Annotated in this window: 28 protein-coding genes and 2 pseudogenes (1 of these 30 running past the window's edge); 10 read left to right on the top strand and 20 right to left on the bottom strand. The window is 31.3% G+C overall.

Going from position 1 to position 45,193, the window contains the following annotated elements; translation table 11 throughout:
• From GQS57_RS07340 to GQS57_RS07330, 3 genes and pseudogenes are all read right to left on the bottom strand, one after another.
• Positions 1-185: pseudogene (locus tag GQS57_RS07340) on the bottom strand (hypothetical protein); the annotation flags it as partial.
• Between the two features lie 102 nt (positions 186-287).
• Positions 288-617, bottom strand: coding sequence for a hypothetical protein (locus tag GQS57_RS07335; RefSeq protein ID WP_165731912.1), 330 nt, complete (start codon positions 615-617; stop codon positions 288-290).
• 94 nt (positions 618-711) lie between these two features.
• Positions 712-1,047 carry a hypothetical protein gene (locus tag GQS57_RS07330; RefSeq protein WP_165731911.1) on the bottom strand — a complete coding sequence of 112 codons (336 nt, stop codon included), beginning with the start codon at positions 1,045-1,047 and terminating at the stop codon, positions 712-714.
• Positions 1,048-1,448: 401 nt separating this feature from the next.
• On the opposite strand from GQS57_RS07330, the gene apaG reads away from it, so the two are divergent.
• The 3 genes from apaG (at position 1,449) to GQS57_RS07315 (ending at position 5,763) form a co-directional block, all read left to right on the top strand.
• Complete coding sequence (gene apaG / locus GQS57_RS07325) at positions 1,449-1,835, top strand: Co2+/Mg2+ efflux protein ApaG (RefSeq protein ID WP_165731910.1); 387 nt, start codon at positions 1,449-1,451, stop codon at positions 1,833-1,835.
• Positions 1,836-1,993: 158 nt separating this feature from the next.
• Complete coding sequence (locus GQS57_RS07320; RefSeq protein WP_165731909.1) at positions 1,994-2,899, top strand: DUF3667 domain-containing protein; 906 nt, start codon at positions 1,994-1,996, stop codon at positions 2,897-2,899.
• Between the two features lie 203 nt (positions 2,900-3,102).
• Positions 3,103-5,763 (top strand): chondroitinase-B domain-containing protein, encoded by a 2,661-nt coding sequence (locus tag GQS57_RS07315; RefSeq protein ID WP_165731908.1) that lies wholly within the window; start codon positions 3,103-3,105, stop codon positions 5,761-5,763.
• 59 nt (positions 5,764-5,822) lie between these two features.
• Here GQS57_RS07315 and GQS57_RS07310 read toward each other — a convergent pair whose 3' ends face one another.
• Positions 5,823-6,524, bottom strand: coding sequence for an NRDE family protein (locus GQS57_RS07310; protein WP_165731907.1), 702 nt, complete (start codon positions 6,522-6,524; stop codon positions 5,823-5,825).
• Between the two features lie 153 nt (positions 6,525-6,677).
• On the opposite strand from GQS57_RS07310, the gene pruA reads away from it, so the two are divergent.
• Entirely contained in the window at positions 6,678-8,303 is a 1,626-nt protein-coding gene (gene pruA / locus GQS57_RS07305) for an L-glutamate gamma-semialdehyde dehydrogenase (RefSeq protein WP_165731906.1), read from the top strand.
• A 73-nt stretch (positions 8,304-8,376) separates the two neighbouring features.
• Here the strand turns inward: pruA and GQS57_RS07300 are convergent, their stop codons facing one another.
• Together GQS57_RS07300 and GQS57_RS07295 are read right to left on the bottom strand one after the other, a co-directional pair.
• On the bottom strand, positions 8,377-9,057 hold the full coding sequence (locus GQS57_RS07300; protein ID WP_165731905.1) for a hypothetical protein: 681 nt from the start codon (positions 9,055-9,057) through the stop codon (positions 8,377-8,379).
• The gene (locus GQS57_RS07295) at positions 9,054-12,773 is read right to left on the bottom strand and encodes a zinc-dependent metalloprotease family protein (RefSeq protein ID WP_165731904.1); all 3,720 of its coding nucleotides are present in this window, start codon (positions 12,771-12,773) and stop codon (positions 9,054-9,056) included. Before GQS57_RS07295 ends, GQS57_RS07300 begins: the two co-directional genes overlap by 4 nt.
• Positions 12,774-12,836: 63 nt before the next feature.
• On the opposite strand from GQS57_RS07295, the gene lipB reads away from it, so the two are divergent.
• The gene (gene lipB, locus GQS57_RS07290) at positions 12,837-13,541 is read left to right on the top strand and encodes a lipoyl(octanoyl) transferase LipB (protein ID WP_165732039.1); all 705 of its coding nucleotides are present in this window, start codon (positions 12,837-12,839) and stop codon (positions 13,539-13,541) included.
• Positions 13,542-13,612: 71 nt separating this feature from the next.
• On the opposite strand, the gene GQS57_RS07285 is transcribed toward lipB, so the two are convergent.
• Both GQS57_RS07285 and GQS57_RS07280 read right to left on the bottom strand, forming a co-directional pair.
• The gene (locus GQS57_RS07285) at positions 13,613-14,665 is read right to left on the bottom strand and encodes a nucleoid-associated protein (protein WP_165731903.1); all 1,053 of its coding nucleotides are present in this window, start codon (positions 14,663-14,665) and stop codon (positions 13,613-13,615) included.
• A 209-nt stretch (positions 14,666-14,874) separates the two neighbouring features.
• The gene (locus GQS57_RS07280; protein WP_165731902.1) at positions 14,875-15,474 is read right to left on the bottom strand and encodes a ribonuclease HII; all 600 of its coding nucleotides are present in this window, start codon (positions 15,472-15,474) and stop codon (positions 14,875-14,877) included.
• Positions 15,475-15,649: 175 nt separating this feature from the next.
• Between GQS57_RS07280 and GQS57_RS07275 the strand changes: the two genes are divergently transcribed.
• Entirely contained in the window at positions 15,650-17,620 is a 1,971-nt protein-coding gene (locus GQS57_RS07275) for a putative porin (protein ID WP_165731901.1), read from the top strand.
• 48 nt (positions 17,621-17,668) lie between these two features.
• Complete coding sequence (locus tag GQS57_RS07270) at positions 17,669-17,923, top strand: hypothetical protein (protein ID WP_165731900.1); 255 nt, start codon at positions 17,669-17,671, stop codon at positions 17,921-17,923.
• On the opposite strand, the gene GQS57_RS07265 is transcribed toward GQS57_RS07270, so the two are convergent.
• Together GQS57_RS07265 and nhaC are read right to left on the bottom strand one after the other, a co-directional pair.
• The gene (locus GQS57_RS07265; RefSeq protein WP_205860228.1) at positions 17,874-18,341 is read right to left on the bottom strand and encodes a GNAT family N-acetyltransferase; all 468 of its coding nucleotides are present in this window, start codon (positions 18,339-18,341) and stop codon (positions 17,874-17,876) included. The genes GQS57_RS07270 and GQS57_RS07265 overlap by 50 nt on opposite strands.
• Positions 18,328-19,815, bottom strand: a complete 1,488-nt coding sequence (gene nhaC, locus GQS57_RS07260) for a Na+/H+ antiporter NhaC (RefSeq protein WP_165731899.1) — start codon at positions 19,813-19,815, stop codon at positions 18,328-18,330. The genes GQS57_RS07265 and nhaC overlap by 14 nt, the downstream gene beginning before the upstream one ends.
• A 238-nt stretch (positions 19,816-20,053) precedes the next feature.
• Between nhaC and GQS57_RS07255 the strand changes: the two are divergent.
• A pseudogene (locus GQS57_RS07255) lies at positions 20,054-20,203 on the top strand (Lrp/AsnC ligand binding domain-containing protein); the annotation flags it as partial.
• 77 nt (positions 20,204-20,280) lie between these two features.
• Here the strand turns inward: GQS57_RS07255 and GQS57_RS07250 are convergent.
• From GQS57_RS07250 to GQS57_RS07210, 9 genes are all read right to left on the bottom strand, one after another.
• Positions 20,281-22,239, bottom strand: a complete 1,959-nt coding sequence (locus GQS57_RS07250) for a DUF3857 and transglutaminase domain-containing protein (RefSeq protein WP_165731898.1) — start codon at positions 22,237-22,239, stop codon at positions 20,281-20,283.
• Positions 22,240-22,244: 5 nt separating this feature from the next.
• A complete protein-coding gene (locus tag GQS57_RS07245; protein ID WP_165731897.1) occupies positions 22,245-24,158 on the bottom strand; it encodes a DUF3857 domain-containing protein in 1,914 nt (637 codons plus the stop codon).
• 101 nt (positions 24,159-24,259) lie between these two features.
• Positions 24,260-24,901 (bottom strand): YceI family protein, encoded by a 642-nt coding sequence (locus GQS57_RS07240; RefSeq protein WP_165731896.1) that lies wholly within the window; start codon positions 24,899-24,901, stop codon positions 24,260-24,262.
• A 122-nt stretch (positions 24,902-25,023) separates the two neighbouring features.
• Complete coding sequence (gene dtd, locus GQS57_RS07235) at positions 25,024-25,476, bottom strand: D-aminoacyl-tRNA deacylase (RefSeq protein ID WP_165731895.1); 453 nt, start codon at positions 25,474-25,476, stop codon at positions 25,024-25,026.
• 6 nt (positions 25,477-25,482) lie between these two features.
• The gene (rsgA, locus tag GQS57_RS07230; protein WP_165731894.1) at positions 25,483-26,451 is read right to left on the bottom strand and encodes a ribosome small subunit-dependent GTPase A; all 969 of its coding nucleotides are present in this window, start codon (positions 26,449-26,451) and stop codon (positions 25,483-25,485) included.
• A 1,211-nt stretch (positions 26,452-27,662) separates the two neighbouring features.
• Positions 27,663-28,745 carry a bifunctional 3-deoxy-7-phosphoheptulonate synthase/chorismate mutase type II gene (locus GQS57_RS07225; RefSeq protein ID WP_165731893.1) on the bottom strand — a complete coding sequence of 361 codons (1,083 nt, stop codon included), beginning with the start codon at positions 28,743-28,745 and terminating at the stop codon, positions 27,663-27,665.
• A gap of 21 nt (positions 28,746-28,766) precedes the next feature.
• The gene (locus GQS57_RS07220) at positions 28,767-29,618 is read right to left on the bottom strand and encodes a prephenate dehydrogenase (protein ID WP_165731892.1); all 852 of its coding nucleotides are present in this window, start codon (positions 29,616-29,618) and stop codon (positions 28,767-28,769) included.
• Between the two features lie 114 nt (positions 29,619-29,732).
• Positions 29,733-30,875, bottom strand: coding sequence for a pyridoxal phosphate-dependent aminotransferase (locus tag GQS57_RS07215; RefSeq protein WP_165731891.1), 1,143 nt, complete (start codon positions 30,873-30,875; stop codon positions 29,733-29,735).
• Positions 30,876-30,885: 10 nt separating this feature from the next.
• The gene (locus tag GQS57_RS07210) at positions 30,886-31,710 is read right to left on the bottom strand and encodes a prephenate dehydratase (RefSeq protein ID WP_165731890.1); all 825 of its coding nucleotides are present in this window, start codon (positions 31,708-31,710) and stop codon (positions 30,886-30,888) included.
• Positions 31,711-32,518: 808 nt separating this feature from the next.
• Between GQS57_RS07210 and GQS57_RS07205 the strand changes: the two genes are divergently transcribed.
• Positions 32,519-41,023 carry a T9SS type A sorting domain-containing protein gene (locus tag GQS57_RS07205; RefSeq protein WP_165731889.1) on the top strand — a complete coding sequence of 2,835 codons (8,505 nt, stop codon included), beginning with the start codon at positions 32,519-32,521 and terminating at the stop codon, positions 41,021-41,023.
• Between the two features lie 223 nt (positions 41,024-41,246).
• Here GQS57_RS07205 and GQS57_RS07200 read toward each other — a convergent pair whose 3' ends face one another.
• A complete protein-coding gene (locus tag GQS57_RS07200) occupies positions 41,247-42,839 on the bottom strand; it encodes a hypothetical protein (protein WP_165731888.1) in 1,593 nt (530 codons plus the stop codon).
• A gap of 815 nt (positions 42,840-43,654) precedes the next feature.
• Between GQS57_RS07200 and GQS57_RS07195 the strand changes: the two genes are divergently transcribed.
• Positions 43,655-45,193, top strand: the 5' end (the start) of a protein-coding gene (locus GQS57_RS07195) for a T9SS type A sorting domain-containing protein (RefSeq protein WP_165731887.1). The gene runs 2,451 nt beyond the window's last position; 1,539 of the gene's 3,990 nt are visible here — the first part of the coding sequence; it begins with the start codon at positions 43,655-43,657; the stop codon falls past the right edge of the window.

Genomic DNA, 45,193 nt, shown 5'->3' with positions numbered 1-45,193 from the left:
AAATCTTTTACAATTGCGCTAGAAACCGCTGCTGGTAATTCTTTTACGCTAATTTCTTTAAAATCGTCATTGGTTACTACAACTACAATTTCATCTACATTGTTTGTATTGATATTGTTCGCTGCAAATACTGATACTCCACTTGTTAAAAGTGCTACGGTTACTGTTAAAACTAATTTTCTCATGGTTATATGTTTTTTAAATTATTAATTACTTTAAGATTTACTATTTATAAACTAAAGATCCTAAGACCTACAACTACTTTACTTTTATAGACTATTATAACTTTACTCCTTTACTACAACATCACCTTCTTCTATCCAATTTCCATCTTTGTCTGCATAAACTACAGCGTCAGTTTCATCAATAGTAAGATCAATTTTATATTGCTCGCTACCATTTACATATAGTTTGTTAACTGTAGCTGATGGAAAGTTTTTCATAATTGCATTAGAAACTGCTTCTGGTAATTCCTTTGCTGAAATTTCTTTAAAATCATCATTGGTTACTACAACAACAATTTCATCTGCATTGTTAATATTGATATTGTTTGCTGCAAATACTGATACTCCACTTGTTAAAAGTGCTACGGTTACTGTTAAAATTAATTTTCTCATGATTGTATGTTTTTAATTATTTATAATTTGATATTTTAAAATTTGTAATTAAAGATCCTTATACCTGTAACTACTTTGTAACAATATTGTAATCTTATTCAGTTACTACAACATCACCCTCTTTTAACCAATTACCTTCTTTGTCTGCATAAACTACACTTTCAGTTTCATCAATAGTAAGTTCAATTTTATATTGCTCACTTTCGTTTACATATGCTTTACCAACAACAGCCGTTGCATAATCTTTTAAAATTGCATTACTTACTGCTTCTGGCAAATCCTCTAAAGCAACTTCTTTAAAGTCTTCATTAATTGTCATTACAATTACTTCATCAGAATGATTACTATTGTTAATGTTTGCTGCTGAGATTGAAACTCCACTTGATAAAATTGCTACTGCTACTGCTACTGTAAAAATTAATTTTTTCATGATATAAGTTTTTAAGGTTGTTATTATTTCTGATTAGTATATAGAAATAAATATGCCATGTAGAATCACCTCGCAATAACTACTAGTAAAACACTGAAAAACAACTACTTAATATTAACACACTTTTATACCACTTTAATTAATCCGTGTAAAACATGTGTAATTAATAGTGTAAATGAGTAAACTTTACACAATTTGAGATAGAAGAACATCCATAATAAGAAAATGTATTACGCAAAAAACTAAAAAGAATAACAGAGTAGCTCCTATCTAGAAATATTTAGATTTTATAAAAGTTGTTTATGAGAAAACCAACCATATATGTACTATAATTAAAAAAAACATAAATCAGATTAAAAATCATTTGTAATTTAAAATCAAAAAAACTACATTTACTATCAATGATAAACCAAATTACAAAAGGCATAAAAATTTCTGTTGATACTAAATACAAAGGCACAAATTATAGAAACAACAGACTGCACCACATTTTTGGGTATATAATTACTATTGAAAATAAATCTACCGAAACTGTAAAACTAACAGATCGATTTTGGACAATTTTTGATACACTTAATAACACAGAAATTGTAAGTGGAGAAGGTGTTGTAGGACAAACACCAACTTTAAAACCAAACGACATATATAAGTATGGTTCTGGTTGTTTCTTAGAATCCAACATTGGGGCTATGAAAGGGTTTTATACCATGATAAACCTAGAAACTTTTGAACAATTTAAAGTAATTATACCAACCTTTCAACTCACCACCCAATCAACATTAAACTAACCAAATCTAAAAAGAAAACAATTATTATAAAAGACCCTGCATGTTTAAATTGTGGGCATCCTTTTAGTGGACATGAAAAATTTTGTCCAGATTGTGGCCAGGAGAATAAAGGAAATAGAATTACTTTTTACAGCTTTATTCATCATTTATTTAATGGCTTGTTTAATTTTGATGCTAAATTTTGGAAAACATTAATCCCACTTTTAATAAGACCTGGAGAAGTTTCTAAAAATTACATTGCAGGGAAAAGACAACGCTATTCTAACCCTTTTAAATTCTACTTAACTGTTTCTGTTATCTTCTTTTTAATTATAGGTATTACAGATAGCTATAACGATTTTAATAATTTTAGAAATGGAAAAAACCCGAACAATACGGATATTTTTAATGCTATAAACCTCAATTTAAAAGAAGATCAAAAAAAGGATTCTATCTTAAATTTAAAAGAAACAGATTCCACATTAACCGCTATTAAAGATACTATTTCTAAAATGCCATTCCTTAAAGTTGGTGGCAAAGAAATAAAAATAGTTAAAATGCTGAAGTTTCAAAAACAGCACCCTAACCTGTATGTAGATGACGCTTTAGATAGTTTAAAAATACATAAAAGTTTTTCTAATAAATTTTGGTATTCTAGGTCTCAGTTAATCAATACTTTTTTTACAGATAGTACAGTTTCCAAAAAGTTAAAAAAGCAATTTCTTTCTTATTCTTCAATTGCGTTATTTATACTATTACCCTTATTTACACTCTTTTTAAAATTTATTTACATCCGAAGTAAGTTTACCTATGTAGAACATTTAATATTTGTTTTCCACACGCAAACCCTCTTTTTCTTGCTACTTTCAATTTTTTATATTCTAAACATCTTTATAGAAACAGACAGTTATGCAGGTTTATTTTTATTGCTTTTTTTATTATATTTATTTCTAGCAATGAAAAAATTCTACGAACAAAGCTTTATTAAAACATTATTTAAATACGTGTTTGCAAATGTTTTATTTATGATTTTTACTTCACTAGGCGTTATTTTTATTTCCTTTATTGCTTTTGCATTGTTTTAGATCTAAATGTTACACTTTCTATAAAAATCCTTTAAGCTTTATACTTTTGTATAAAGTATCTTCAGCAAATTCCTTTTCTTCTTAACAATTAATCATTAATACCTTTACACAAAACAAACGTCTTGTTTTCAGATATTTAATTCCCTATATTTGGTTTACCAAACTGGTTTACCAAATATTATTAATATTAAACAGCAATTAACATGAACAAAAAGTATTTTTTAGCAGCACTACTTTTATTAATCACACAAATTTCTACCTCCCAGACGACGTATAACATTGACGATCCGGAAGACGTAAGAAATGTACTCTACGAACCCGGAGATGTCATTATTTTAAAAAATGGAACTTATGATACAGACGAAAGAATAAGGTTTCTGGGATCTGGTACTGTAGAAAACCCTGTTACTTTAAGAGCAGAAACTCCTGGTGGTGTAATTTTTACCGGAGGACCTAGATTAACTATCGGCGGTGAAACAGAGGACGGTGTAAAAGTTGCTACTGGTGAATATCTAGTAGTAGATGGTTTTCATTGGAAAGGAGGTTATGGAGCTAGTAACTTTATAGAATTTAGAAATGGTTACGACCTTGCGCATCATAGTACAATTCAGAACTGTGTAATTGATGGTTTACAGATAGAACCAGATGATCTTGCTGGTGATATAGAAGATGGATCGATTACAAAACATAGATGGATCGTTTTATTCGGAACTTATAATACTGTAATTAATTGTTCTTTTTTAAATAAATCTAGTGCAGGTGCAATTGTATTGGCAGAGTACGCCTATAATGCTTGGGCTCCCCCTTATGATGAACCAGAAGACGGTGAACCAGATAATGGATTTGAAACCGTAAATACTCGTTGTGATTTAGTAGGACATAAAATTATGAATAACTATTTCTATAATTTTGAAAAAATGGATGCTAGTAAAAGTAATGCTGGAGATAGTGAAACGATTCGTATTGGTACCAGTGAATATCAAAATATAAATAGTGGCGCTATTGTTAGTAATAACTATTTTGTACAAGCCGATGGTGAAAATGAAATTATTACAAATAAAAGTAAAAACAATACGTACACAAACAACACCTTTAGAAGATCTAGAGGCTCGTTAGTACTTAGACATGGTTCTAATGCCACTGTAGATGGCAATTACTTTTTAGGAGAAGGAGTTGATGGTACTGGTGGAATTAGAATTACAGATAGCGACCATACAATTACCAATAATTATATTCAAGATTGTGTTACCGTTGTAGACCAAGCAAAATGGAATAATGGTATCACATTTATAGGAGGATCTGATAATAACTCTGTTGATTGTACTTCTACAAGTGTATCCAATGGATATCAAAAAACTGAAAATATTATTGTTTCTAATAATTCAATTGTAAACACAAATGCGCCTTTATTTTATAACACAGATAAAGGATCAACAGACCCTACAGGAACAGTTTCAAATAATTTAATTTATTTTACTGATAACAATTCAAATATTACAGATATTATTTCTGGTGATACTGAAACTTCTTACGCAAATTTAGGTACAGAACTAAACTATATAGGAAATGTTTATACAGGTACAAGTTTAGGCGAAACCAATGAAGGTTTTTTTGAAGAATCAGGAATTACAGCTACAAAAGATGGCGAGATTTTTACATTTTCAGGAACTGGTGCTGATGGTAAAGGAGCTGATATGGGAGCTTATAAACCAGCAACAGATGATATGGTTGGACATGGAATTGGGGCTTGTTTTGCTGATAATTTAGGAAATAATATTCTTGATGGTGATTGTACAATTGAGGTAATTGAATCTTTAACAGTAAGTAGCATGCCTTCATTTACTGCAGCCGCAGGAAGCAATGATGTTTCTGTAAATGCAAATGTTAGCTGGACAGCAGTATCCAATAATGATTGGATTTCTATTGATATGATTTCTGGAACTGGTAATGCAACTATCTCTGTTACCGTAACAAAAAACACAGAAACTACAAACAGAACTGGTACGGTAACTTTTACACAAGATGCTGGAGGAGATAATATTATAAGAACTTTAAATATTACGCAAGAAGGTGCAGATTTAACGGATTTATACAAGTTAATTAATACAGGAACCGGATTAGCTACAGATAAAGTAACCATTCATTCTTTTTCTAAAGAGAATAGCTCTAAAAGTGAGTTTGCTACTAATTCCTTAGACAAAGATTTAGATACAGAATGGACCGCAGATGACGGTAGTATTATCTCTGGAGATTACAAAGGTGATGGAGAATACGTTATTTACGATTTAGGAAGTTCACAAACTTTAAATTTAATTCAGTTTAACACCACCAATAAATCAGACGCATTCGGATTTCAAATATACGTCTCTAACACAGGAACAGATGCTGATGATTTTTCTAAGATACTACCTACTTCAGGTGATTTACTGTTAACAGCTATAAGCACTACAGAATTTAATCAATATCAAGTAAGTACAGAAGCGCGTTATGTTAAATTAGTAGGTTTCGGACGATTTAATAGTACTGCAGATAAAAGAGAAAGTGCTTGGACAGCCATTACGGAAATAGAGTTTTATGGTTCTTCTAATTTAGGAATAAATGATTTTTCTTCAGCAGAAGAGCTAGGTTTAGAGTTTTATCCAAACCCTATCACTAATAATATGTTATACATCAATAGAGCTTCAACAGATTTTAACACAGTTAAAGTATACTCTATTTTAGGAACTAAAATTTTAGAAACTAAATTAGAAAACAATAATGCTATAGGTAAGGTAGATGTATCTTCTTTAAATGCAGGTTTGTATTTTATTGAAGTAAATAACGGAAAACAAAAAGCAGTTAAAAAAATACTAATTGCAAAATAATTAAAAGCAATATTTTACAGAACAGCTATCTAACTTAGATAGCTGTTTTATTTTATAAATTATAATATTTTACTTTTCAGAGGATTTAAAACATCCAAATAAGTAATATTAACATTACTTTTTTCTTTTTTCACAGAAGTAACACTCACCGTTTCTACAAATTCACGTTTCATTTTAGGTGAAGTACCAAGAGTTCCTAAATTCTCATTTTGATGAAATTCTACTATTTTTTCTTGATGAAATTCATCATTTTCTAATAACCAATTAGAAAACCAAACTTGCCTCATTTCCTTCATTTCTTCTGTGTACAAAGTAGATGAAGACCAAATTTTAGGTTCTTGTAATAATTTATTAAAATGTTTTGTATTTCCATCCCAAACCAATTCATAAGTTTCTAATTGATTTTTCCAATCGACCAAAACTAAAGTAAAAGGTTCTATCTCTGTAAAATCATAATTATTTACATAAGCTACTCCATCATCAGCAGATAAAATATTTTTGACAATAATACCTCTACTTATTTTATAAGAACTCTTTCTAGTATGTATTTTAAAGCCACCGTTTAAAAGGCAAACTAATCGACTTTTATCACTTAAACCAATCCAAGTTCCACCAGCTAATTCGTCTTTTGGATACGTTAACTGAACACCATTTTCTATATAATTTTGGGGTGGAATTGTATTTCTTAGTGGAGTCTCATCTCTATTAGAAGTTAAGATAAAATCATTATTTCCTAAAGGCAAATAACTTACTGTACACATACATTTTATAATTAATTATGATAAACTTTACGTTTAGACGATATCTTTATACATTCCTTAACAAAAGACATAAAAATTCAGTTAAAATTATTGAAACAAAAATTGTAACTTTGAAACTCAAAATTAGTCGATTAAAACTTAAAATATACACAAATGTCAAGAGGATTTTATAATGTTCCGAAAGCAGTAAACGAACCTGTAAAAGGGTATGCTCCGGGCTCTCCTGAAAAGGAAGAATTATTAGCTACTTATAAAGCTATGTATAACAGCAAAGTTGATGTGCCAATGCATATTAATGGTGAAGAAGTTAGAACAGGAAATACTAAAAACATTACTCCTCCTCATGATCATAAGCATGTAGTTGGGCAATACCATACAGCAGATAAGATACATGTAGATGCTGCTATTTCTACAGCTTTAGCTGCTAGAGAAGCTTGGTCTAGCGTAAGTTGGATGGAACGTGCTGCAATTTTCTTAAAGGCTGCTGAATTATTAGCAGGACCTTATAGAGCAAGAATGAATGCAGCAACGATGATTGCGCAATCTAAAAACGTGTATCAAGCAGAAATTGATGCTGCTTGTGAAATGATTGACTTCTTCCGTTTTAATGTAGAATACATGACGGATATTTTTAAAGATCAACCAACATCTTCTCCTGGAGTTTGGAACAGAGTTGAGTACAGACCTTTAGAAGGATTTATCTATGCTATTTCTCCTTTTAACTTTACGTCTATTGCTGCAAATTTACCTGCATCTGCTGCCTTAATGGGGAATGTTGTTGTTTGGAAACCTTCTGATCATCAAGCATATTCTGCACAAGTAATTGTAGATTTATTTAAAGAAGCTGGTTTGCCAGATGGTGTTATAAACGTTGTTTACGGAGATCCAGTTATGATTTCTGATACTGTTTTAAGTTCTCCAGATTTCTCTGGACTACACTTTACAGGTTCTACACATGTTTTTAAAGAATTATGGAAGCAAATTGGTACTAATATCCATACGTATAAAACGTATCCAAGAATTGTTGGTGAAACAGGTGGAAAAGATTTTATCTGGGTTCACAACTCATCAAATCCTTTACAAGTTGCAACTGCAATGACAAGAGGTGCTTTCGAATACCAAGGTCAAAAATGTTCTGCTGCTTCTCGTTCTTACATTCCTGCGTCACTTTGGCCAGAAGTTAAGAAACATTTAATTGCACAAGCAAGCGAGTTAAAAATGGGATCTCCAGAAGATACTTCTAATTTTATAAATGCAGTTATTCACGAAGGTTCTTTTGATAAAATTACAAGTTACATTGAGGCGGCTAAAAAAGATAAAGATGCAGAAATAATTATTGGTGGAAACCACGACAAATCTGTTGGTTACTTTATTGAGCCTACTGTAATTGTTAGTCAATCTCCAAAATACGCAACCATGACAACTGAGTTATTTGGCCCAGTGATGACGGTTTATGTATATGAAGATGCAGATTGGGAAGCTTCATTAAAATTAGTAGATGAATCTACAGAATACGGACTAACAGGTGCTATCTTTTCTACGGATAGATATATTGTAGAGAAAGCTTCTAAAGCATTAGAAAACGCTGCTGGAAACTTTTATATTAACGACAAGCCATCTGGAGCTGTTGTTGGTCAGCAACCATTTGGAGGAGCAAGAGCTTCTGGTACAAATGATAAAGCGGGTTCTGCACAAAACTTATTACGTTGGACTTCTGTTAGGTTGATAAAAGAAACATTAGTTTCTCCTACAGATTATAAATATCCTTTCTTAGGATAAGAAAAAATATCTTTTTATAAAAAAGCCACATCAAAATTTGATGTGGCTTTTTTTATTTAATAAGAATATTTTATTAATCTACCGTAAACGTAAAAACTTGCCCAATAGATTTTGCACCAACATTATCTGTTACATTTACTTGCCATGAATATGTTTTTCCTGAAACCACAGAAACCGAATATGACTTTACCCTAAGGGTATTATCAATAGAAATTAAAGCAGCATCTTCACCAAAAAATAATTCATATGTTAGTGTATCTGCTGTATTTATATCTGACGCTTCCCAAACTAAATCTACAGTACCTTCAGTAACGTTTCCATTGTTTTCTGGCGTTTTTAAATCAGCCATAAAAGGAGCATAATTTGTAACTCCATCTCCTTTTGTATAAAAAGAAAACACTTCAGAATTACTTTCTTGGTTATTATCTACATCTATTGCACTTACTTGCCAATAATACGCTGTAGACTTCTCTAAAGTTACAGTTAACTCACTTTCGCTAACAGTTCTGTTTTCTACAACATCTGTTAACTGCCTGTCTTTGGCTATGATAATCGTATACTCAATAACATCATTTTCTAAGTCTATTGCATCACTCCAATTAAAAGAAATTGTATGATCTATACACAACAAATCTTGTGTAGGAAACTCTAATTGAACAATACTCGGCGCTTTATTTTCATCATCCTTAGAAGAGCAACTTACAGCTAAAAAGCAGATAGTACATAAATTTAAAATAATTATCGCCTTTCTCATTTCTTTAATATTTTAATCGGTTTGGCAGCAATTGGTAATTTTAAAATATAAATACCGTTTGCAAATTGTTGAAACGGAATGGACATTGAATTTCCTTGAACATTTACCATTTGTTTAAATACTAATTTACCATTTATATCAAAAATTAGTGTTTCTAAACGATCACTTTCAACTCCTAAAGGAAGCAATAATTCAATAGAATTTACTACTGGATTTTGGAGTAATATAACAGCATCTATTGTTGTTTTAAACACACCCTCACAATCTTTCGCAGTTTTCACCTCTAACAAGCCCCCTTCATTTAACTCAATATCAAAGCTCTTTTCGCTAGAAGTTCTTAGTAACTTATTATTTAAGAATACACTAAAAGGAGCTGTCCCCTCATCAATAGCAAAAGAATATATTTTTGATGTTTTACTTGCACTCGCTTTTAATGAGATTGGTTGAGATTCTACAATTTCAACTTCATAACATTGTGTAAAGTCTTGTTGAACTGTTTCTACACAAACCTCATAAATACCAGGACTTAAATCTGAAAATATTTTACTAGAACCAACTATCGAGGAAGTAGAAATAACTGCAGAACTTGATAATGTTACATTATAATCTAAAGAAGTCTGCGATACGTCTACCGTAATAATACCATCGTTTTCATTTACACAAGTTTCTGATGTTGTTTGCACAGAAACATTGTTTACATCTATAACAACAATTGTATAATCTTCTGTTTCTCCCCATTCTGTTAAATGATCTGCATTACAAGGGCCATCTCCATAACCTCCTGAATCATCATACTCTATAACAACTCTCATTGTTGTGCTTCCAACTTTGGCATCACCTGGCACTGTAATCATAAATGTTTTGGTTCCTATATCAGTAGACTCAGTTCCTAAATCATACCTTTCCGTTGTTTTATCAAAAATAAAATCTTGATTCCAATCTATAAATACATATACATGATCTTGAAACCCTCCCGTATCTAACGTTACAGAAACTTGATGATCTTCTCCGTTTTTCACTTTTGTTTCTATAGCAGTAAAATCTTCATATCCATTTACAGCAGCATTGCCAGAATTATTATTAATGGTATTAAATGTTACATTAGTTATAAATTCTTTCCCTATAACATCATCTGTAAAATTAGAAGCACAATAAACAGGTGTTAATGTTTTAAATTCAAATACATTTGAATAACTACCTTCTGCACAACTATTTTCAGCTTTTACTCTCCAGAAATAAGTGGTATTTACAGAAAGTTCTGATAAAGAATACTCATTTAAAGTTACATTTTCATTTACAATTAAGTGTGTAAAACCAGTATCTGTTGCTACTTGTACGTTGTAATTACTTGCATTGGTATCTGCATCCCAACTTAAGGTTGTACTTAAATCTACTTCAACAGCATCATTGGCAGGAGAAGTTAGCGTTAAGGCATCAAAACTAGAAGTCGTTATATTTAATTGAACATCTATGTTATTAGAAATACTTGTAGAACTCCCTATTACATTAATCGTATAAGGTTGTTCAACGGCATCATTTAAACCAGTTACAGTCATATTAACATTACCATCTGCGCTTATAGTTGATGCACTAAAACTAACTGTTGTTCCCTCCGGTTGACCTGTAGCCGAAAGAGCCACATTTTCTGAAAATCCGTTTATAAAATCGAAATTTAAAATATAACTTACAGACTGATTTCCGGTATTACAAACAGACTGATCTCCACTTGTATCTGTCATTACAAATGTTGGAACTGATGAATTTATTGTAAAATTTGTTGCATTTACATTATAGAAAATATTGTCTGCCGCTTCTACCATAATTCTAGCAGATGTAGTTGGGTTTTCTGGTATTACAATATTTTCAGAACCATCATTAGGCGTATTTTCTTTTAAAATAATAGGAAACGTAATTCCACCATCTACAGATAATTTAATCGTTACATTTTGGCAATTTATTGGAGCAATATCAGTTGTTCCTTTATTCCATGTTATATTTTGTGTCGTGTCTGCAAACCAAGAAACAGCTGTACTTGGAGCTGAAACCGTAAAGGCTTCTGCATCTTCTACCGTTACTGTCATATTATCTCTTGCAGTACTTCCTCCTCCTGCATGATTATCTCTCACTAGAAAAGAAAAATTTAAATCTCTTGCTACAGATGGCACAACTTCCCAAGTTGATGCTGTACTACCGGCTACCACCGTTGCCAATTCAGGCATGTATCTTTCTGAACTCATTGCAGAAGGTAAAGATCTAAACATTGGTCCTACAGAACTTGTTGTAGCTGGAGGCATTGTTGCTGCAGGTTCATTATCTGTCTGCTCCCAATTATAGGTTAAACTAGCCGTTCCATCTACATCTGTTGCAACTCCTTTTAGTAAAAAGGGTGTCGATTTTGGAATACTATAATCTAATCCTGCATTTGCTGTTGGCGCACTATTATTTGTATCTGTTAACACAGCACAATTTGCAGAAGAACTTACAATATTCCACATTTCTGCAATACTAACTGTATGAAAATAATCATCGCTTTTAGACTGTACGTTTGGTATACAAATACCTGCATACCCCATTATAGTAGAAGCACTACCAGGCTCTACTGCTGTGCTACTATTTATATTACAACTATTACTCTGTGTGTGATTTGCTCCAAATTGATGTCCCATTTCATGCGCTACAAAATCAATATCATACGCATCACCAATAGGTTCACTTCTTCCCGTTACTCCACGTGCTTTCTGACCTGTAATACAAACTACACCTCCACTTGCTAAACCGTCTCCACCAGTACTAAAAATATGTCCAATATCATAATTTGCATTTCCTATTTCAGTATCACAAATAGTTTGTACTTGATTAAGCATAGTGTCAGGATCTCCATCCGTAACATTATCTGTGGCTGCATCTAAAAAAACCACTTTATCATTATCTCCAACAATAGTCATTCTTACAGATAAGTCTCTCTCAAAAATACCATTAACTCTTGTCATGGTCGTATTCATTGCAGAAAGTACGGCAGCTTTTTTAACTTCATCTGAAGCAGCAGCAGATATATTCTGATTTGTTAAATGGAATTGTGCATATTCTCCACTACAAACTAAAGCCAAACGAAAAGTTCTTAGCTTTCCATCTTGTGCATTTTTAAAACTAGTAGTTTTAGCAATACCTCTACGTGCAGCCTCTTCTACATGACAGGTAAAACTATCGTTATCTGTATTTAAATCACTTCTTTTGTAGACCATTAAAGATTTTTTATCCTTAGAATAAGGATCTATATATAATGTTTTTTCTACACCAGAATACACAACTGCATGAAAACCGTCTGTACCAATACTAATTTTGGCTACTGCTGTAGGATCATCTACTCCTTGAGCAGAATACGACTTTATCATAGAGTATTTTTCTGATAATTTGTTTTCAAAATTTGAAGTCTCATTGATAACAAAATTAGAAAAACCTCCATCAGTATTCGGTAATTGTATGGTTTTCTGTACCGATTTAGAACTAGATTTTGATTTTAATTCTGTATTAAAGTTATTTATATCTATAGAAACTAGATTGTATACTTTTGGAAAATTCTTCTTAGAATAAATTTGATCTTCTTGAATTGAAAAATTGTCTTTATCAATCTTCTTCAAAAAGGTCTGAGCATTTATCACTTCGATAGAAGAAAAGAAGCCAACAAAAATAAATAACAGCAATAATCTTGTTTTCATAAACAGTATTTATATAAAATCGTTATCAAATATAATGAAATAATTATCTTTGTAGTCGCAATGATGAACAGAAACATACTATTAAAAGACTTATCTGTAAAAGATTACAAGGAGACTTGGGACTATCAAACTGACTTATTACAAGAAATTGTAGCCATTAAGATTGATAATCGTAGAAACGAGAATACAAACCCAACAAAAAATTACTTTTTATTTGTAGAACACCCACATGTTTACACCTTAGGAAAAAGTGGAGACCTAAGTAATTTATTACTGAATGAAAGTCAGTTAGCAGAAAAAGGAGCTACTTTTTATAAGATAAATCGCGGTGGAGATATTACCTACCATGGTCCTGGGCAAATTGTTGGCTACCCAATTTTAGATTTAGAAAATTTCTTTACAGACATCCATAAATACTTACGCTTTTTAGAAGAAGCTATTATTTTAACCATTGCAGAATATGGTATAAAATCAGAAAGAAGTCCCGGAGAAACTGGAGTTTGGCTAGATGTAGGAACACCATTTGCACGTAAAATTTGTGCTATGGGAATCCGTTCTTCTCGTTGGGTTACCATGCATGGATTTGCACTAAATGCCAATGTAAATTTAGGTTATTTTGATAATATTATTCCGTGTGGAATAAAAGGAAAAGCAGTGACTTCTATGGAAGCTGAATTAAACAGAAAAGTAGATATAGAAGAAGTAAAATCTAAAATTTTAAAGCATTTTAAAGTACTTTTTGAAGTTGAAGAGTTTATTGAATCTTAAAAAAAGAAAAATCCCGCTTACATTTTTTATAAACATAAGCGGGATTTTTTTTTAAAAATTGAAAGAGATAATTACTTCTCTTCGTTAAAATACACTTTATAGTATTTCATTTTCTTTTCTTCGTCATACCCTCTTTCTAAATATTCTGATGCTGCTTCTGGCGCATCTACATCTAGTTTTATGTTGATGTTGGTATCTAACTTAATTTCTGTTTTTAACTTGTTTTTTTCTTTCTTTAAAACAACTCCAGAAACATCAAAATTATTTCTGATTAACACATCATTTAACTTTTCGAAGTGGTTTTTATACTCGTCAAATTTTTCTTTGTGCTTCTCATCTTCAAAAACTTCATCTTTAAAAGTAGCGTAATCTACAGCTTCATTTTCTTTAAAGTAATCTACAGTATTTGCTAAGAAATTTCCTTTTTCGTGCATTCCTAACTCTGGCTGAATTACCTCTTCAGAAAATTCTTTACACATTTCTAAATAATTCTGTGTATGAGAATTATAATCGTCTGCTAATTTTACAGATAAGAAGTTTTTAACCCAATATTGTGCATCGTAATTGTTGTTGTCTACAGAAAAAACAACAGTACCTTCTTCATCAGAAGTATTTAAAACCAAACACCCTTTATCTATTCTTTTTGTAGAGATTCCTTTTTGAACAACGATATCAAAACTTTCATTATCGTCTAAATAAGTTTGGAAAAAATCTACTTTATTTTCTATTTTAAAAACTCCAATTGCTTCTGTTAAGACATCTTTATACTCGATACCTTCTATATAAACAACCAATACATCTCCAGTTTTTATTTGTGCCGAATTAGATTGTTCAAATAAGTGATTTACAATACTTTTAGAGTATTCGACAAAACTTTCTTCGTCACTAAAAACTTCTGAAGCAAATTTATTTACCTCGTTTAAACGAACATCTTCATGCTTAGTAAAACGGTAACTCTGCGTTAAATTCCCGAATGGTTTCAATAAAAAACCTTTCATTAAATCGTAACTTTCTTGATCGAAACGAATTAAGTCTTCAGAAAAAACGTTTTGTCCGCTATTAAATTTATTGGCTACTTTATGTAAAATACATTTGGTAATTTCTGCTTTGGTTTTTCTAATCATTACTTAAAATTTTGGAGCGTAAAAATAGTTGAAGTTTTTTAATAAAAAGGAAATAATTGTATGAGATTTTTTAAAAGTTAGCAAAATAGCTTAGCCCTGATTGAATCTTTCGTCTGCGCTCAAGACAGGCTATTTGTTTGAGCTCTTTTTTGTCTTTTTAGGCGAAAAAAGCGAGTAGTGAAAGCAGGAAATAGCTTCTAAAAAACAATTTACAACTTTAATTTTGTCTGTTCTGGCAACAACTTAAACGTTTTTCTATGGTATTTTGTTGCCCCGAATTCACGAATCCCGTTTCTGTGCTCTTTTGTAGGATATCCTTTATTTTTAACCCAATTATACATAGGAAATTCTTTGTGAATCTTTGTCATATACTCATCTCTATAGGTTTTTGCCAATACAGAAGCTGCTGCAATACTTAAATATTTTGCATCGCCTTTTACAATGGTTTCATGCGGAATATCTTTGTAATCTCTAAATTTATTTCCGTCTACAATAATGTATTCTGGCTGTATTTTAAGCATCTCTATAGAACGATGCATGCCCGTAATAGAGGCTTGCAAAACATTTATGAGATCTACTTCCTCTTGCCAAACAAAAGAAACGCCATAAGCAATGGCATTTTTTTCTATAAACGGACGTAATTCATCTCGCTTTGCTTCCGATAATTGCTTAGAATCATTTAAAAAAGGATGCGTAAAATCTTTTGGTAAAATTACGGCTGCCGCAACTACAGGACCGCATAAACAACCTCTACCGGCCTCGTCTGTGCCTGCCTCTAAAATAAAACCACTATAATTTGATGCTAACATTTTGCAAAGAAAAGAAAACTTTTTCTTTTAGGTTCTTGTTTCTATAGGAATGACTCTTTTTTAAGGAAACTTAAAATAAAAGGTGAAAAATATAGTTTAATTAACAGATTTCATGATAATTATTAACGAATCTTTTCGTTAAATTATTTTACATTTGCCATTGCAGAAACAATCTATGAACAAATCGTTATTTTTCTTATCAATACTTGTTTTATTTATAACAAACACGCTATACTCTCAAACAGATTTTCAATTGGGAAGTGGAGGAAATGGTTTAGGAAGGAATCCTAATTCTCAGAATGATTCTATTAAAAATTCTAGGGAAATCTCTGTAACTTTATCTGGAAAGACAAAATATACGGATTATAAAATATTTTCTCATCAAAGAGATACTACTTATATAGACACCACTTTATCGATTCAGAAGGATTATAAATTCAATTATTTGCGTACTGATAATTTTGAGTTATTAGGGTTTCACAACCAAGGGCAAACTTTTACTAATTTAGGATATGATTTTAGCAATCTAAAATTAATGCCAGATATTGGTTTTACCGCAAAACAGTTTAGTTATTTAGATGTTGACGAAATAAAATATTACGAAGTACCTACACCAACTACAGAAATAACTTACAGAACGGGTTTACAACAGGGACAAGTTTTAGATGCTATTTTTACTGTTAATTTTTCTCGAAGACTTAATGTTTCTCTTTCTTACAAAGGAATTCGTTCTTTAGGTGCTTATAGAAGGTCTTTGGCTAGTCATGGAAATTTTAGAGGTGCTTTTCACTACAGAACAGAAGATAATCAATATGAAATCCGTGGACATTTAACTTCTCAAGATTTCTTTAATGAGGAAAGTGGTGGCTTACCACAAGCTGAAATTGATAAGTTTGAAAGCAACGATTCCGACTATAGTACTAGATCTTATTTGGATGTAAATTTAGATGATGCAGAAAATGATTTTGAAGGTAGAAGAGTTTATTTAGAACATAGTTATAAATTATTGGCAAATAAAGACACCATTAATAAAACAGATTTTAGCAACTTAAAAATAGGACACGTATTTACTACAGAAACTAAAGAATATAGTTTTACACAACCTACAATAACAACAGATTTTTTTGGAGAATCTAATGCTTCTGGAGCAAGCAATAACCAGGCTAAAAATACCATTACAAATAATGAAATGAACTTAGAGTTTAATTCTAAATATGTACTTGGTAAATTTAAAGCCAAAGTAAATCTTTCTAGTTATTCTTACGGATATGATTCAATTTTAAATTCTAATAGTAATATTTCTAAAATAAAATTAGAAGGAAATGCTATTTCTGTGGGTGCAGATTGGAATGCTAGAATTAAAAACTTTCATTTAAATGCAACAGGTAATTTATCTCCAGGAAGTGGCAGGTTGTCTGGGAGTTTTCTACAAGGAGAAGCTTTGTACAAAAAAGATAGTCTTTTTGCTGTAAAAGGTAGTTTATTAATTAGTTCTAAGTCACCAAATTTCAACACTTTATTACATCAAAGTAAGTATGATGATTACAACTGGTATAATGACTTTAGTTCTGTTAACACAAGAGATTTAGGGTTCGATTTAAGTTCTAAATGGTTAAATGCTTCGTTAAATTTTACCAATATTGACAACTATACGTATTTTGATGAAAATAACAAACCACAACAGTTTGATGGCCAGATTTCATATTTAAAGGTAAAAGCAAGTAAAGAGTTTAGGATAAAAAAGTTTGCTTTAGATAATACCATAATGTATCAAAATGTAAGTAGCGGTAGTTCGGTTTTTAGAGTACCAGAATTGGTTACTAGAAACACATTATATTACCAAGATTATTGGTTTAAAGGAAAACCAATGCTGGTAAATATTGGGGCAACTTTTAACTACTTTACAAAGTATAAAATGAATGCTTATAATCCGTTATTAGCAGAGTTTACTTTGCAGAATGACCAAGAAATAGGTTTCCCTTCTGTAGATGTTTTCTTTAATGCACAAGTACGAAGAACGCGTTTGTTTTTAAAAATAGAAAATGTAACTTCTAGCTTTACAGAGAAAAATTATTACTCTGCGCCTAACTACCCTTATAGAGATTTTGTAATTCGTTTTGGATTGGTTTGGAACTGGTTTATATAGTCACAATCTGACGGATAAAGTATTTTCTCTTATGATACCATCAAAAAAATGATAAAACAACTTAAAGATAACTGGAAACTCTTTTTACTTGCTAGTTTAACATTAGGTCTTGCTCCATTTAATCCACCACATATTTTAGGCAAAATTCAATGGATTTTAGGTGGAAGTGCTTTTTCTGGAGAACAAGCAATGCAAGCTAAAGACTGGTTTGATGTTTTGCTACACGGAAGTCCGTGGTTGCTTTTAATAATTTCTATTGTTTTAAATCTTTTTGCATTAAAGACAAAAAACGACCTAAAATAGCACTACCTATTTGTTCTTTCACTAGAAACCCTTGCGATTTATAAAAAGGAATTGCGTTCGGGTCTGCCACTAATTCTATCTTGTTTGCATTAGAAATTATTACTTTGTTTAAAGCATGCGCTAATAATTCTTTCCCGATTCCTTTACCTATAAAAAGAGGTAAAACAAATAACATTTCTAATTTTACCAGTTCTTCATTTGGAGTATTTAAAACATAAAAACCAACAACTTCGTCATTAATCATATACTTATACACTTGGCAAGTTTGTATCGTTCTAGAGGTTACCGTAAGATCTGCTCGCCAACCTTCTATCAACTCATTAGAATAGCCCCAAAAAGCTTTCGATTTTAAAGCAATTTCAGTAAGTATTTTTGCATCAGAAATAGTTGCAACAACTATTGTATTATTTTTTAACAAGTTGTTTAATTTTAATATTGAAAGCAGCAAAAATTAAGGTCATAATAGGACTTAACCAGTTAAAGATTGCAAAGAAAAAATACTCTGACACAGAAACTCCTAAAACTCCAGATTGATAAGCACCACAGGTATTCCAAGGAATTAATACAGAAGTTACCGTACCAGAATCTTCTAAAGTTCTACTTAAGTTTTCTGGTGCTAAACCTTTGTCTTCGTAAGCTTTTTTAAACATTTTACCCGGAACTACAATTGCTAAATATTGATCTGAAGCTGTTATATTTAAAGCCAAACAACTTGCAACCGTACTTGCAAAAAGACCAAAAACAGAACTTGCCAAACTTAATAATGCTTTACTAATTCTAGCCAGTGCACCGATAGCATCCATAACCCCACCAAAAACCATTGCACAAATGATCAACCAAATCGTACCTAACATACCATTCATTCCTCCAGCTGAAAATAAATCATTCAATTCTTTACTGGTAGTTTCTACTGCAGTATCTACAGTTATTGCATTCATAACTCCTTTATAAGCCGAATTAAAAGTTAAAGATTCTGCACCAGCTACGTTCATTACTATATGTGGCTGTGCAATTACAGCAACAATACCTGCTAATAAAGTACCCGCTAATAATGCTATTAAAGGCTCTGTTTTTTTTATAATTAGAACAATTACAGTAACAGGAACTATAAATAACCAAGGAGAAATATTAAAAGCACCATCGATAGCCGCTAATTTATCTGAGATATCTGGTGTACCTGTAGTTTCTATAGAAAAACCAATAATTATAAAAACTAATAATGTAATTAAAATCGTTGGTACTGTTGTTAACGACATATATTTTATATGTGTAAACAAATCTCCTCCTGCCATTGTTGGCGCAAGATTTGTTGTGTCTGATAATGGAGACATTTTATCTCCAAAATAAGCACCAGATAAAACCGCACCTGCCGTCATACCTGCAGAAATACCTAAAGTATTACCAATACCTACTAAAGCAATACCTACTGTTGCAGAGGTTGTCCAAGAACTACCTGTTGCTACAGAAATAATTGCACAAATAACGACTGAAGCCGCCAAAAATATTGTTGGATTTAAAATTTGTAATCCATAATAAATCATTGAAGGGATAATACCACTTATTAACCAGGTTCCTGCAAGTGCACCAACCATTAATAAAATTAATATAGCACCAGAAGTAGATTTTAAATTTTCTGAAACTTCGTCTATCATTTGTTTATAAGAAACCTTATTCTTAAAACCAACAAGTGCCGCAACAGCTGCTCCCATTATTAAAAGAAATTGATTACTACCACTTAAAGCATCGTCTCCATATACAAAAAACACGTTGTAAAACAACATACCAACCAGGGCAAAAACAGGTAGCAAAGCTTCCCAAATATTAAGTTCTTTATTTTCAATAATTTTTTGATCTTCAATATTTATTTCTGAAAGATTTTTATCCTCTGGCATACTTCACATTTTAGTTCTGTAATGTTACGATTTTACTAGAAGTTACACAAATTGTCTTTTAAATTTGAACTATTAAATTTATCAATGGTAAAAAAAGTCCTACATAAAACATCAAAAAATTTAAACACCTATTTAAAATCTAAAACTGATAATAGTTATTTAATTTGTTACAGCCGTTTATGAGCGTGAAGTTTTAAAGTTAGATGAAGTATCTGAATGTTTTCATGTAACTGGATATTATGATTATATTCTAAAAATCTACATAAAAGACATGGATGAATACCGACATTTTATGGTTACAAAATTAACTGCAATAAAATATATTGGCAGCACACACAGCATATTTACTATTGAACAAATAAAAAACACTACTGCTGTAAATTTGTAACCTATTTTATGTTAGGTTTCCTATTTTAAAAAACTAATAATAAAAAAAAACCAAAACTTGCGTTCTGGGTTTTCTAATTAAATTTTTACTAAAACAATTTTCTCTGATTGTTTTTCTACTAATTGGCTATAAAAATCTTTTAATGCCGCATAATATTGAGGAGCAATAATAGCATTGTTAAATTGTAAAATTGACAATGTTCTAATCTTATTTCCTTGATGTGATACTTGAAACTTAAATACCCCCAAACTATCTGGAAATCCAATAGCCAATGGTTCTGGTAGCTTTTCTACTTTATACCCTTCTGGTATCTGTATAGAAACGGTGTTACTTTCTTTCCATGGAGTTGCAAAATCTACAGGAAACTTTCTATCTTCTAATTTAAATGGATTTTTATGCTCAGACAAAAATAGTAATGGCTCAATATATAATTTTCCATTAATATCTTCAACTAAATTTTCACTAGAAAACTTAACAGTTCTAATAACCTGTTTTTCTAAAGATTTTTTGTGTGAAATTTTATAATTTTCAATTTCGAAATTATTTTTTTCTTCTAGTTTTGTGATTAAATTTTCTTCTTTTATATGATTATTATTTTTCCTATAATTTAATGCGTTTAAATGATCGAATTTTGTTCGAACAAAACCTTCTACCATCATATCATCAGAAATTTTGATCATTATATTATTTTCTTCTAATGCATGTTTCGTTGAAGTTAATTTAACCCAAGAAGATTTTCCTTCTTTAGTTACTTTTCTTCCATTCCCATTTAAAGCTCTTGTGGGTAAAATGTTTGGCATACTAAATTCTTCTGAAGCATCCAATAAAACAAAGGTACCATCTTCAAATTCCACCATAGCTATTACATAATTAAAGCCTTCTAATGTTGGAAAAAGAGGAAAACCATTTGTTCTAGTACTTAACAAAACCGGGTTCGCGTCTAAACCTGAAGAACGTAACATTGCGGTTAGCATTAAATTAATATCTGCTACATTACCTACTCGTTCTTTATAAGCCTTTTTAACACCATTATCGGTATATTTACCATTAACCCCATTCCATTTTACTTGTTTTTTAACAAACTGAAAAATAGCTGTAATTTTTTCTGAAATTGTTTTAGAAGTTTCAAGTATTTTTTCTAAATCGTGTTTGTAATAACTACTTTTATTTAACTCCGTACCAAAGCTAGAAGATTTAAAAATTTGCTTGCTTACATCTTCCCATGTATTAGAATAGTTTGTTAAATCACCTTGAATGCTAACAAAATTTGTTTGAGTTAATTCAAATTTCATTCCACCTCTATAATTATAAATACTACTAATAAAAGGCTCATTATCCTTTAAAGCTGGAATATTATTTCCATTAAATGAAAAAACATCAATCCTAAAATCCAAAGTTCCTATGGCTCCACTTTTAGAACCTTTCTCCATTTGAACAAAATAAAAGCCTACAGATCTTTTATTAAAAATAAAATATTCTGGAATTTCTATTTTACATGATAACTTCTTAACAGGTATTCCGTATTGAAATTCTAAATCATCTATAGAATTTGCATATGGAGAAATTAGCTTATACTTAATTTCTAAAACAGCACCAATTTTAATATTTGGCATTGTAATTTTTTTAATACTATAAGACCTATTTTTCTTCTCCTCAAAAATACTATTTTTAGATAATTTTTCTTTAACTACTTTACCTTTAACTAAAGAATAGGTATATCCTTTAATTGATGCTACTTTTTGTGATTTTCCATAATCTGGCTTGTAATAAGCCACTGATTTTGTAGCTAAATCAAAACCTTCTTTAGTATAAATTTTAATTCGTTCATGAATTTCCGTTACAGACTGGAAGCCATCTCCCTGAACATAATCGTAATAAGTTCTTCTACTCTTATACAAATAAGCTGCATCTGCTGTAGAGTCTAATGGATAAAATTTCTCAACTAATTCTTCTTTAGAAACTTTACCAAACTTATAATCTTGTGCAAATAATGACAACTGACTTAATAATAGTAATACAATTGTAACCTTTTTCATTTCTTTTATTTTTGGTTGATGGCAATTCTTAAATTTTCATATTTAGCAATACTTTTTCTAAAACTTCTATAATCATTATAAGCTTCTTTAGGATAGACACCAGCCCTAATAACCATGGATTTATGATAGTTAAAAGTGGTATCATCTATCTTAGTAAAAGTAACTTTGTAGGTTCCAAATTGAGTAGAAAGGACTTTTTCTGATGGTAAAGTACTTAAGGCATATCCTTCTGGAAGTTTAAACTCATATGATGTATCGTCTTTATAACCTCTAGAAATTTTTAAAGGCAATTTTCTACTTCTATATCTTTTAGGTATAAATCCATTTTTATTAAAAACATTTACTCTAAATAAATATTCTTGTTCATTTACAGAAGCATAACTTTTAACAGTCATCTTTATATCTTCTTTAAAAACTACTTTTTCTTTATCATTTAGTAAGTTTACAGCCGTTATTTCTAAGTTGTTATTATAGTCCCAAACGTTAGATTTGTAATTCTTAATAAGTTCTTCTTCCGTAAATCTTTCATAATGCGATTTATCATCATATTGAATCCCGTTAGAAACTCTATTTAAACTAGCAGATAAACTCCCGTTTTTTTCTAACTGAATAGTAGCTTTTATTTCTTGAAGGTTTGTTTCGTCTTTATACGCTGGTGTTCGTTTAACAATACCCCCTTCCGGAGTCATTACCAATACATTTCTATCGTCTGTAAAATCTCCTAAAAACCCAAACGGAATTGTTTGACTTGTACATTCTAACCAAATATCATTTCCATTATTTGGTATGTTTAAAATAACATGATTTCCTTGCATTCCAAAAAAATCTTTATCTACATCTCGCTGTTCTGCTCCTGCCCAAATTACGGCATAATGAGATTTTACGCCAACAGCGTCTAATAGTGTTTTGGTGTAATTGGTTAATCCTTTACAATCTCCATAACCTACTTTATCAACTTCATTGGCAGGTATTGGCATCCAACCTCCTACTCCTTCTTGCACACTTATATAACGTGTTTTATTCTGCATAAAAGCATATACAATTTTGGCTTTTTCTATTGGGTCTGTTACACCTTGTACCAATATTCTAACCTTGGCTTTTATTGCCTCAGACAGTTCGTCTTTTCCATTTTTCAAATAGTCATAACGCCACTTACCAAACTCACTCCAATTAGTAGCTTCTCCTACTATTTTTTTCAATGCAAATTGATTTACACCAACCAATAAATAAGGCATAATATCTATAGATAAAGGCGCATTATTTTCATACTTCACCACCTTTTGATTCTTTATGGCGTAGTTTACATTAAACTCTGTAGAAGTATTTTCTATAGGATAAGAATGAAAATTTTTCTCTTTTTTTCTGATGGTAAAATGTTTCGGATTTAGAAGTTTATAGCTACTTTTTTCTATGGATAAAAAATAACTTTCTACGGGAAACCAACTAGGAATAAAACCTGTTGAAGATGTTTTATATTCAGATTCAAAAACGACCGTGTACGGATAAGAAACTGGCGTATGATCTACATATTTTACTCTAGAATCGGAATATAAAGTTCCTCCACTTACCGCACTTACGTCTAAAAAATCTCTTTCTTTATACTTTTTAATCTCACGACCAAAAGCATCATAAATAGTAGCGGAAAGTTCCGTTATTTTTGTATCGTCATCATAATGAGCAGACATACTAACATAGTTGTCTCCTAATTTATTTAAAACTGTAATTACTTCTTTTTTTAACACCGTCATTGCATCTACATCTTCAATAGTAATTTCTATAGAATTATCTCTAACAACGGCATTTGCATCTTCTTTTAAAGCACTGGGAATTAATAAGGAAGCGTAATTTTCTTTTTGACTAAAAGTAGCGTTTATTGAAAACAAGGAAATAAACAGACTCAGGGAAATAAACTTTTTCATACAATTATAGGGATAGCAGTCCAAAGTTAAAAAAAAGAAAAAGAAAAAAGGCTAAAAACATATGTTTTTAGCCTCTAAAATTGAATTTGAATTAATCTAATTTACGCTTTCGTTTTTACAACAAAAGAGAAAGTCATAATATCATCTATAAATTTATCTTGTAAATCATCAAAGAAAGATTTTGAACCATATTTTACGTTAAAATCTGCTCTATCTACATTAAAAGTTTCACTTGTAAATACTGTTACTCCGTTTTCAGTAGAAATTGTTGCTGGTATTGTAATACTTTTAGTTACATCTTTAATTTGTAAATTTCCAGTAACAGCTAATTTCCCTTCAACTTCATTTACGCTTGTAATTACAAAACTAGATGTTGGGTATGTAGCTACATCAAAAAAGTCTGCACTAGTTAAATGTCCTACTAATTTAGCGTTTCCTTCTTTATCTGCAGGAATATCTAAATTTACAATTTTAGTCATGTCTATTACAAACTCACCATTAGTAAGTTTACCTTCTTCTACTAATAAACCTCCACTTTTTAAAGCTACAGTTCCGTTATGTGCTCCTCCTGGTTTTGATCCTGCCCAATTTAAAACAGATACAGAAGTATCAACATTATTTAGTTCAGCTACATTAACTTCTACTTTTACAGCTTCTTTAACTTCTACTTTTTCTTTTTTCTCATTCTTACATGCAGTTAAAACTGATGCTACTACTACTAATGATAAAATTATTTTTTTCATATTTATTTTATTTGGTTAAAAATTCATTTTATTTCCCATGGCAAATATATGCTATTTATTTTCCACGGAAAGTACTATTTATTTTTTTTGATAAAATTAACAATATTAATCCTTTAAGATATTTATTCTTTTGCTTTAGAATCTATAATAATGGTAACCGGACCATCATTTACCAAAGCTACTTTCATATCTGCACCAAACTGACCTGTTTGTACTTTTTTACCAATTTCTTTTTCTAAACTTTCTACAAAAGTCTCATACAACGGAATTGCTACTTCTGGTCTTGCTGCTTTTATATAACTAGGTCTGTTTCCTTTTTTGGTTGATGCTTGTAATGTAAACTGACTTACAACAATTACGTCGCCTTCAATATCTATAAGTGATTTATTCATCACTTCATTTTCATCATTAAAAACACGAAGATTGGCTGTTTTCCGAACCAAGAAATTAATATCTTCTTGTGTATCATCATCAACAATACCTAACAAAACTAAAAGTCCGGTTTTTATATCTGCAACTTTATTACCATCAATGGTTACACTAGCTTCTGATACTCTTTGAATTACTATTTTCATAATGGTTTACTCTTCATTATCTTCTTCGTTCCAAACATCTGTTCTAAAATGTTCTTTTTCTTCATCTCCGCTTAAAATTTGAAGGTAACTTTTATAACGAGACCAAGAAACTCTTTCTTCTTCTAAGGCTTCTTTAACAGCACATTGTGGTTCTTTGGTATGAATACAATTATTGAATTTACAATCTTGTTTTAAAGCAAAAAACTCAGGAAAATAATCTCCTAATTCGTATTTATCAATATCTACAACACCAAAACCTTTAATACCTGGTGTGTCTATTATTCTTGCATCGAAACCTAAATCGAACATTTCTGCAAAAGTAGTTGTATGTTTTCCTTGATTATGTTGATCAGAAATTTCTTTGGTTTTTAAGTTTAAAGAAGGTTCAATAGCATTTACCAAAGTAGATTTACCAACACCAGAATGCCCAACAAACATAGATGTTTTACCAGTCATTATTTCTTTAATGGTATCTACATTTTTATTTTGGGTTGATGAAACCTCTACACATCGATAACCAATAGCTTCGTAGATATCTTTTAAATACAGAATTTCCGCTCGTTCCTCTAGTTGATAAGAGTCTATTTTATTAAAAACCAAAATAGTATCTATTCTATAGGCTCTTGTTGCAACTAAAAAACGATCTATAAAAGTGGCAAATGTTGGCGGATTATTAATGGTTATCAGTAAAAAAACCTGATCTATATTTGAGGCAATAATATGTATTTGCTTAGATAGGTTTACAGATTTTCTAACAATAAAATTGTCTCTGTCTAATATCTTTTTAATAACACCAGTTTCCTCATCATTCTTTTTCTCTAAATCGAACACAACTTTATCGCCAACCGCAATTGGGTTGGTACTTTTGATGTCTTTTATTCTGAACTTTCCTTTAATTCTACATTTGTAAAATTCTCCGTTTTCAGCTTTAACCTGATACCAACTTCCGGTAGATTTATATACGATTCCTTTCATTACTACAAAGATGCTGAATTAATATTGATTTATGAAAAAATGGATTGAAATTGATAGATGTTCATCAATTTTTAATAGTATCTATTTACTTATGTTGCATTTGTTCATTTTTGGATGATCACTGCTATGAGATTTCTCCTAACGTCGAAATGACAATTTTGTGTTTTTACATTCAGATTATCATTTCAAACGGAGAGAGAAATCACATAAGGATTGGGCTGCATTGTAGAATAACTGATATGGGATTTCTCCTAGCGTAGAAATGACAATTTTGTATTTTTACATTCAGTTTGTCATTTCGAACAGATAGAGAAATCTCATAAGGCTTGGTTTGTATTGTGGGAATCACTGTTATGAGATTTCTCCTAGCGTCGAAGTGACACATTTGTGTTTTCACCCTCAGTTTGTCATTTCGAACGGAGAGAGAAATCACATAAGGATTGGTTTGTATTGTGGAAATCACTGTTATGGAATTTCTCCTAACGTCGAAATGACAATTTCGTTTTTTTACACTCTGTTTGTCATTTCGAACGGAGAGAGAAATCACATAAGGATTGGTTTGTATTGTGGAAATCACTGTTATGGAATTTCTCCTAACGTCGAAATGACAATTTCGTTTTTTTACACTCTGTTTGTCATTTCGAACGGAGAGAGAAATCACATAAGGATTGGTTTGTATTCTGGAAATCACTACTATAAGATTTCTCCTAGCGTCGAAATGACAATTTTGTGTTTTTACTCCTTGTTTGTCATTTCGAACAGAGAGAGAAATCACATAAGGATTGGGCTGCATTGTGGAAATCACTGTTATGAGATTTCTCCTAGCGTAGAAATGACAATTTTGTGTTTTTACATTCAGTTTGTCATTTCGAACGGAGAGAGAAATCACATAAGGACTGGGCTGCATTGTAGAATAACTGTTATGGGATTTCTCCTAGCGTAGAAATGATACATTTGGGATGACAGGTTTAATTATAAAAAAGCACTTCCCTTTTTAAGCTTGCACTACGCGTTAAGGATTGAGCAATTGTTTGAGCTCTTTTTTGTTTTTTCAACAAAAAAATCGAGTGCCTTTCGACTACGCTTAAGATAAATTCCAGCCTGACCAAGCTTTTTTGCTTGGTAACCTGCCTGCGGTAGGCAGGCGCCAAAAAAAATACCTTCAAATTATAAAACTTGAAGGTATTTAAATAAATATGTATGCTTAAAAATTATCCGTTGATAATTTTTTCTTGGTGAACGATAGATTCTTGGTGAATTGCTTTAAACATTTTTAAAACAAATTCTTCACTTAAACCTTTGCTACTACCTTCCATAACCATGTTTCCTAAAATCTCGTTCCAACGACGTGATTGTAAAACGGCTACGTTTTGGTCTTTCTTTAATTGACCAATTTTATCGGCAACTTGCATTCTTTTACCTAATAAATCGATTAATTGATCGTCTACCACGTTAATTTGAGCTCTTAAATTTTCTAAAGGCTCTCTGTAACTAACTGCAGTTTCAGTTTCTTTCTTCACTTTTAAGTCTTGCATTATTTGCTTTAAAGCATCTGGCGTAACTTGTTGTGCAGCATCAGACCAAGCATTTTCTGGGTCGTAATGAGTTTCGATCATTAAACCATCGAAGTTTAAATCTAAAGCTGTTTGACAAACATCAAAAATCATATCTCTCTTCCCTGTAATGTGAGATGGATCGTTGATTAATGGTAAGTCTGGAAATTTATTTTGAAACTCGATAGCTAATTGCCATTCTGGAGTATTTCTATATTTAGATTTTTCGTATGTAGAAAATCCTCTATGAATTGCTCCTAAGTTTTTGATTCCTGCAGTATATAATCTTTCGATACCACCTAACCATAAAGCTAAATCTGGATTTACTGGATTTTTAACTAATACAATTTTATCTGTACCTGCTAAAGCATCTGCAATTTCTTGCATGATAAAAGGTGATACAGTAGAACGTGCACCAATCCATAATAAATCTACATCGTGCTCTAAAGCTAACTTTACATGCGCTGCGTTAGCAACTTCTGTACAGGTTTTCATACCTGTTTCTTCTTTTACTTTCTTTAACCAGTGTAAACCAATTTCACCAACACCTTCAAACATTCCTGGTCTTGTTCTTGGTTTCCATATTCCTGCTCTAAAATAGCTTACATCAGAATCTTTTAGTTCGTGTGCAATCTTTAAAACCTGTTCTTCGGTTTCTGCACTACAAGGCCCTGCTATTACTAGTGGATGATTTAATTTCATATCGTCCAACCATGTTCTCAATTCTTTTGTATTCTCCATTTTTCTACTTGTTTTGGCTTATTATTTTATGCCGTTTAAAATTTGTTTTATGTGATTTGTATTCTCCATTTCGTTAAAAATTTCTGAGAACCTATCTTTTTGCATCAACTCTTTAAAATGTTGTAAATTATTGATGTACTCTTCTAATGTTTCTATTACGTTTTCTTTGTTTTGTTCAAAAATTGGTGTCCACATTGCCGGCGAACTTTTTGCCAAACGAACTGTAGATCTAAATCCAGAACCTGCCATATCAAAAATATCGCGTTCATTTCTTTCTTTATCTATCACCGTTTTACCCAACATAAATGCACTAATGTGGGATAAGTGCGAAACATACGCAATATGCTTGTCATGCGATATCGGGTCCATGTAACGAATACGCATTCCAATGTCTGTAAAAAGCTTTAAAGCTTTCTCTTGAAGTTTAAAAGTTGTCTTTTCTACTTCGCAAATAATATTCGTTTTTCCAACGTATAAGCCAGAAATTGCTGCTGTTGGTCCAGAATTTTCTGTTCCTGCAATTGGATGTGCTGCTAAAAAATTTCTTCTTTTTGGATGATGTTCAACAACCTTACAAATTGCTTCTTTTGTAGATCCTGCATCTACAACTAAACCATCATCAGAAATTTTATCTAAAATAATTGGTAATAATTTTACGGTTGCATCTACCGGAATTGATATAATTACCAAGTCTGCTTTTTCTATATCTTCTAAAGTTGCTTTTTCTTGAATAACTCCTAATGCAAGCGCTTCATCTAAATGACTTTCATTGGCATCAATTCCGTGAATTATAACTTCTGGATTGTTCTTTTTAATATCGATAGCAAAACTACCGCCTATTAAACCAACACCAATCATGTATATATTTTTCATTTCTTATTTTCTCTTTAAGTGAGATTCCTCTTCGTTTCTAATTCGGAATAACACTCTTACTCTTTAACTGTTTTATATTTATCCTCAAAAACAACTGCTACTGTAAACTTATTTTTACAACCTGCTAATTGCTTCCTTAATTACATCTGTTGTTACACATAATGAAAACCTGATATATCCTTCTCCTTGAGAGCCAAAAATGGTTCCTGGAGTAATAAAAATATCGTTATCGTATAAAACTGCATCTGTAACTTCTTCAGATTTTTTTCCTTCTGGTATTTTTGCCCAAACAAATAAACCTGTTGAGTTTTTATTATAAACCGCGTCTAACTTATCTGCCAATTGCCAAATTAATTTTCTACGCTCTTCGTAAATTTTATTTTGTGCTAAAAACCAATCATCAGATAATTGTAATGCTTCTATTGCTCCTTTCTGAATTCCGTAAAACATACCAGAATCCATGTTAGATTTCACTTTTAAAACTTCGTCGATGTACGTTGCATTTCCTAACAACATACCAACGCGCCAACCTGCCATATTAAAAGTTTTACTTAAAGAATTTAATTCTAAAGCAATGTCTTTTGCGCCTTCTACCTGTAAAATACTGATAGGATTATCGTTTAAAATAAAACTATACGGATTGTCATTTATAATTAAAATATGATACTTTTTACCAAAAGCAACTAACTTTTCAAACGTTTCTAAGGTTGCATTTGTTCCTGTTGGCATATGCGGATAATTTACCCACATAATTTTTACATCTGTTAAATCTTGTGTTTCTAATGCTGTAAAATCTGGTTGCCAATTAGTAGCGTCACTTAAATTATAAAACAATGGTTCTGCCCCTACTAACTTTGTTACTGATGTATAGGTTGGATACCCAGGATTCGGAATTAATACTTTATCGCCTTCGTTTAAAAAAGCCATAGAAATATGCATAATTCCTTCTTTACTTCCCATTAATGGTAAAATCTCATTTTCTGGATTTGAAACTACAGAAAACTTGTTTTTATAAAAAGTAGCAATTGCATTTCTTAATTCTGGTAAGCCCTGATAAGATTGATATTTATGTGCACTTGCATCATTTAAACTTCCTTGTATTGCTTCTAAAACACTTGTTGGTGGTTTCAAATCTGGAGAACCAATTCCCATATTAATAATTGGTTTTCCTGCAGCTGCTAAACCTCTAACTTCTCTTAATTTCTTAGAAAAATAGTATTCTTGAACGGTATCTAATCTTTTGGCTGGTTTTATCATAATAACTATGTTATTTACTACCTGTTTTATAAGTTCCTAAAATTTTAAATTCTGCCGCCATTATTTCTATAATAGCTTGTGCTTTTTCGTAATCTTTATATGCTTCAAAAGTTACATCAACAAAAAAAGAATATTTCCATGGAGATTCTATAACTGGTAAAGATTGAATTTTTGTTAAGTTCATTTTACAATCACTTAACACATTTAAAATAGCAGCTAAACTTCCTCTTTTATGATCTAATTGAAACTTTAAAGAAGCTTTATTAACTTCTTCATTTCTTTTTGGCTTCTCTGTTTGTACTATTACAAATCTTGTAGCATTGTCTTTTATAGTTTGTATTTCATCTTCTATAACTTCTAAACCAAAAATTTCTGCTGCAATCTTTGGTGCAATTGCTGCAATACCTACTAAATTTTCTTTAGCTATTCTTTTTGCAACTTCTGCTGTATCTACATCTTCTACTAATTTAATATGCGGATATTTTTTAAAGAAATCTTTACATTGTAACAATGCCATCGGATGTGAACAAACTTCTTTAATATCTTCTATTCTTTGTCCTTTTAAACACATTAAATGATGATGAATATTTAAATATTCTTCTCCTATAATATGAAGGTTATTTCTATCAATTAAAGCATAATTAGGTATTATAGAACCTGCAATAGTGTTTTCTAAAGCCATTATTCCTAAATCGGAAGAATGGTCTAACAAACTATCTACCAAGACATCAAAAGACATGCATTCTTTTAATTCTATTGAGTTTCCATAAAAGTCTCTTGCAACTTTATGGTGGTTTGAGCCTTCTGCTCCTTGTATGGCTATAATCTTATTCATTAATAAAAAATAATATCAAAAAAAAAGCCTCGAATTAAATTCGAGACTTTATATATTTTATATGTTACTTAACAACATGATACAAAGTCTCTCCTCTTACTAAAAAAGTAAAAGTAAAAATAGAAACGAGTAAAATTATTATTCAACATTTGTATTCTCTTTGTTTATACTGACAAATCTAAAGATTAAATTGAAACAAACAAACTAAATAGCATTTTTTATAAAAAAAATGACATATCATTAAAAACTATATAAATTTTAAGGCTATTGTTATGAATTCTTTCAACTAAGAAGAGAATCTAAACAATATTCTAAATTTTAAACCATTTTTCTACTATTTATTTCGATTGAAGCTACTCTTTTTGGACAACAATAACTCCTACTTAGTACATTCATATACTCTTTAAAATCATTCTTCATTATTTACTGAACAATTTTTAGATACTTACTAATAAAACAGAATCGTTGTCTAGCTTATTTATTTCACTTTGTAACAACGATTATTATATGAATATCCAAAGTAGCTAAAGTCTTATTTGTAAACATATAATGATTCATCTCTCTTCGATATATATTAGGTTCATGTCATTGTAAAATATAAAAAACTAATTGTATCTGTTAACTATAAAAAGAGAGGATTAGTATTATACATTTTAAATAATTCTTTCCATTTATTTGTACATCTGTGAACTTAGTACTAGTTTTGCACTCCCCTTAACTGCGCCCCTAAGCAGATTTTATAGTATTCCCCCAACGTATTTTTAAGATTTTAATAACTCCCCCAAAGAACAATTAAATCAAAAACACCATGAAAAAAACTACTTTTCAGGTATGTGAATTTGGGGAAATTCAATACCAATTAAAGAACAGCTTAAAAAGCTTAACAGTACTAACGGTAATGTTATTTGCCACATCTTTTTCTATAAGTGCGCAAGGACCCGGTCAAGATATTAATGACCAGATTTCTTTATACAAGAAGTTTTCTGGAGCCAACCTTACCTACAAACAAATTGGTAATAGTGAAATTAATTACAACACAGATCCAACTGATACTTCTTGTTCTAAAGGCGATGGTACAGGTGCTGCTACGAGTGCCAATTTAATACTACCTGCAGATGCTGTAATAGAAGCTGTATACATACAGTGGTTTGCTCTTGTAAAGCATAGTAGAGATAAATTAACAAATTACGCTCCTTTATCTAGCTCAATACCTATTACTTTTCCTGACGGAACAACACAAACTATAAATAGCGACAAAAGCTATAGAGAAAGAATTACATCTAGCTCTACAAGTCTTCGCCCAATTTACGAAGGGCATTTAGCAGACATCACAAAAAAGGTAAAAGAAAAAGGATCAGGAACTTATAAGGCCGACATAATATTAAATAATGACTATCCTGCTTTATTAAAGGCATGTGCCTATTCTCAAGAAAACATAAGAGCTTGGCAAATGCTTGTGATCTATAAATCTCCGACAGACGAAAGTGGAATCAATCAAGTATATGTATACGACGGTTTAAAAAACTTTTTAAACCAGACTATAACAGTACCTGTTACAGATTACAAGGTTTATTCTGGTAATACCGCTGGTAGTATTTCTGTTGGCTCTTTACAAGGTGCCGCAAATTTAACAGGAGAATTTATAAATGTTTCAGATACTGATTTTTCTAACTTCCCTCCTGATTTTGCAAACTCTGGAGGTGTATCAAACCCTTCACCAGGTGATAACGGAACAAACGGAAGTGATTATGGTGGTTGGGATATTGATGTTGTAAATAGTAATTTTACTCCAAACACTACTAATTTAAATTTATTTGCAGGAAGTACTGGAGATCTTATTCTGTTAGATCTAATTGTATTAAAAATACCAACAGGAGGTTTAGTTGTAACTAAAAAAACAACCACACCTAATGTTAATATTGGTGAAAATGGTACCTACGAAATAACTTTAACAAATGCGACTAATGTAGATTTAAAAGGCATAAAAGCTAAAGACATTCTACCCACAGGTTTTACCTATGTATCTGGAGCCAATGTTGTGTTAAACAATGCTAGGCAAACTGCCACAACAAAACCACAAGTAGGAGATACTACACTTAATTGGGGTACTTTTGATATTGATGGTAAAGGAAGTGTGACCATTATCTTTGATATAGCAATACCTGAAAACCAAGATTTAGGAACCTATCAAAACGGAGTAACAGCTACTGTTACAAGTCCAAATGATACAGTCATTACAAATTATGATTCTGGAGACTCTACAAATGATGATATAACCGTAGGGAATCGTTGTGATGCAGCTTCTTCTGGTAACATAGATACAGACGGAGATGGTATTAGTGATATTTGTGATTTAGATGATGATAACGATGGTATTTTAGATGTTGATGAAGATACTTGTGATATCTATGGTACTCCTTTACTTAATGAAGATTTTGGAATAGGAAACAATACAAGTACTCCTTTATCTGGAGGAGCAACCACAAAATACATTTATTTACAGTTAAGGAAACCACTTACTAATGATTTACAAGATGACCTTTACGCAGTATTTAATAACATCCCTAACTCTGCTAGTTGGGCAAATGATAAATGGCAAACTGTAGGAGATCACACAAGTGGTAGCTTAACCCCTACAAACGACAATATGTTAATGGTAAATGCAGGTAAAACACTTGACGTTATTTATCAGAAAACAATATCAGGTATTACAGCTGGTGCACTTTTAGATGTATCTTTTTGGGTCTTAAATTTAGATGTTGATAATGACATTAATAATGATCCCCTTAGAGTTTTACCAAACATACAAATAGAACTTTGGCAAAACGGAAAACTTTTAGGTGCCCCAGTAAACACAGGAAACATTGTTAGAGAAAAAGCAGGTAGTAAAGATGCATGGAAGTATTATGGTACAAAAGCACCTTTAACTACATTAAATAACAGCAACATTACCGTTGTTATTAGAAACAATACCAAAGCAGAATACGGAAACGATTTAGCTATTGATGATATTCTAGTAAGACAATTATGTAATACAGATTCAGATGGAGATGGTATCCCTAATCGTTTAGATTTAGACTCAGACAACGATGGTATTCCAGATGTTATAGAAGCGGGTGGTAAAGACGAAAACAATGATGGAATGGCAGATGGAGTTGTTGGTACAGCACCATCAACTAACGGAATTCCACAAAGTGCAGATACAGGTAATACACCAACATCTACAGACGGAGATGGTATACCAGATTATCTAGATATAGATGCAGACAATGATGGTATTCCAGATAATATAGAAGTGCAAACTACGGCTGACTATATTGCTCCAAGCGGTATTGGTACTGGTATTACAGACACCAATAATAACGGTATAGATGATGTTTACGAAGTAGGTGGAAAAGTATTTATACCCGTAGATACCGATGGTGATAAAATACCAGATTACTTAGATGAAGATTCAGACAATGATGGTATTCTTGATATTGCAGAAAATGGAGACCCACAAAACACACTTGCAGGAAAAGATACAGACGGGGATGGTTTAGATGATGCTTTTGATGATAATACAGACAACCCTACTATTGGTTTTACTGTAAATGATGGTTTAGCACCTAATAGAAAAGTAACAAACCTATCAACTTTAGAAGAATCTTTTGGTGATGAAGACAATGACTTCAACCCTAATAACCCAAATATAGGTAATCTAGATTATAGAGATATTAAGGATAATGACAATGATGGTATTGCAGACAGCATCGATTTAGATGACGATAACGACGGTATACCAGATACTATTGAAAATGGAGGAAACTTAGCCGAAGGCGATGAAGATGGAGATGGTATTCCTAACTATTTAGACAACCATGATGATGGTAACGGTGGAGATGGAAGTACAACAGATTACTCAGATTCTAATAATGACGGTATACCAGACGTATATGATAACGACGGAGATGGTATTCCTAATCATTTCGATTTAGACTCAGACAACGATGGTATTCCAGATATCGTAGAAGCGGGTGGTATTGACACAGATGGAAACGGAAAAGTAGATGATATTAATACCGATGGTACACTTAAAAACGATATAGATAAAGATGGTTTAGATGATCGTTATGACGCTAATGTTACAGGTGGAACAAATGGAAATAATATTACAAACCCAGATTCAGACGGAGATGGCATTCCAGATACACAAGATTTAGACTCAGACAACGATGGTATTCCAGATATTGTAGAAGCTGGTGGTACTGACATCAATGGAGACGGTAAAGTAGATAATCTTAATGCTGATGGTACGCTAAAAAATGATGTAGACCAAGACGGTTTTGATGATCTAGTTGATGGTGATGTTGGCCAACTGGGTACACCTAACAACAAAGACAATGCACTAGTTATTACCGGAAGTGACACTAACAATGATGGAAAACCAGATTCTTACACAACTGGAGATTCAGACGGAGATGGTATCCCTAATCACATAGATTTAGATTCAGACAACGATGGTATTACAGATATCACAGAAGCTGGTGGTATTGATGCAAACGGAGATGGAAAAATAGACAACATTAGAACTAATGGCATGTTAACAAATGACGTTGATAATGATGGTTTTGATGATGCTGTAGACGGAAGCGTTAATGGAAGCAACAACCCAAATAAAGCTTTAATAGTTACCGGAGCAGATAGAGATAATGATGGTAAACCAAACTCTTATCCTAACGGGGATACAGACAAAGACGGTGTATTAGATTTTCTAGATTTAGACTCAGACAACGATGGTATTGCAGATATTGTAGAAGCGGGTGGTATTGATGCTGACGGAAACGGAAAAGTAGACGATATTAACGGTAACGGTACACTTAAAAATGATACAGATAACGATGGCTTAGATGATCGTTACGACTCTAATGTAACAGGTGGATCTAACGGAAATAACATTACAAACCCAGATACAGATGGAGATGGTATTCCAGATGTAAAAGATCTAGACTCAGATAATGATGGTATTCCAGATGTTGTAGAAGCTGGCGGTACAGATGCTAATGGAGATGGTATTGCAGACAACTTTAACGATACAGATAATGATGGCTTTAATGATTATGTAGATGGTGATGTAAATGGTAATATCAACAGTAATAAAGCTTTAATACTTACAGGAAGCACAGATGCAAATAACGATGGTAAGCCAGACTCTTATGACACTAGTGATACAGATAACGATGGTATTCCTAACTACTTAGATTTAGATTCAGACAATGACGGAATTTCAGATTTAGTAGAAGCAGGCGGAATAGATACTGATGGTAATGGATTAGTAGATACTATTAACTCTGATGGTTCTTTAAGAAATGACGTTGATAACGATGGTTTTGATGATGCTGTAGATGGTAATGTTAACGGAACTAATAATGTTGCAAAAGCATTAATAGTTACCGGAGCAGATTCAAATAACGATGGTAAACCTAATAGTTACCCTAACGGAGATAGAGACCAAGATGGTATATTAGACATGTTAGACTTAGATGCCGATAATGATGGAATTCCAGATTTAATAGAAGCTGGAGGAGTAGATGAAGATGGAAACGGTTTAGTAGATAACATCAACAGTAATGGAACATTAATTAACGATACTGATAACGATGGTTTTGATGATACTGTAGATGGTAATGTTGGTACTATTAATAATAGCAACAATGCCTTAGTAGTTACAGGAGCAGATAATAATAACGATGGTAAACCAGACTCTTATATTACAGGAGATTCTGATAAGGATGGTATCCCTAATCATTTAGACCTAGATTCAGACAACGATGGTATTGTAGATATTATTGAAGCTGGTGGTACAGATTCTAACAGAGATGGTAAAGTAGATAACATTAACAACAACAACGGTAAATTAACAACTGATACTAATAACGATGGTTTTGATGATAATGTTCAAAACGATCCATTAATAATTACCGGACCAGATACAGATGCTACAAATACAACAGCAGATGGGAAACCAAACTCTTATCTAAAAGGAGATACAGATACAGATGGGAAACCAAACTTTATAGATATTGATGCTGATGACGATGGTATTCCTGATAATATTGAAGGACAATCGACAAGTGGTTATAAAAAACCTTCTGGAGTTGGAAACAACATTGCAGACAGTAACAATAATGGTGTAGATGATACTTATGAAACTATTGGCGGATATGCAGGTTTTGGCATCATTCCAGAAAATACGGATGGAACGGATACTCCAGATTACTTAGATGCAGATTCAGATAATGATGGTGTACTTGATATTGCTGAAAATGGAGATTTACAAAATGAACTAGCAACAGATGCAAGTGGTAAATTAATCGATACAGATGGTGATGGTTTAAATGATGCATTTGATGATAACCTAGACATTCTAAATAACGGATTTACCGTAAATGATGGAGGGATAGCTCCTAATAACATAGTAACAACATTAGCTATTTTAGAAAACGCTTTTGGAGATACAGATGGTAATTTCGATCCAAACAACCCAACTACTGGTAACCTAGATTATAGAGATATACCAGAAGCTGCAGACGTTATGATAACGCAAGTATATCAATTTGGTGCAGAAAGATGGATAGAAATAACCAATATAGGTTTAGAAGATATTCCTGCGAATACAATTAAAATTCAGTTATATCAAAATAAAACAATTGCTCAGGTTGATGCACTAGCAATAGCAACACCAACTGAAGAAGTTGTGGTAGATTCTGAGTTAAAAGTAGGTAAATCTATCTTGTTTAAAAACAAAACAACATCAGGCATAACAAATTTAGGAGATGCAACTATTATAAAAAACAGCGCATTAACTGCAATTGTTGGAGGGGACGACATTATAACACTTTCATCTGCTACAGGAAATTATGCATGGGCAAATAAGTATGATATAATTTCTGATATTACCAACAAAACTTCATTTGTTAGAATAGATGAAGTAACAGCACCTAATAAAAATTATGATTCTAGTGAATGGGTCGTATTTATAGATGACGCAATAGAGACGTATCAATCGGGATATCTAACAGCAGATAGTAATACCAAAAGACACTCTCAAGATCCATTAATCTCAGAAATAGAAAGTTCTAATACAGAAGCTAATACATTGTTAGGTTTACATAGAATTAAAGAAACTACTAGAAATACAGATGGTACTTGGGATAACGGTTACCCAGACAGATCTCGTTATGTTATAATTGATGAAAACTACACACATACAGAGACTAAATTAAGTGCTAGAAAATTAAAGGTAGACACAAATAATAAGTTAATAGTAACAGATCAATTATTAGTTGTTACAGATGGTATAGAATTAGACGGTGAAATTCGTTTATCAGGTTCTTTAGCGCAATTAGTACAGACACATGAAAGTGAAAGTTCTGTTGTAGGAAATGGGCAATTATTTGTCGATCAAAACTCAGAAGTACCAAGTATATATCGTTATAATTACATGAGTTCTCCGGTTACATCTTTAAACGCAGACACATACACGTTAGAAACAGTTCTTAGAGATGGTACCGATTTAAACAATCCTAAAGCAATTAATTTTGTTTCTGGTTACGACGGAGCATTTACAGGAACAGGTATTTCTTTAGCTGATTATTGGGTGTACACATACGCACCTGCAAGCAACGGAAGAGCAAATTGGGCACATAAATATAAAAACGGAACCATAAAAAAAGGTGAAGGATATACATTTAAAGGACCTGGAAGAAACCAAAACTATACGTTTGTTGGTACACCAAATGATGGAGAGTTTAATACCACACAAATAAATGCAGGTGAATCTTATTTAATAGGTAATCCTTTCCCTTCTGCTTTAAATGCTAGAAAATTTTTAACTGATAACAGCGAAACAATTTCTACACTTTATTTTTGGCAACATGTAGCCGAAACAGAAGCATCAGGAACTGCTGGTCATAATTTTGGTGGATATATTGGTGGATATGCTGCACAAAATATAAGTATGGCAACTAAGGTAAAAACAGGCGAAACAAGCCCTGTAAACTACATCCTTGAAGCCGAAGGTGCAACCGAAACAACAGGTTTGATATCAGATATTCTTAATCTTATAAGCTCTGTAGTTAATTTAAATAGTAGAGATTATATTAAATTCTCTAATATTCCTAGAGGAGTAGAAACTTTAAAAATAAATTATGCATCTCTTTTAACTAAGAGTTTTAATATAAAAATTGATAACATAGATAAAGGAAATTTCACTTTCCCATCTACCGGTCTATTTTATAATGATATAACATTTAATATATGTATACCTGCTGGTAGCGATATTACTTTTACAGCAACCAACGATTCAGGTGTTTTATATATGAATAATTTAACATTTATAGATGATGACGGTCTTATTTCTTGTAGTCCTGACTCTGGTGGTAGTGAATATGAAAATTTATACAAAACTCCAGAGCCTTATATTGCAATCGGTCAAGGATTCTTTGTAGAAGGTATTGGTACCGGACAAATTAAATTTAATAATAGTCAAAGAGAATATAAAACAGAAGGAGATGGTACATCTATATTCTTAAAGACTAATAAGAAAACGGCTGTAAAAACAGCAACTAATAACTTACCAATCTTAAAGCTAGGAATGAACTACTCTAATGATGAAGGAAGTAATTTACATCGTCAAATTGGAGTTTCTTTTAATCAAGCAAATTCTTTTGGCTATGAAAAAGGGTATGATTCTGAAATGTATGATGTGAATCCTACAGATTTTTATTGGAAATTCCCTAATGATGCAAATAGTTATGTAATTTCTGGAGTACAAGAAATCTCTGATGCACTAGAAGTGCCACTAGAAGTTATTGTAAGTGAAAACAGTATTATTACAATTGGTATTGATGAAATAAATAACATCAATAAAAATGTATACATCAAAGACAAATTAACAGGTCAAACTCAGAAAATAAATGATGTTAGTGCTGCATATCAATTAGAAGCAGGTACATACACAGAAAGGTTTGTTTTAGCTTTTGAGGCTGCAGAAGACACTGTACTTGGTGTAGAGGAAGATATATTTACTGGAAAAACAAGTGTTTACGCAGATAACGACAATAACAATATTGTAATTTCTAAAAATCAAGAAGTGAACATTCAAAAAGTAGAGTTATTTGATATTCTTGGTAAAAAAGTAAGTACTTGGAATATTAACGAACAAAAACCTACCTACCAACTAGACATCAAAAAACAAATAATAACAGGTGTTTATATTGTAAAAATGAATACAGATAAAGGTATTATGAGTAAGAAAGTAGTTATAGAATAACAAATAATCTACACCTCTACTTATTTAAATAGAGGTGTAGATTTTATAAAAGCTATATAGGAAAGGTTGTTTAGAGTTTTTTAAGAAAAGTTTTAACGCTAAATGTAATTATCAATTAGCCCCAACTATTGAACTCCTTTTCTCTATAGTTATTAGGTAGGCACTGTCACTTAAAGTGTATAACTAAAAAAATCTCAGGTTAATTAATTAACCTGAGATTTTTTTAGTTAGAAGTAGCCGTATTTTTAAAGTTTTCTATCAAATAATCTACTAACTTAAAGTCTTCTTTATTAACATTTAACTTATTTCTAATTCTATACCTTTTACTCTCTACAGATCTAACAGACGTATTTAGAAAAACACTAATTTCTTTGGTTTTAAACCCCATAAATAGATAGTAACATATAATTACTTCAGAAGAATTTAACTCGGGGTGCTCTAAAGACATTTGATTAAAAAACTCTACATTAAGATTATTTATTAAATCTAAATGATCTTCTCCTTTTACTAAAAGAACAGAAGAGCTATGAAGAATTTCTTTATGAAGATCTTTAATCTTACTTCTCTGATCATCTATATTTGTAATTGAAGAAATACTTTTTATTTCTTTCTTTAAGTCTACTATATAATTTTCTAACCCCTTAACTTTTAACTTTAACTTATCATGGTTATTTTCGATAAGAGAATATTCTTTTCTACGTTTCGTAAAATCATTTAAAATTCTTTTTAGACTCTTATATTTTACAAAAACAAAAACAGTACCCAATATTAAAAGTGTAATTAAAAACACTATCCAATTTCTATTTAAAAAATTCTTCTTAGTTTCTACTTCTAAAATCCTAGAATTTTCTAAAAAAGACTCATTAATATTAAAACTGGCATCAATGTTTTCATTTATTAAATTCTGATGAAGGTTTTTAAGAGAATCTATATAATTATTTTTTTTATGAGTATCCTTTAATTCATCATAATATGATATGTAATTTTTAAACTGATTTTCTTTATCAAAATTATTCATATATGCTCGCATAGCATCTACTTTTTTTAAATAAAAAACAGTAGAATCTAATTGCTTTCTACTCAAAAACAATTCAGAAAAAGATATGTTTAAAGTAACATCATGTATCTTATAAAGGTACTTTGTAATGGTAGTATCATTTTCTAAAGTCTCAAAATCGGCATAGTACTTTACCCTATTTGCATCATCATTTAGATCCACATAATTAAGTACAATCATAAATAAAGCATATAATTGATAAAAAGAATCCTCTTTTATCGACTTATAATAATTTAGCTTAGGCAGAATTAAATCGTTACTTTTTTGATGATTGTTATTGTATAACTCAATATATGCTTTCATTTGCATAACATCTATCAAGCCTAATTTACTATTAATAATTGTATAAAATTTCTCTGCTTTTTTAAGATAATTTAAAGCAGAGGTATCTTTTTTTACGATATATAAATTATAGAATAACTCTATACTCGACGCACCAGCTAACTCATAATTTTCTTCTAACTCCGCATATTTTAATCCAAGAATATTATAATGATAAACTTCGGCACTTCTATTTAAGTGACTACTTAAAACTGCTTTAAGATGATAATAGTCTGCCAATTTACCTTTAATATTTATATCTAAAGGACTGGGAATGGAGTCTAAAAATTTTTCTGCGAGAACAGGATAATTATCTATTCGGTTACTGGCAGAGTCTATATATTTTAAATAAATACTAGAAGGTTCTTGTGCATAAAAATTTATGCTCAGAAAAAAAACTATCAGCTTAAAAGTGTTATTACTTTTTTTTTTCATCAAAATTAAGAAGAGACTTTTATAGGTCATTAGGATAATAAACAAAAATAGTAAAGTTTCATAAACGACCATAACAATTAATGAGTTTAACCTAAAAAAAGCAAAGACAAGGAGCTCTAAAGCAGTGTTTATATGATATTAAAAAAAGAAACATTCTTCCTTTCAGCAAAGTACGTAGTTAGTGAGTAGTTTAATATAATGACTTATCTTTTAAACTTATTCATCTTTGTATTTTTAATGAAATTTTGATTTAAAAACATTAATAATTCTTTAAGTAAGACAAAAGTTCTTTTAGACAATAACTTATTAACGTAGTAGCATATCAAAACAGAATTCCTAAAGACATCATTTTAACTATTATAAAAATATATGATAAAATAAATATTGATGAGTTAGGTATTAAAATTTATAATCAAGCACAATTAACTCTATTTAATAAAAACCTACCAGTAGTTAGTAATTTTGCAATTATTGTAACAGAAGTTAGTTGGGGGACTACTTCTGGCTAATGTATTCCAACTGATCCAGAAGGGACACATTAACAATTACTGCTACTGGTTTTTTCAATTTGGGTGCTTAAAAAAACTACTATTAATAAAATTACTGGGGCAAAAAACATCCAAATTATTAATACTGCTTGTCCAGAACTAAAAGTAAAAAAGAAAATATAACTTAAATATTTTCTAATTAAACACTAACTAAAGAGCACAATAGCAAAGTGCGTAGTACATGCGTAGTTTTATCTACTCAACTCGTGCACTTCTAAATTAAAAAAAAGTAGACATTTGTATTAACATTTTTTTAACACAAAATAGAACATGAAAAATACAGTACACAAAGTATATTTTATTTTATTTTTTATTGGTTGCTTTCAGGTAAATGCACAAACAATAAACTATAAACAAGAAGCAACTAAAGAAAATAGTAATTTCTTTGAGATTGTAACTAAAACTAGAAAACAGTTTATAGAAAAAGGCAAAAACTCTAAAACTGCAGAAACTAGATTAGAAAAGAAAACCCGAAAATTATTTGAACGTTGGGCTTGGAGCTGGAAAGATAGAGTAAACTCTGACGGTACATTTCCTAAAAACCAAGTGAACAAAGAAGACTATTTAAACTTATTAGTAGACAATGCAAGTACAAAAGCAAAAACTTCTTCTACAACAAAAGCTTGGGAACAAATAGGCCCAACTGCAATAGTAAATAAAAACTATAATTTTGATTACCCAGGACCTGGTAGAGTAGATGTTGTAGCTGTAGACCCAAATAATGCTAATATTATGTATGTTGGTACACCTTCTGGTGGATTATGGAAAACTACAGATAAAGGAGTTACTTGGGCTTCAAAAACAGATCATTTATCTGGCTTAGGTGTTACCGATATTCTAATAGACACAAATAATACAAATATTATTTACATGGCAACGGGAGATAGAGACAGTAGCCACGTTAGTTCTATTGGACTGTTTAAATCTACAGATGCGGGAGAAACTTGGGTGCCAACCGGACTTACTTTTTCTTTATCTGAAAGTGAATTCATTAGAGATATAGCCTTTGCTCCTGGAACCACCTCTACTATATTTGCTTTAACAAATGCTGATATAAGAAAATCTACAGATAGTGGTGCAACTTGGTCTAATATGTTTGTTACTAGTGATGGTACTAACCAAATTACTTACACTGCCAAATACCAATCGATGGTTTTTGACCCAAATGACGCAAACAAAGTTGTAGTTTCAGATTATTGGGATGCTATTTATTATTCTACAGACGGTGGAAATAACTTTAAAGTACATCCAGCTTTTCTAGGTGGTGAAAGCGCAAAAATATTAAGAATTACTGCTTCTCCTGCAGATAACGATTATTTTTATGGAATAAATCAAGATGGTGTTTTTAGAAAATATAATTTTGATTTTAATGACACGACAGCAGATATTGCTAAATCTACTCCTGTTACAGCACTTATTAATGGCACAGCAACACCATTTGATTCTCAAAGTGGTTATATACAATGTATTGCTGTTTCACCAACAGACCCAGACAACTTAATGGTTGGTGGTGTACAAGGTTGGAAATCTACAAACAATGGAGATACTTTTTCTCCTGTTTTAAATGCGTATACTTCTGCAGCAAACTTACCTGCAGGTCAAATTCACGTACATGCAGATCATCACTTTTTATTATTTACAGATAATACTCATATTATTAATGGAAATGATGCAGGACTTAGAATGGGACTTTTCTCACCAACTTCAGATGCAGATTTCCCAGATGTTTCTAGTGGTTTAATTATTACACAATCTTATAATATTGCTATTACTCACGGCTTAAACGGTGATGATTATATGATGGCAAAT

The sequence above is a fragment of the Polaribacter sp. 20A6 genome, from assembly GCF_011378915.1.
In the GTDB taxonomy this organism is placed as follows: Bacteria; Bacteroidota; Bacteroidia; order Flavobacteriales; family Flavobacteriaceae; genus Polaribacter; species Polaribacter sejongensis.
The sequence above is the reverse complement of the archived record's forward strand: the minus strand, read 5'-3'. Positions and strand labels throughout refer to the sequence as shown.

Excerpts from the sequence above, each read along its gene's own strand:
- GQS57_RS07335 (WP_165731912.1), bottom strand. The coding sequence starts at position 617 with ATGAGAAAATTAATTTTAACAGTAACCGTAGCACTTTTAACAAGTGGA.
- GQS57_RS07330 (WP_165731911.1), bottom strand. The coding sequence starts at position 1,047 with ATGAAAAAATTAATTTTTACAGTAGCAGTAGCAGTAGCAATTTTATCA.
- apaG (WP_165731910.1), top strand. The coding sequence starts at position 1,449 with ATGATAAACCAAATTACAAAAGGCATAAAAATTTCTGTTGATACTAAA.
- GQS57_RS07315 (WP_165731908.1), top strand. The coding sequence starts at position 3,103 with ATGAACAAAAAGTATTTTTTAGCAGCACTACTTTTATTAATCACACAA.
- GQS57_RS07310 (WP_165731907.1), bottom strand. The coding sequence starts at position 6,524 with ATGTGTACAGTAAGTTATTTGCCTTTAGGAAATAATGATTTTATCTTA.
- pruA (WP_165731906.1), top strand. The coding sequence starts at position 6,678 with ATGTCAAGAGGATTTTATAATGTTCCGAAAGCAGTAAACGAACCTGTA.
- GQS57_RS07300 (WP_165731905.1), bottom strand. The coding sequence starts at position 9,057 with ATGAGAAAGGCGATAATTATTTTAAATTTATGTACTATCTGCTTTTTA.
- GQS57_RS07295 (WP_165731904.1), bottom strand. The coding sequence starts at position 12,773 with ATGAAAACAAGATTATTGCTGTTATTTATTTTTGTTGGCTTCTTTTCT.
- lipB (WP_165732039.1), top strand. The coding sequence starts at position 12,837 with ATGAACAGAAACATACTATTAAAAGACTTATCTGTAAAAGATTACAAG.
- GQS57_RS07285 (WP_165731903.1), bottom strand. The coding sequence starts at position 14,665 with ATGATTAGAAAAACCAAAGCAGAAATTACCAAATGTATTTTACATAAA.
- GQS57_RS07280 (WP_165731902.1), bottom strand. The coding sequence starts at position 15,474 with ATGTTAGCATCAAATTATAGTGGTTTTATTTTAGAGGCAGGCACAGAC.
- GQS57_RS07275 (WP_165731901.1), top strand. The coding sequence starts at position 15,650 with ATGAACAAATCGTTATTTTTCTTATCAATACTTGTTTTATTTATAACA.
- GQS57_RS07270 (WP_165731900.1), top strand. The coding sequence starts at position 17,669 with ATGATAAAACAACTTAAAGATAACTGGAAACTCTTTTTACTTGCTAGT.
- nhaC (WP_165731899.1), bottom strand. The coding sequence starts at position 19,815 with ATGCCAGAGGATAAAAATCTTTCAGAAATAAATATTGAAGATCAAAAA.
- GQS57_RS07250 (WP_165731898.1), bottom strand. The coding sequence starts at position 22,239 with ATGAAAAAGGTTACAATTGTATTACTATTATTAAGTCAGTTGTCATTA.
- GQS57_RS07245 (WP_165731897.1), bottom strand. The coding sequence starts at position 24,158 with ATGAAAAAGTTTATTTCCCTGAGTCTGTTTATTTCCTTGTTTTCAATA.
- GQS57_RS07240 (WP_165731896.1), bottom strand. The coding sequence starts at position 24,901 with ATGAAAAAAATAATTTTATCATTAGTAGTAGTAGCATCAGTTTTAACT.
- dtd (WP_165731895.1), bottom strand. The coding sequence starts at position 25,476 with ATGAAAATAGTAATTCAAAGAGTATCAGAAGCTAGTGTAACCATTGAT.
- rsgA (WP_165731894.1), bottom strand. The coding sequence starts at position 26,451 with ATGAAAGGAATCGTATATAAATCTACCGGAAGTTGGTATCAGGTTAAA.
- GQS57_RS07225 (WP_165731893.1), bottom strand. The coding sequence starts at position 28,745 with ATGGAGAATACAAAAGAATTGAGAACATGGTTGGACGATATGAAATTA.
- GQS57_RS07220 (WP_165731892.1), bottom strand. The coding sequence starts at position 29,618 with ATGAAAAATATATACATGATTGGTGTTGGTTTAATAGGCGGTAGTTTT.
- GQS57_RS07215 (WP_165731891.1), bottom strand. The coding sequence starts at position 30,875 with ATGATAAAACCAGCCAAAAGATTAGATACCGTTCAAGAATACTATTTT.
- GQS57_RS07210 (WP_165731890.1), bottom strand. The coding sequence starts at position 31,710 with ATGAATAAGATTATAGCCATACAAGGAGCAGAAGGCTCAAACCACCAT.
- GQS57_RS07205 (WP_165731889.1), top strand. The coding sequence starts at position 32,519 with ATGAAAAAAACTACTTTTCAGGTATGTGAATTTGGGGAAATTCAATAC.